Source organism: Glaciecola sp. XM2 (genome assembly GCF_018595715.1).
Classification (GTDB): Bacteria; Pseudomonadota; Gammaproteobacteria; order Enterobacterales; family Alteromonadaceae; genus Glaciecola.
In genome coordinates, this window is sequence record NZ_JAHEOJ010000028.1 from 173015 (window position 1) to 230685 (window position 57671).

The window sequence follows — 57671 nt, forward strand, 5'->3', positions numbered from 1 at the left end:
GTACTCTGAAGCAAAATTCGCTGGCGAACTACCTAAGTTCGGTGATAACAAGTCAATTGAGTGCCTAGCGGCAGCATAACCATCGCCACTTACGTTGTCTTCTGCAAAAAATCCAGTTGAAGGATCGTAGATATCTAACCAACCCTCGACTGACGCAGTGGTGTCATATGATATTTTTACCGATTCCAATATACCTATCGATGAATCGAAGCCAGCGAATGTATTTTGCGCGTATATCTCTCGATCGTTAAAGCGTGGCGTCGTCTGGTAACCGACAGAAACGGAATTTGTACCTGTAGAGAAATTTTGACTAGACGTAATTAACGATGCAGAAGCGTCATCAATAAACAGCAGGCTACCAAGTAGCATGATTGCTAAGGTTGCATTTTTATTTTGTATTTTCATTTTTTTTCCTGGTGGTATAAATATACTGTGGCTAGTGTTATCGCCGCTTAGCACTGTCACTTGACATACCTAATCATCAATACAATAAACATGCGCTTGAGGTGTGTTAAGCATTAATTAAGCCAGAGTTTAAGTGTTTACAATACATGGAGTTATGGGGCAGGTGTTTACAGATTTTAAAAACATGTAAATAAAGCTGACGCTTTATATCAATAAACATGTAAATAAACCACCTGTATGAAACCAGATTAATACAACTGACTATGCTATATGACAATTGCACAAATTGCTCGACTCCCTATTAAATGAGTTGAGTGAATTGAGAGTCTAATGCTCGCAAAATGAAAGCAGAAATTTTATAACAAGTGCTGTAGTAGGATCTAAATGAAGATAGCCAACTGTCCCAGTTACAGGAGCCACTCGAAATGACAATTATCATTCACAAAAAACTCGTAGACGTTTTTATAATTAGCCCCCCTATTCTAGTCAGAGCATGACCACCATTTTCTTACTATCCATACTTACACAAAATTGTCTAAATTCGAGTAGTCGTTTACACTCGCGCTTCTGATTTTATTCGGAAGTAAACTTATCGACATGAATCATCGCCGTTCGCCATTCAATAAATTTCGCATATTAACGTGTTGCTTCTTAACTCTTTGGATATTGCTCTTAACCATCATACCAGTGCGTGCCGAGCAAGATACAACATCAGATACCACCATCAGTTACTCTCAAGACTATTTTGCCCAGTTTCAGGTGGTTACCCTTGTCGATATGATTCGAGTAGTGCCCGGCGGGACAGCTATTTTTAATAGCTTAGACGATGGCCAGCAGTCTCGCGGACTAGGCGCAACCGGCGCGCAAATACTGATTGACGGTAAGCGCATGTCGGGTAAGGCAAATGATATGTCGACGCGACTTAGCCGTATTCAAGCCGAGCAAGTTCAGCGCATAGACCTTATCAGAGGTAACGCAGAGGGATTAGACGTTCGTAGCCAAGGCGTTTTAATCAATGTTATTTTAAAATCTGATGCTAGTGATGATGTCATTTACTTTTCAGAGTTGGGGCTTATTTTCAATAACCAGCAACACGCAAGACCCCAAGGACTTCTTAATGCTTCAGCTCGAGGCGAACAATTTGAATTCGATGTTGGCCTCAATCACGACCTCTTTTTGCGAGTGACTGATTTCACCGAAGATTTGATGGATGCCGCCAGGAATATTCAGCAGATTAGAACAATTCATCGTGAGTTTTTACGCACAACCAATAGCATTACCACAAATATGCAATACACGTTTGATGATGGCGATGTTCTTCGATTTAACGGGCTGTATAGTGAGGTCAACAGCAACGAGCTAAACATCGAAGACCAGTTTGCGCTTAGCAGCGAAATACCCTTTGCAGAAGAGCTGCTAGATATCAGCCGAGAAGATGATATTTGGGAAATTGGCGGGGACTATGAGACCGACTTAGGCGCTATGGGCACCTTAAAAACGATTATTGTGAGCACCAAACAAACCAATACAGACCAAATTACGCAGTCACGAATCAACAATAGCCAAGCAACCCGCCTTTTTGGCTTTCGCGAAAATTCAGATGAGACGGAGCAAATTATTCGCTCTAATTTAACCAATCAGATATTCAATGACCAAACACTAGAGTTAGGTGTTGAAGCTGCGTTTAATGAACTTAATGCCCTGCAATCATTTAATTTAGGGCCGTTTGAATCATCTCTTATAAAAGAAGACCGCTACGAGCTATTTGCTACGCATTCGCTTAACCTTACTGAATCAATGCATTTTCAAACGGCGCTTATCAGAGAGAGCTCAACCATTTCGCAAGACGCAATTGGCATTGAAAATGAGCGTACGTTTAACTTTTGGAAACCCCGGCTAGAGCTTCGTTATGATGTCGATGCAAAAAATCAACTGCGCTTAGTGGCAGACCGCTCCGTTTCGCAGCTCAACCTGCGTAACTTTATTGCCACAAGAAACACCGACGACGATACCATTAACTTTGGCAACCCCGACCTTGCCCCAGAAAAAGTGTGGCAATATCTTATTGCCTACGAGCACCGTCTCGCGGACGACGCTGGCACCATCGAAATTGAAATTTTTAAAGATGAAATTTCAGATTTTATTACCGATACGCGCAATGCAGATGGCAGCTCTGGCACAGGGAATATAGGCGATGCAAAGCGTTTAGGTCTCAATTTCGAAGCAAGTGGAACACTAGATTTCATTGGTATTTCGGGAGTGCAATTGACCTTTACCTATCAACTTCGCGATACCGAAATGATCGACCCCTTTTTAAACATTGAAAGACGTTTAAACGGTATACCCAAAGAAACATTTTTGCTCGATTTTAGACACGATTTAAAAGACTTAGGCATTGTGTATGGTTTTGACTTGAACAGGCGCACGTATCGCTTTGACCAAAACAGAACTCGATCAGAGATCCGCACTAACATCGTAGACGCCGATGTGGCTTATGTTGAGTACAGCATTAGCTCGGCTATGCGTCTTAGGCTTGAAGTATTGCGACCTTTTGGAGACCGAGAAAGTTATGATCGCACGTTTTTTAATGGCGACATTTCTCAAGGAATTATTGACCGTATTGAATACAGGCAACGAGATGTGAGACCGACGTATATACTCACTTTGCAGTCTACGTTTTAACAAATACTCAAAAGCTACAAAGACAAGGTCACTATTTGTATTAAATCACCATTAAACTGAGCTTTGTCAGCAAATTAAAGTAAAAATACTGTGGGTCAAACAATGAAATCTTTTTAAAACGACCCAGCGACAATGTAAACAAATAGCTTAATCAATAGGTAAACGATGACTTTTATTCATTTTGGATTATTCACGCTCCCAATCTCGCCAGTATTATTGCTTATCAGTATCTTTATTGGCGTCATCGTGACCTTTATTGCCGCAAGAAAACATGAGACCCGTGCGACAGCCAGGCTATTAGTATCGCTGCTCGTTGCATTAGTTGCAGGGAGAGTCACTTTCATATGGCAGTTCTCAGGACAGTTTGAAGGTATTGGCAATATGTTTGATGTATTCGATGGTGGTATCAACTACACGGCTGCATTGATTGCCTTTGCTATCATGTTAGCGGTTCAAATTGTGCGCATTAAGCAGCGTAAAGCATTGATTTCGGGGTTAAGTACTATGGCGGGCATTTATGCCGCTTTTAGCATTGTTATTATCGCCGCGCGCTCTCACGCAATCTTGCCAGATAGCGATTTTTTTACCATAGACGGTCAAAGCGTTAAAATCACCGAGCTTAGTCCACAACAGCCCACCGTTGTTTATTTGTGGGCCAGTGGTTGCGGTCCGTGCATGCAAGACCTTCCGGTGATAGATACGGTCGAAGATAACCATGACGAGGTCACTTTTGTGTCTCTCAATCAAAGTGAGTCTGGGGAGATTGTGCAGCGATTTGTGGAGCGTGAGGGTTTACGCTTTAAGAATTTGCTCATTGATAGCAAAGGTGAAATTGCTGAAAACAAGGGAATATTCACCCTACCCGTCACTTTGTTTTTCGACGTGGACGGGCAGTTAGTGTATCGCCATAGTGGTCCAATTACAGACGACGTATTACAACAACGAATCGCGCAATTATTTTAAATCTTACGAGCGTATTTCTTTATTTCGCTTTTTTGATGGTTGATGAGAATTTACCCACATCGACTTTTACCTTGCGACGCACCCCACCCATATTTTTTAGTTTGTAATACGCTTTTCTACATTCATCAATTAAGCGCTTTAGGCGCAATAAGATAAAATGACGCATTTTTACACCACTTTTCTTTCCGCTGGTATTGAGTGTGGTTTCGGTTTGCCTCATATCGTGCTGTATACCAAAGTGATCGCATACCATCGCTTGCATGGCCACCACCGGCTCTAATTGATAGGTAACCATAAATGGCATTTTAAGGGCAACATCTGCAAGGGTCGCACGCTTGTTGTAGTGTGCGAGCAGTTTTTTCGCACCGCTTGGCCATAATATATAGGCAGCAGCGCCAGCACGCTCTTCTAACAACTGCGTCAATTGGTAACCATTGAGGGCAACGGTATTTTTACCAAAGGTCTTATTTTGTGGGAAGTAACCTTCGAGGTTGACTCTATCTATCCCTTTTACATTGTATGCTTGTTCAGCGGCTGCCATAAACTCTGGCGAGAGAATGACGTCATCTTCAAATATTATGACCGCTTGGTTCATGTCAGCACACTTTTGCCAAAGCGCTTTGTGACTTAAAAAACAGCCTACCTCCCCTCTCGACATAGGTCGAAGATAGGTATAGCGCAACGCCTCGTATTCGCCATCATCGAGGGCCATGCCATTTACTGCATCAAAATACTCGAAATTAATCCCGTATTTTTCTGCTTGCTCTGAGTGAAAGGTTTTGCGAATGCTAGAGCTGGGCATGCAAATGGTAAATATATTCATAAAATCTAGTAAAATGCTCCTACTCGCAGTATAGGATAAATTAGTATTACGGACTAGCCACCGTGACAGCTGTCTTTACCAGTAGCTTTTGTGTTTATTCATGTGCGCTTTTGGCAACCATACTTACTATACCTGTGCCATTAAGCTTGAGTCAGTATTTCTTTGAACTGTCTAAGCACTCTAGGGTTCAATGCAAAAATGACGACCGTGTACGTTATCACGGCAACGCAAATTTGAGCCGCTATATGATACGTCAACACATCAATTGAAATGACCTTAGTGAAAGCGCTTGTTACGGCCCACATGATACAGCAAGCAACGATTTGCTTGTACACGCCTTGAATAAAAACCATCAAACTAATATTTGCAGCACGCAAGCAAGCATTAAGATTAACTAGAAAGTACAATACAACTCTGATCAACAGGGCATAAATTATGGCATACAGTTGGTACTCATCTACCAATACATAAAATACCAACAACGCCACAACGCTCGCAAACGCTTGCCCTTTTAAGCCAAACGCACCCTTAGCGTAAGCTATAAGCAAGCTCGGCAGAAACATAAAAAGAATATTTATGGATGTGAGCAATGCGATGGCGATAAATAAAGGGATAGAGTCGTTCCATTTATCACCAAACAACAAGGTAATGAGATCAGGACCCACTAACGATAAACCAACGAATACTGGTAACACGACGATAGTGCTGACATTGGTGCATTTAACAAACAATACTCCTATATCACTACCGCTGTTATTGCGGTTAGAAAAGACCGTATGAGCATAGCCCATTAACGCATTCTCAATCGCCGCCCGCGGAAGCTCAACGAGTCTATTGGCAAAATTGTAAAACCCAACGGCCGCTGTGCCTAATGTAAGCTCTATAAGCAACACCATGCCTTTGTTATAAATATTGGTGTTCAGAGATTTAAGGGTTACTGGGAGCCCCACGGCAATTTGTTGTTTAAGCCAATCACGCTCTAATGCAAAGGGGAAACGCCGCTTTTCAGTAGCGAGGATAATAAGCATCGTCACAAGCGACATACTGACCGCTTGGACGACTAACACAAACTCTCCAAACGCGTTGAGCGCCAAAGAGATACCTAACGCCATGCCGATGAGCTTTGAGATGAGGGTAATAACGGCAAGTTTACGGAATGCTTTTCTGCGGCGCATATGCACAATATGAACACGTGACATAGACTGCAAAGGTATATAACAAACCGCGATTAAGGCAGCAAAAAATAAGGTTTGTGAACTCACAATAAAAAGATAATAAGCAACAAACACCGCACACGATAACAAGGCGCTCAACAACATCAAAAACCAAAATGCCGTACCATCTTGATTTTGTGTGATATGTTTTTGCCGAATCATGGCGCTTTCTGTTGTCACAACCAACAAAATGGAACAAAGCTCAACAATCGCTAGTAGCAAAACCCCTATGCCGAGCTCGGCAGGCGTTAAGTAAAATGCATAAATAAAAAATGAGATAATCGACAGGCCAACAATGCCTATCTTTTCAAAAAACACCCAAAAAAGTTTGGCGATACGTGAGCTAGCAACGCTCATTAAGTTGCCTCCCCTTTACCAAAACGTTGACTGTGTTTATTCATTTACTTTTCAATATCTGTTTAATAAGGAGATGGACATTGCTGTTCACGCATCTGCTCAATGGCGCGGTCGTATTGTTCAATAATGCTCTGCCAGCTAAATTTTTTGGCTTGTTGCAAGGCTTGCTCACTCAAATCTAGTTCCAAAGCCTGCGCGATCGCATTTGCATATTCGTCAATATTAGTCACGTCACATAAAATACCCGCATCACCGATAATGGTTTTTCTAGATGCATCATTTGGGGCGACAACGCCTAAACCCGATGCCATTGCTTCTATGTAAACCTTGCCAAAAGGCTCATTTAAAGACGGTAACGAAAAAATATCATGACGCCTATAGACCAAAGGCATATTGTCAAAATCGCTCGAAATAATCTCAAACCGTTCAGGTATCAGCTGCTCACACAAGCGCTGGTAATAGTCTTGATCTCGACCACGACCACAAATAGTCAGATGCACACGTTTATCGAGCTTAGATACCGCTTTTATGAGTAACTCTATACGCTTTTGCCCATCTTGATTTAACCGCGTGACTGTTAACACTTTCAATGGGGCATTTTGCTCTGTTGGCTTATCTCTTTGTGGAGAGAATTTATAAGTATCTACGCCGTTTGCAATCAACTTAACGTTTTGACTAGGAGAGTGATGCCTTACAAAGGCCAAACTCTCTTCATTTAATACAATGAGCAAATCAGGTTGTAGCGCCAAGTTCTTCTTTAAAATTGCTTGGTCGTACAACACACCAGAATGTTCGGTGTAAATTATGCTTAACTTACGCCACTTCCTATATAAATAGCATAAATAATGGCCCCAATAGCCGTTGTTAGGGTAGACATAATCAGGTTTAAAGCGATGTATTTGATAAAATAGTGAAAGTGCACAGCTTATTGCTTCTAGAAACAAAGATAGCCTACGCATAATCGTTACCTGTTTATCCCCAAATGGAAAGATGCTAAACAGTTTAAGGAAGCGACTTCTAGAAATGCCGACTAGCTTGCGACTTTCGACTTGCGCAACGTCATAGCAGGAAAGAAACCTCACGTGGTACTTTTGTGCAAGATGGGAGGCAATCTCGATGGCGTTAATTTGTGAGCCGCCATGTGATGTCTTACTTGCGTCGGGATGTATCACGAGCATTCTCTTATTGCTATGCGTCATCGTATATCTTCAATCAAAAATATTTCCTAAACTACCTACCAAACCAACTGTATCAGTCTACTACATCCACGATGATTATGAGAGAAAATGCAGGCTGACGTATAAATGGGCTAGTTACAGTCACGTGTTATAGGAATTTAAAACGTTATACTTATTTATCAATTTCACTTAGTACTTTAGAAATTTTATGCTCAAAGGATAAACCCACAACTTACCGTCATTGGCCTTAAACGTAGCGATCACTGCAAAAATAAAGTTTAAGAGCATCACCAAAATAAACGCTATAACGCTAAGAATTATGCCCAACACATGCACGTATGCGAAAAGCAAAATAACAATAACTGCTAAGTAAATTGTGAAGCTGATAATCCAGTTAATGGTTACCTTACCGTGTTTATCAATTTCATGGTGTCTATCTTTTTGTGCAATCCAAAGTACGATGGGCGCGATAAAGCCCAATCCTGGGGCGATAATGCTGAAAAACTGGCTAAGATGGATTAGCGTACAATACGATTTTAGCTGCATACCCCAATAGTTTTGTGATGATTCCACTTTTTTATTCCTTCCTTTTCTTATTGCCATCAACGAGGTACTTGCTAACCTAACGATACTTTTTCATTGCCATAAACAAACAAGGCAGGGGTAAAAAAGATACGACTGTTAAACCTAGCGCAAATGCGACAAGTCCTATTATTTCAAAGCCAAGCAAAGCAGCGATAATAAAAAACAACAGGCCAGTCACCATGATGCTATTGCCCACATATCTGCCAAAGCCTTCTGGATCAGAAAGTTTTGACTGATCTACCCCATTTATCCAATGCCTTTTGTTTTTTACCGAAATACAATACCCAATGCCCACCAAAGGTAAAGCCGCGGTAAACGTGACGGCTAAAAAGGCGATAAATGATTCTGACATAAAACTTCCCCAAAGATAACAAGTGCAGAAAATACTGCACAATTCTTTTAACGCTTAGAACGCGATCCCCTTGCGCCAGCAGTCTTTATATAGCCAATACACTATCTTACCCGATTTTTGATATTCAAACGCACCAAGATCAACGTGAGTGACGCCAACACTTTGTGTTTTGCCCAGTAAACTCTCGACTTATTTACAAGGTTTTAAAAAATCTTTAAAAAAATACGACCTTAGTATGCAGCACATTGCTTTTATGAGCCCCTCTACTATGCTTTTGATAACTACAATAAGGATTTAGCAATGAACAATTTAAACTCAACATGCTCGCTCTCTAAAATTGCCAAGGCACTCTCTATCGGGCTTTTGCTAGCAAGTATAAATGTCTCTATGACTTACGCAGAAGAAACTAGTGTAGAAGGCAAGTTGCACACTCATCATCATGGCGCAGATGGTCATGCGACCGAACACGAACATCATCATGGCGATGACGGACATAGCAACGAGCATGAACATCACCACGGTGACGACGGACACGCTAACGAGCACGCACACCATCATGGTGACGACGGGCATGCGAATGAGTACGAGCATCATCACAGTGCGTCTAAGCATTTAGATGACGAAGCACATCATCACGAAGATCATGTGCATGATACCGAACATTCACACCACCATGGAATTGATGATGGCCACGCCAATGAGCATGAGCATCACCACGGCGATGATGGCCACGCCAATGAGCACGAGCACCATCATGGTGACGACGGACATGCCAATGAGCATGAACATCATCACGGAGACGATGGGCATGACAGCGAGCATCAGCATCATCACGAAGATGCATCAATGAATGACGCTCATCATCATCACGAAAAGTAAAACTGACGTATAGAAAAACAGCGCTAATAAATATTAGCGCCGTTTTTATGTTCAATGATTGATGCGTTTACTAAAACTCAAATACTGCACCAGTTAACTAAAGTACCTCACTTCGCGCCAGGCTCAGCAAAATGAGTCATCCAATCTTTTACTTCGTTGTACCAATAAATAGAATTATTCGGCTTCAATATCCAATGATTTTCATCTGGGAAGTAAATCATTCTAGATTCAATACCTTTTGTCTGTAGGGTTCTAAATAGCTCAAAGCCTTGTCCAACCGGCACTCGGTAATCAAGTTGCCCGTGAGTAACTAAGGTAGGTGTGGCAAATTTATCGGCAAAGTAATGGGGTGAAATTGACTTGTAAATGTCTGGATTTTCCCAATAACTACCAAAGCGAGTTGAATGAACAGAGAAATCTGCAGCCATTTGAGAATACATATTATAAACCGCTGCATGGATAAGTAGTGCCTTAAATGGATGCTCTGTACCCAACAATATTGAACTTAAGTAACCGCCATAACTGGCACCACCGGCTACCATTCTGTCGGTATCAATCCACTCTTGTTGCATAAACCAATCGGTTGCCGCGCGCACATCTTCGAGCGGTTTTGTTTTCCAATCGGGGTTGATAGCGTCAGCAAAGGCTTGCCCATAACCGCTAGAACCGTGGAAGTTTGGCCATGCCGTAACATATCCCCAAGATGCAAAGGTTTGGGCATTCCAACGGTAGTGAAAACCATCGGTTATCGCGTTGTGAGGGCCACCGTGGATAAGTAAAAACAAAGGGTATTTTTTGTTCTTGTCAAAGCCAGGAGGATAATGCACCCACATTTGAATATCTTTACCATCTGCCCCTTGATAAGTAACAGACTCATAACTTCCAAGCTCCACATTACTTAAGATGTCATCGTTAAAACTATCTAAACGCATAACATCACCATCACTAATGGCCACCTTGACCAGTTGCGCTGGGTGCAAAAAGCTTTCATTAGTCGCGACTAAGTAGTTGCTTGATAAAATTTGCGGGGTTGAAAAGTTTGTGGCTTTGGTAATGGCTTCAAATTTTCCATTTCGAGCATTAATGTAATACAAACGGCGTGTACCCGCATCGTCAACCGAGCTATAGAACCCTCTTCCGTTAGCGGCCCAGACGATATTGCTCATAGAACGATCCCAAGTATCGTTTACGACAGTCGTGGTTGATTTAGCAATATCATAAAGCTTAATACGAGCCGTATCTGCGTAAAAACCGGCAATTTGACGACTTAAATAAGCAAGGGTTTTGCCGTCTGGGCTGAAGGTCGGTGAAAAATCAGGGGCTACATTGTCAGAAGTAATGTTGGTTGCTTCTGATTCACCAATTTTGCCTATAAATAGGTCGGTTTTTGGGTCAACTTGGTTCTCCCAACCGTTCGCATTAAAGGCAATATATGTTTCAGTCGGGTCGATATCGTAACTACTGGCACTGTGCGAGGAGCGCGGAAGTTCTATTCCCATCGCCTGAGTAATACCTTGAATGTCGCCGCCCGTAGATGGGACGCGAAACACGTGAGCTTGGCGTTCTTCATCTATCCAACGGTCAAAAGATGAATACGGTAATGCATTCCACTGCCACGCTGACACCTTTTTGTCTTTCAGGTGTTTGAGCGCATCGGTCATTTCTTCCCAGCTCTTATCTGGCCAGACCGAACTAGTAAAATAAAGATGTTGCCCTACCCATTTAAGCGAGGAGGCACCAGTTGGCACCTCGGTAAGTCGCGTAGCCTCTCCAGCTTTTGTCATGGGCAAAATATAAATTTGGCCGGCATCGTCATCATTGCGTTTGCTCACAAATGCAAGATATTCAGAGTTAGGTGAAAATACTGCCTGACTTACGCTCAAACCTTTTGCGGTAAGCGCTCTAGCGCCTTTGCCATCAACATCAAACAGAAAAAGTTGAGTAGCACCTTTATCTTCAGGTACATCATAATGGGTAACCGGCGCAACAATAAAGTTTCCGTCAGGCGATACAACGGGTTGACCTATGCGGCTCAATTGCCATAGGGTTTCTACGCTTAAGGTGTTGTCACTCTGCTTGCCTGCTTCACTTTGCGTATCAACAGACGTTGCCGAAACAGACGCAAAAGAGAACATCATCAAGCCAATGAAGGTGAGTAATTTGTTCAATGGAATATCCTTAATCAAAGTGGTTTTTTGAGAAATCTATACTAATTCATTGTGCTATTAAAGCGCCAATCGAGAGAGAATGTAAACAGATTTAACATACAACTGAGGCTCAGATATTTCGACTAATCAGAGCCTTTAGCAGATGTGTGTTTGGTCATTTTTATATTTGCGGTAAAGCCTTCGTCATCTTTTAGGACTCGAACCTCACGCTGCGGGAATGGAATATCAATATTGTTAGCCTTGAGTGTTTCAAAAATCGTCAGCAGTAAATCGCCGCCAACTCGGTTTTTGCCATCATCAATCCCTTCAATCCAAAACTCGACAAACATATTGATGCCAGAGTCTCCAAAGCTGTCGATTTCACAGTCGGGGCGCTCTTCAAATGGCACATCTAAGCCACTTATCACTTGCGGATGCTCTGCAACCGCTTCCTTAATCACTTCTACCATCGCTCGAATATCGGTTGAATATGGCACCGAAAAATCCACGCGATAACGCTGCTTAGGATCTTTATGGGTCCAGTTAATCATCAGCGACGAAATAAACTTTTCATTAGGTACAAGTATATCTTTGCCGTCGTAGGTTTCGAGGACGGTATAGCGCATGCGAAACTCACGAACAAACCCTTTTTGGCCGTCATCCATTTCAACAAAATCACCCACTGTAAGTGACTTATCGAGCAGAATAATGATCCCCGATATAAAGTTCGACGCAATTGTCTGCAAACCTAAGCCTAGGCCTACGCCAAGCGCACCGCCAAAAACCGCCAGCGTTGTCAAATTGATACCCATCACGTTGAGTAGCAGCAAGGCTATAATACAAAAAATCGTCACCTCAAAGAGCTTGGAAAAAACCTCACGAGTGGGCACATCTAAAGATTCTTGGCGCTTTATGACTGATTTTCCGAAGTTGTTCGATGCTCTTCCTAACCAGAATAAGAAACTACCAAATATGACAACTCTAACAATGCCATAGGCCGTGATATTAATATTGCCGACTTCTATAGACGCTTCTTGCAGCACGCCAATTAGTGCGGGCAGCAGTCCAACGAGTTTGAGAAAAATAATGGGCAGGCCAATCCACTTAAACAGCGACGCAACCATTTCATTGACAACAAACGCGTTTACCAATGCCATAAAAAACAGAATGACCGCAAGCGCATAGGCCGATTTTATCAGCCATGGAGAATATGCTAGCGCCTCTGAGAAACCAGAAGACATCATCAATAGCACGAGGGCCAACAGCGGAAAAATGACCTCACCAACGCGATAAATCAAATGCACGATAGGGTGCGTTGCTTCGGTAGGCTTATCTTGCATGAACTTAACCGATGAACGTACTTTTCTGGAAAACAAAAAGGCAAGTAAATAGATAAAGCCAACAATGGCGAGCTGAAAATATGTATGCGGCATGCTGAGCGCCGTTTCAGCTAGACTCAAAAACGTTTTTACGTTGGCGATGATCTCATCAAAATTCATAGGTATTCAACTTAGGGCAGTAGAACAGCATTATTAATATTGGTCTTACCACTATCACATCTAAAAATAGACGATAGTAGACCGTTTATGTGCGTTTCGAACTATGCATACTAATTCAATGTTTAAATAAAAGGCAATCACTTCCCTACTTCGATGAAATTTGAAGGTGGGTTAGTAGTGGTGCTTTTCACCTTCTTTGTGCGAATGTTGTCGGCAAGCATCAGTAGGCTAGGCGTCACAAATAACGTCAGCACTGTAGCAAAGGTTAACCCTCCTGCGATAGTGCTGGCCAGCATTGTCCACCATTGCGCTGAAGGCGCACCTATAGAGATATCACGCTCCAATATATTGATGGTGAGTGCAAAAACCATCGGCATCAAGCCCAAGATTGTGGTGACGGATGTAAGAAGCACCGGCCTTATACGCTGTGCGCAGGTGCGTAAAATGGCATCTTTACCTAATACACCCTGTGACACAAGGTCGTTGTAAGTATCAATCAATACTATGTTGTTATTGACCACAATTCCCGCTAAGGCAATAACGCCTATCCCGCCCATGACAATACCAAACGCTTGACCGGTTGCAAGAAGCCCTAAAAGCACCCCTGCGGTAGAAAATACAATTGCACTTAGTACGATAAATGCTTGATAAAAGCTATTAAACTGCGTCACCAATATGACTAGCATCAAAAAGATAGAGGCGATAAACGCATTGGTTAAGAAGCCCATCGCTTCTTGTGAGTCTTCATCTTGCCCCTTGAATTTTAAAGTAACGCCTCTAGGTAGCGGATTTTCCATCAATGCTGCACGTAACTCTTTTACTTGCGCATCTGGTAATAGGTCATCGGCAACGTTCGATTTGATAGACATAGCTCGCTGTCCATCGGTACGCGAGACTCGCCCCATTTTCTGCGCGGGTTCAAAACTCACAAAGTTACGAATAGGCACAAGCCCGTTATTCGTCGGTATCGTTAAGGCATATAGCTGTTCAAGATTACGGCTTTCTAACGGGAATCGTAAGCGAATTTCAACTTCGTCTTCAACGTCATCTGGACGATACTCAGCTAACAAAGCGCCGTTAGTGATGAGCGTTACCGCATTACCAAGCAAGGTCACATCCACATTATACTTGGCCGCAAGCTCGCGATTTACCTTTAAGCGCCACTCAATGCTCGGCAAAGGTCTAGAATCTTCAACATCTTCAAAACCGCCAATTTCTTCCATAAGCTTGCGCACATGCATAACTGCCGGTTCAAGTGCTGATGGATTTTGCGCATTGATGTCTAGCTGAATAGGTTTGCCTGCTGAAGGACCAGACTCTTGCTTACGAATTTGCACGTTTATTCCGGCAATATTGGCGACCTTGTCTCTCATCCCTTCAATTAATTGGTCAGCTGGGGGACGCGTTTGCCAATCGCTTAACTCTAATTGAATCACGCCAACAACATCTTCTGGCATATCAGATTGCGACTGCATGCCGGCCCCCATGGTTTTGGTATACACAGAGTCTAAGTGCGGCTGACTGAGCATGATATTCTCAACCTGAGCGACAAGCGCGTCTCGCTCAACAATCGACAAATCACCGCGAGCTTGCACTTGAACCTGAATAAACTCTGGCTCAATTTCTGGGAAAAACTCCACGCCTTTACCAAAGGTAAAATACGCGATGTAAGCAATTAATAGAGCAACAACGGCTGTCGACACCGACTTTCCGGGATGTCTTAAAATGTGATTTAAGATATTGAGATACCGACCTACCCAGCCCTTAATACTCTCTAAATCACCTTTTTGGGCCGCTCGGATGTCTGCACTAGTGGTGGAGTCATCGTGCTTATCCTTTGTAAAATCTTTGCTCCGAGTTATCACGCTACCGAGCACTGGAATGAAAATCAGCGCCATAAATAACGATGCAATCAATGTGATGATCACAGTAATGGGTAAGAACTTCATAAACTCACCGACTAATCCCGGCCAGACTAGCAAGGGCGCGAAAACGACCAATGTTGTGACGGTAGATGCAATGATCGGCCAAGACATTCTTTTTGAAGCAGAGGCAAATGCAGTTTTTGGCGACTCCCCGTCCTGCATGTAGCGATCTGCAAGCTCTATCGTGACAATTGCCCCATCAACAAGCATGCCCACCACAAGAATAAGCGCGAATAGCACCACGATATTTAAGGTAAACCCAAAAAAGTTAATCACAACCATTGCCGCTAAAAATGAACCCGGAATGGCGAGACCAACAAGTATTGATGGGCGCACACCAAGCGCTGCCACAATCACAATCATCACCAGCACAATCGCCGTCATGACGTTGTTTTCTAAATCGCCTAACATGGTTTTTATTTGGTCGGATTTATCTTGCAGGTACCGCACACTCACGGTGCTAGGCCACGCTTGTTGAGCAGCGGTTACAACCGCCCTTACTTGGTCAACTGTTTCAATAATATTGGCACCGGAACGCTTTGATATTTCAAGTACTAAGGCCTGCTCGCCTTGAATACGAGCGAAGGTTGTTGGGTCTTTAAATGTGCGCCGAATACTAGCCACATCAGCAAACGTCACGATGGTGTCACCGACACGCTTAACTGGTAAGGTCGATAAGTCTTCCATGGTTTCGATCACGCCTGGCACCTTAAACACCATTCTGCCAGCACCGGTGTCAAGCGCACCCGCTGCTACTAAGCGATTGTTTGAACTAACAAAATTGAAAACATCGGTAAATGACAGTTGATAGGTTTCAAGCGCAATGGGGTCGACCACTACTTCAAGTAATTCCTCTCTATCACCACCCACATTTACTTCTAACACGCCCGAAAGTGCTTCAATTTCATCTTTGAGGCTTTGCGCGATGTTAAGTAGCGAGCGCTCCGGCAAGTCACCAGATAGCACCACGGTTAATACAGGAAATAGCGACACGTTTACTTCTGTCACTCTAGGCTCATCGCTTCCCGGCGGAAGCTCTGCCTTCGCTCTGTCGACTTTCTCTCGCACATCTAGCAGGGCTTGGTCGGCATCAAAGCCTGCATCAAACTCTAGCGTAACGGAGGCAAAGCCTTGTGATCCAGTTGCTTTCATTTCTCGCAAACCAGCGATACTTTGCAGTTCTTTTTCTAGAGGACGAATCAGCAGTCTTTCCCCATCTTCCGGTGAAATGCCGTCATACCCTACTGACACATAGACAATAGGAATTGTCACATCAGGCTCGGCTTCTTTTGGAATAGAAAAGTACGAGCTAGCACCTGCAATAAGCAGCATGATAAAGATGATTGCTATGGAGCGTGCGCGGGTGAATGCTGCATCGATTATTGTATACATATTACTGGCTCGCACCAACTAGTTCTGTTGAGCCTAACATGGTATTAGACTGCTCAACACGCACCTCACTGCCAGCGATGACAAAGCCCTGACCACTGACAATAACATCAGCTTGTTTTGGCAATCCAGATACCCAAGCGCCGTTAGAGTCACTTTGCAATATATCGACACTGTAGAATTCTACTCGGTTATCGCTGCTGACCGTTTTCACCCCAATTTCGCCCTTCTCATTGAGAGAAAACAATGCAGGAGACACAAAATGCGCATCGACTATTTCAGTGGCGATTTTGGCCTTCGCACTCATGCCGCTTTTAAGACTCCCATCGGTATTGTCGATTTCAATCTCTACCAAAAACGTACGGGTTTGTTCATTTGCTCTTGGCGATATGTAACGCACCTCGCCTACTGCAGATTGACCAGTAGATAGCTCAATATCTGCCTGAGTACCCACACGCAAGCGGTTTATATTTTGCTGTGCGACATTCACGCTGACGACTAATGGGTTCTGTTCTAGTAATACGGCGACAGGGGTATTCACCTGCACGAAGTCACCTTGTTCTAATAACATCGTCTCAAGCACCCCACTAAATGGCGCTACTATATTCGTTCTAGCGATATCAACTCTAATCCTTTCAATGGCAGCTTCAGAGGCCTTTACCATCGCTAAGGCTTGGTCGAGCTCACTTTGAGACTGATAGTTTTGTTGCGCCAAACGTTGCAAACGCTCATATGTACGCTGACGAGATTGCAAAAGCGCTTCTTGCTCTGCCAATAATAATTGTCGCTCGTCAATTTCAATGCGCGCAATAGAGTCACCTTTTTCAATTGCCATACCCTCTTTTGCATTTACGCTCGCTAATAATCCTTCGGTTTGCGCTCGAACTTGTAACACACGATTTGGCTCAACCTGACCATTTGACGTCACATATAGTGGTGTTTGTTGCGCGGTCATGGTTTGCACTGCCACTTTAAACAACGGAGCACTAGATGTATCAACACCATCACCACCAGTGCTTTGGGCATCGTTTTTAAAGTTACCCGACAGCATCCACATGCAAAGTGCAAGGGTGATAAAGAGGGCAAGTATGTTTGATTTTTTCATGTAATCTCTCAAAAAAGGGAGTCAGCGGGTTCTTTTAAACTCAAGACGTAAGGTCTTGGATGGCGCTTTTAAAGCTTTGATAAAACGTTTTCATTTCTGTCAATCGCTGCTGTGCGCCGCTAATACTTGGGTCATTAGCAAGCAATTGATTTTGTGTCTGCTCAATTACATCTGTTGCGTGCGTGGTGCGCGCTTCGATGCCTTGCATCAAGCTCAAATAGGGGTTTTCTTTCAACTTAAAGTAATCTTGTCGTTCACCACGCTTGGTAACGCGTTCTATCATTCCTAAATGGACTAGCAGACGCGTATTAGTCGAAACACTGCCTCGACTCACGGCTAAACGCTCGCTTAACTGAGAAAAACTATAGGGTTCGTCATACATAATTAAAACCGCAAGTATGCGACCTGCAATGCGAGGCAGCCCGTCTGACTGGGACATCAACCCCATCTTCTCGATAAATTCGTCGATTACGTTTTCGTTACTGTCATTCATAAAATGTTTTGGCCTTCTTTGCAGTTTGTTTAGTATAAACTAAACAAACTATACAAACCATATAATTTATACGACTAACTCATCTTTCGTATTATCAGCAATAATCATTAGGAAAATTTTCATTTAACTGATGTTTTTTGGTAAACCTTTAATGAAACGCGCATATATAAGCGATACCTAGAAGTAAAAAGGAGGCAATGGCCCTTATACAAGCTAAACATTTATTGTTATTATCGCTCAGTACTTAATTACCATCATGGAAGCAGTTTAAATGATTAAACCTATTGTTCTGGCAGGCGGGACTGGAAGCCGCTTATGGCCAAAGTCGCGTGCGGCGCTCCCCAAGCAGTTTTTATCCCTCACCTCTGAACGAACGATGTTACAAGACACCATTTTGCGATTGCATCAAGACATGGTCGAAAACCCAATGGTGATTTGTAATGAAGATCATCGCTTCTTAGCTGCTGAACAACTGCACAGAGCAAACATTGAGCATGATGGTATTTTGCTTGAACCGGCAGGGCGAAATACAGCACCAGCCATTGCGCTTGCCGCTATGCTTAGTCAAAAAAGCGATGATGATCCGATTCTATTGGTACTTGCCGCTGATCATCTAATTGACGATGATGCGGCTTTTGCCAAGGCCATCGAGCAAGCACAGGCCCTTGCACAAAACGACAAGCTCGTGACATTTGGCATTGTTCCAACCGAGGCTCACACCGGTTACGGATACATCAAAGCCGGTGAAGCGGTAGGAGAAGGCAATTCAGTTGAGGAGTTTGTTGAAAAGCCAGATACACAAACTGCCCAGCGCTATGTAGATTCTGGGCAATATTTTTGGAACAGCGGAATGTTTATGTTTAAAGCAAGTGTCTACTTGCGTGAACTAGAACAGCATCGCCCGGATATTTACGCTGCATGCAAGGCGGCCGTTAGCGCGCCACAAAGAGACCTATCTTTTGTCAGAATTGATGCCGAAGCATTCAAAAAGTGTCCTGATGAATCCGTTGACTATGCAGTAATGGAGAAAACCAAAGCCGCATGCATGGTCAGCCTCGATGCAGGTTGGAATGATGTAGGCAGTTGGAGTTCACTTTGGGAGACCAGCAATAAAAAAGACGCGTCGGGCAATGTCGCCATTGGTGATGTGATGCTAGAGGGCGTAAATAACAGTTATATCAATTCTGAACAGCGTCTGGTGTCGGTCATCGGTCTAGATGATGTTGTTGTGGTGGAAACCAAAGATGCTGTGTTGGTGGCTAACCGCAATAAAGTACAAGATATCAAGAAAGTGGTGAACGCCCTAAAATCAGAGCAGCGCCCAGAGTTTGAGTTTCATCGCGAGGTGTTTAGACCTTGGGGAAGCTATGACTCCATTGACAGCGGTGAACGTCATCAAGTTAAGCGCATTACTGTAAAGCCTGGAGAAAAGCTCTCTGTGCAAATGCATCATCATCGCGCTGAGCACTGGATTGTGGTCAGTGGCACTGCTAGCGTGACCATTGGTGAAGAAACCCATCTGGTCACTGAGAACGAGTCTGTTTATATTCCGGTGGGCGAAGTCCACGCGCTTGAAAACCCAGGCAAGATTCCGCTGCACTTAATAGAAGTACAATCAGGTAGTTATCTTGGCGAAGACGACATTGTTAGGTTTTCTGACAGATACGGGCGCACTGACTAGGGCGCCCTCCTCACTCACTCTTTAATGTTCTTGCGGTTGCGTTTAAAGGCAATCACCATTAATTTTTGACTGTATACAGAGATGGAATGGTCAGATAGCAGTTTTGACCAAATCACCGACTTATAAATCATTGCTTTTATTCGGTAGAAAAAACTTACTGTATACAGCACTTTTACATCTTCAAAGTCACCTGGGTTACAGTTAGTTAAATAGCGCATGTTGCCCGCATGCATATACCCACCGAACTTTTCTTGTAGCCACGTTGCGAGGCGCTCACCAGCCCCTGGAATGAGTTTTGCCACGAGTGAAAATAGTGTCACGGTAACATCACCAGGCGGTAACATGGTGACGCAGTCAGCTGCATTCACCAAACGATGAATAGGCGTTTTGATATTGTTTATCCAATCGTCGTTACCTACTCTTGGAGAACCAAAAGTATAGCATGCTGCAAGCCCTCCTTTGTGATGGGTAAACTTTGTTGCCACAGTAGCCAGTGCACCACCAAGAGAATGACCGGTAATATAAAGCGGCTTATCTTGTAGCTCTGGCATCGATAAAGTCTCTTCAATATCCTTTCTTACGCACTGGTATGCATCATAAAAGCCAGAGTGAATCATGCCTTGCGTTTCGCATTTGCGTATATTGGCGCGCGCATCTGCTTTTATGTCTCGTAAACTGTCGGTTTCAGTGCCTCTAAATACCAACACCATATAGTCTTCGTTTTGCACAAGCATGGCTTGTGTGCCGCCCGCGTCAAAGGTTTTGATTGTCGTAAACGCAAATTCACTCAGCTGTTTATCAAGGCGCTCGCGCTCTTGCTCATTATCATAAGCAACACGCTCAATTAGTGCGCCAAGGGTTGCCGCGCGATCCTCATCAACCATAGTTGCAACGCGTTGAATAAAATATGATTTGATATACTCAGGGCTTTGGCCATTCTGTTGTGCGGCAAAAAGCGGATTAAAACGTATATAAACAAGTTCAGATAACACCGACATCACCCAAGCAGTGCGATCGCTATACGCTTGACGATATGTTGGTAATGATAACTTTAAAATGCTTTGTGCGTTTTGTTGCTGTTCTAAGGATTTAAAGTAACTATCGGTCATGCTGCACCTCCTTTTGTGTTATCACACACATTCGTTTCTTTTTTTTGATTTACGCGCTTATATCGTGCGCCTATGACTAAGTTACGCCTGTTGTGATTTCACATCAACATAAATGCATTTTCATCCACATCTCACACGATGCCGAGTAAAAGGATAGGCACAAGATGTTACAAATTAGAGCTTTTACGGTCGATAAGTATCATGGCGCAAAGTGTTTTTTTTCAACGCCGAGGCAGCCACAAAGAAAGCAACTGAGAAAATAAACATATCAAAACTATTATGATTGAGAACAATGAAGCCAATATAGTTAATGACCGCTTGTGCCGCGCACATCGCTAATACCAGCTCAGCACAGTCGTATTTATTTTCACCGTTGACGTAATTCTTTAATGCATACTTGATAAAGACAACCAATAAGGTAACCAGCAGGGCAAAACCGATTACTCCGCCATTAAGCATCGCCTCCAAATACCCACTGTGAGCATTCCCGATAAACCCCCACCTTTCTACAAAATCAGCAACATATCCACTTGCCCAAAAGGAACCAAATCCATATCCAAATATCGGTTTATCTTCGATATATGGCAAAATCAACTCCCATATGATCGTCCGGTCCGTTAAATTTGCATCTCGTCCTAACAGACTAAGCAAGTACTCATAAAGTATGCTGACGATGACAGTTGCTACGGCCAGCAGTATGAAAACAAGCATAAGACGTCTGAAGTTATAATGCTTATTATTGCTCCTAAAGATTCGAAACAGGATGACTAAGCCACACCCCATCGTTGCTAATATAATCGCCGAGGCGGATTGTGATACGGTCAAAGCAAAAACAAGTATAGATAGCCCTACAATGTCGGTCTTTGTTCGATACTTTTGCAAGCCAACAAATAGAATTAGGCCATATGCGTACACTCGCGCTGCCGCGTTTTTATCTTGAAAAATTCCTCGTAAGCCAGCGTCGCGGTCACCTAATCCAAATGCAATTTGTTGCCCCGACAAAACTTGATACATGAATCCGAAGATAACTGCTGCAACAATGGCATTGGAAATCACATTGAACAACGACTTCGCGGTAAATGTGTTGGCAAGTACAAAGCACACCAACACAAGGGTAGAAAAGCCAACAATCCGCCTAAAGCTTACGAAAGGTGTTGCCGACCACATGAGTGAAAGGCTAAAAAAACCTATCAGAGCAATCCAAATCCACCCTTGTGACAAAAACTGCCTTATGTTTAATCTCGCGCTCTTTAAAAGGAAAAATAGAGACATAAGTAAAAGAGATAATGCCACTAATTGATTTACAAGATTCCCAGCCGCAGCCCCTTCAAAATCACCTTGAGCACCGCCGAACCCCATCAACGTGCCCAAAAACCGTATAAATCCTGCGTAAAAGCCGATTGATAATAGAAGATAAACCCACAAAAGCTGTTTGTTTTGAATAATCATGATGCGCGAGTCAGTAAAGATTTGTAGGTTTGTGCGGATTTTTGAGCTGTAAAGCGCAACACATCAGGCGCATAGTCTGGCGGGTTTGTAGCATTGGTATGTTCGTTAAGGCATTTGATAAGCGCATGGAGCAAGCTATCTGTATTTAAATGTTCAACAAGATAACCCACTTTGCCGTTTTGTAAAATCTCCCTTGCACCACTTGGGCAGTCAAACGCAACTACGGGCGTGTTGACCGACATAGCCTCAACCAGTGCATTAGGACTGCCTTCAAAACGCGAAGATAGCACATATACATCGGCACTTTTGAGCTCAGCAATGGGGTTGCTCGTGTAACCTGCTAAAGACACATCATCACAAATACCAAGAGAATCGATTTGCGATTGAAGGCTTGCTCTTAGTTCACCTTCACCAAAAATAATCAAACGACTAGGCACTTGTTTGTTTAACTGCGAAAAGACGTCAATCAATAAATCAAAGCCTTTTTGATGACTTAATCTACCCACCGCAACGAGCACAGGTTTATCCTTTTTCTGCAACCAAGGATGATAAGCAGGTTGCTCAGCGGCCTGTTTGGTTTCATTCGTAATAACAGGGTTGGGAGCAATCACTACGTCGCGCCCCCTGACAGCGGTCGTTGACACTAAGTCATCTGCAACCCCTTTTGATACGCAAATCACCGGGTTAGGAAGAAAACGATAAACCCAAGGAGCAATCTTGTATGCAAATCGCATAAAACGATTGCTGTTGACTCGCTTATCCAACGAAAACGTGTTGCGCTCGCTCACACTTAGCTTTTTAGACCAGCCAAGGCTAGCACAACAAAAAGCGGTAATGACGTTTATATGCGTAAGCGCAGATAGCACTGCATCTGGCTTAAGCGCCTTTAACATTTTGCGTAGCGGAAAAAAAGCGTGCAAAGTACGATGACAATTCAGCTCAACCAACGTCACGCTATCATCTACAAAAGCAAGGTTTTCACCACCAGATGAAATCAATATGATGCTTATATCGTCTCCCTCTAGCGCCATCTGATTAGCAAGGCGAACCATCATCTTTTCAGCCCCCCCTCCCCTCAGATCGTGAACCACTATGCATATTTTTGTCATTATCGAATACCGCTCACGCGCAAATATTCTTTCACTACGCTGTCAAATTCAAATGGCTTTACATACTTGGCCAGTGACGTTTGTGGAAGCTGTGAGTATTTGCTGATCGCAAGCGCTAACTCATCCGTGTTTAAGTACTCAACAAGCTCACCATTTTCCCCCGATACGATTATTTCAGAAGGACCTGTCGGACAATCAAAGGCAATGACCGGAACATCTAATGCTAAAGATTCGATGAGCACAGTCGGCATCCCTTCATATCTAGAAGAAAGCACCAGGCTCGTGGCGCCCTTAATCAATGGATAAGGATTATTAACAAACCCTGCCAGCACTACATTATTTTCGAGCCCAGATTGGATGACTTGCGCTTGAAGTGCACCTTTGTCTTCACCATCACCTACAATGAGCAAGGTGGGTATAGTGCTATCAATTTCGAGTGCTTTTGCATACGCATCGACTAACAAATCAAAGCCTTTTTGCGTTGCTAAACGACCCACCGCAATTAGGTAGGGCTTCTCAATAACGATACTAGGCTGTTCTTTTGAGAGTGAGTACATGCTTTCGCTTACCACCGCATTAGGGATGTAATGTGCGCTGCGAGAGGCAAATAATAGACTGGCGTTTATTTGAGACTGTAAGCACTTAGAAACCGCAACAATTTCGCCATTTAGCGCATACAAAGAATAGAGGGCTCTTAAAATACGAGCAGGGACACGTTGTTCTTCTACTTCAAAAGCACAGTGTCGCGTGTAAACGACCTTGAGCTTAGGAGAGGTAAGCTTGATCAAAAATGCTAAAAAGTTTGCTTGCTCAGTGGCTGAAATGATCACTTTGATGTCTTGTTGGATAATCAGTCTTTTAATGTCGCGCTTCCAACGCACAAAACCGCTACCCTCAGGACAGCTGGTCGCATTGAAATGCATCTTTAAGTTAACAAAGCCACATTCATCTTCGCCACTGCTTTTCATAACGTAAAAATAACTCTCTACGCCATGCTGCGCAAATGAGGTCGCCAAATTTTTATGTACTCTCTCAATACCCCCACTCTGATGGAAGTATTTGTGTAAAAACAGTACGTTTGATTTCATTGACACAATTACCTTAAAAACTTGTGCTTCAAAACACAGTAGATGCTGTGTGGGTTACTTATCAGGTAGCGCCAAAACAACCTTTTAGGGTCGCTATACAGCCGATGTAGCCACTCTAACCCAGCCCGCTGCATCCATAATGGTGCTCGAGGGTAATCGCCAGTGATGTAGTTGTAGCATCCCCCGCAGGAAATGATCACTGCCACGTTAAGCTTGTCTTTATTGGCTATGACCCATTCTTGTTCAAGGGGCTTTCCTAAACCTACCCATAATATATCGGGCTTTGAAGCATTGATACTTGCGATAACCTCGTCAGAATACGCTTTGTCAAAATAGCCGTGATGTGTACCAACAACATTCACATTTTTATATTGCTTAGTGAGAATATCAGCACACTTTTCAACAACCTCGGTGCTACCGCCTAATAAATAGTGTTTTTTGACCAACTCACTGTGTTGCGGGATATCATGAATTAGATCCGTCGTCGCGCTACGCTCAGGAATATTTCTACCGCGCACCCATTTTGACATCGCCACAACGCTTTGACCGTCTGCATGAATAATATCGGCTTGCGACAGCGTTTGCATGAAACCGCTATCGGTATTAGCAAGAGAAATACCATGCCCGTTGGAGTCAAAAATCACACATGGGGTGTCGGCGTTTGAAGCGAAATTACTAATATACGCTTCAATTATCGCAACTAATTGCTGTCTCGTAACACATGCTGTTTTCAGGCCACCCACATCAGTATGCACTACATCGTTCAATTTCATAGAAAGCGTTTTACCCTAATTCACACGTACGCTATGTGCATAAATAGTATGCGCTAGATGATAACAAATTTCTCACGGTGAAGATGCAAAATCATTGGCTTATGAACTTAGTATGTTCAGGCACCTGTCTACAAAATTAGCTTCACTAATGTAAATCAATAAATTAAGGTTTAACGCTAAAAGCGCGATGATATAGATCAGGTTTTTTGTTTTTTGGTAGTAATCGTAAGTGTTGTCGCGTCAGCAATTTTTGTTGAGCTTAACTATATTGAGTCTATTATTTTCGCAAGCTATTGTATTTGCTGATATAAAATTTAATGACCAAGTATTTAAAGCTGTTTCTATGCGCTATAATGAAAGCGCAGAGGCACGAGTGCGTGAATGGCAACAAGTACTAATCGAACATCAAAATGCTAAAGTTGATGAGCAACTTTATGAAATTAATCGATTTTTTAACGAAATTGAGTTTGTTGACGATATAAAGCATTGGGGGGTGGCTGATTATTGGGCGACGCCTTTAGAGTTTTTAGGAACAAATGGGGGTGATTGCGAGGACTTTACCATTGCAAAGTATTTTTCTCTGAGAGAATTAGGCATTCCAGCAGAAAAACTTCGTTTAATGTATGTTACCGCAACAAGGCCAAGGCAAGCGCATATGGTTTTGGCCTATTACGAAACGCCCGATTCGGTACCGCTGGTACTAGATAATCTCGACAAGCGCATATTACCAGCATCTCAGCGCCGTGATTTGATTCCCATATATAGCTTTAACGGGAATGGATTGTGGCTAGCAAGAGAACAAGGCAGAGGAAGACAGATGCAAAGCAAAAGCAACAACGCCTTGTGGCAAGATGTGAATGAGCGTATGCGCAAAGGCTATTAATGAGCAGACAAATGTTATGTAAGATCAACGGATCACGGAGGAACAAACAAGATGTCGCTATCTAAACAACTCGGTTTAGGGTTTTTCTTTGTGTTGACATTGGTGTTTATTGGCACCTTATGGATGAATACACAAAACACTCGAAGCTTTTTAGAAAGTCAACTCACCTCGCACGCACAAGATACCGCGACGTCATTGGGCTTATCCATCACTCCCTATATCGGAAATGAAGACGACCTAGCCATTATCGAAACGATGATTAATGCTATTTACGATCGCGGCTTTTACGCATCGATTGAACTGCACGACACTCAGGGAAATGTGCTGATAGAACGCTCGCAATCGACACGAGAAAGCAATATTCCAGAATGGTTTGTACAGGCATTTCGTATTGTGGCGCCAGTGACAACATCAGAAGTAAACGATGGATGGACAATAAAAGGCAGCCTTAAAGTTATTGGCAATCCAAGCGCTGGATATGAGCAGCTATGGCAAAATGCAGTGCAGAGCCTATTAGTCACCGCGGTCGCGTTTATCATTGCACTATTTTTTACCTGGTTTTTGGTCAAAAAAGTTATTTCACAGCCCATCAACCGGGTTATTGCGCAGGCCGATGCTATCAGTCGCAAGCAATTTGAAAAAATTGAAGACATCCCGACCACAAAAGAGCTTTATGATTTTGTGAGAGCCATCAATGGCATGTCAGAAAAACTGTTTCTCATGTTTAGAAAGCTCAGCAACCAATCAGAAGAATATCGACGCTTTGCATACGCTGATTTAGTCACCGGTGTGGGTAATAGACGCGCATTTGAACTTGCCATCACCCAGCTTCTCAATGATAAAAACAATAATGCCGAGGGGTTTTTGTTTCTCGTGCGGGCGGCTAGCTTAAAACACATTCATACAGAACTAGGCGGTGATGCTGGCGACAGGTATTTGAAATCGGTTTGCCAAGCGATGAAAGAAGCAGCCTCAGCGGAATATGATCATTTCTCTATATTTCGTGTCAACGGCGGCGATTTTGCCCTGATCATCGAAAACTTAAAAACAAGTCATGCCAAAGCGATGGCGAAATTACTCGCAATTTACACAAAACGTTTAGAAAAAACCGAGCATCAATCTGGTGTAGCCTTCATTGCCGGCACTCAGTTCAATACTAATGATGAATTCAAATCGTTGATGGAACGCGCGGATGCGGCTTTACTGCTAGCAACGCAATCTCAACAGCGCTGGGCAGTGTCTGACCATGAAGAGCAGGGCCAGTCCAACGAAATGTGGCGTGAACGTATATCGCAAATTTTAAAGTTAGGTAATGCTGACTTTGTGGCGCAATCCATTTTAGGTCAAGACGGCAGGCTGATATACAACGAGTGGTTTGCGCGTATTCATGATGTCACCACCAATGAAACCGTACCGATGGCGCAACTTATACCAGCTTCAATTAGGCTCGACAATGCCCAAGATATTGATAAGTTGATCATTCAGAACGTATTGATGAACGCTTCCGACACCAAACAAAAAGTAGGATTAAATATCAGCAGAATATCGCTGTTTGATGCCAATTTTGTTGCTTGGTTTTTGGATAAATTAAGCGTGTATCGCTCGACCTGCCCCTATTTAGTGCTCGAAATCCCTGAGCGCGCACTCGTGCACGATATCGAATCGCTTGTAGAATTGACCAAAACGCTCAAATCCTATGGTGTAGAGATTTGTGTGGAACATTTTGGGGCTCAACTTGCAGGTGTAACTCATATGAGACGCCTGATGCCCGACTACCTTAAAATAGATGGGCGCTTCACTAGAGGTATTGAAGACCACCCTGACAATCAACTGTTCGTGAAGTCACTTATTCACATTGCAAACGGTCTTGATATCAAGGTGCTTGCTGAAATGATTGAAACCCAGTACGAGCAGGCATGGCTAATGCAGGCGGGTGTTGACGGCTTACAAGGCTATTTCATTTCAGGTCCAAAAAACCTGCTTACCCTAAGCGAAGACTAGCGTGTATTGGCGTTTCTTTGTTTGACTAAATGATAAGTTGATTAACGATTGAACAGAACGTAAAATACTAAACAATCGCGACGAAGTTTTGCTCGCGGAAAATTAGGAACGTTGATGAAAATCTTACGCATTGTTTATTCGATATCAATTATGTTGTTTTGCTTTAACGCTACTGTGGCGGCGCAAACGGCAACTTTATACGGCGACGAAACTCAGCCGGGCAATCGACTCCATGACCAAGTTGTGATTTTAATGGCACAAGGCATGGATGAGCGCAGCGCAATTGCGCAAGCCATCGATGATGCACTTCAAGAGGAATCAACTATCTTAGGCGGCGAAGCAAAATCCGCAGTCGCTTTTGATGAACCTCACGCTAACTTTTTCTATGACGAGATGGTGCAGGCAAACAGCCTAATAGAAGTCATTAAGATACTGACCGAAGCAAACAATGATAAAGCCGTGCATACGGTAACTTTGGGTACTGTACTCTATCCAGATTACGCGCAGGATGTGTTTGATGGCGCAGCACTTGCCGGCGTGATGTCTCCTGAAGATATTTTAGTAGCAGTAATTCAAGCCGGTGCAGACCCATCAACAGTGTCTGATGCGCCAGCAGGTGGTATCACACCGACAATTACAATTCCTCCGCTAGGCCCTGGTGTTGGTGGCGGCGGCGGCGGTGGTGGCGACACAACTGCATCCACTAACTAATTAATGAAAAGCTCCTCTCAAGGAGCTTTTTTACAATCACCGATGCATGGACGCGTTGGACAACCTTGAAAAAGAAATGGCCAGTGACTTCTACCTCTCACAATCAGTTTACTGAGCACAACACCTCGTTTTACTTGTTTTTAAGTATCTTATTTTTATTACCCATCCCGTTGGGGGCCAACCGACCTTGGGCATGGAGCTTGTTTGAGCTTGCGATATTCGGCTTAACTTTATACACCACTTTTCGCATGCGCGGCCACAAAGACTTAGGCGCCAGTCACTACATGAACATGCTGGTTTTGTGGATTGGATTCATTCTTGTTTCATGCCTGCAAATCATTCCCTTACCTTTGGACATTGTCAGTCAACTTTCTCCGCACTCTGCCCAACTCTATTCACTTGCCAATGCCTCGCAGTTTTACCTCTCTACGGATGTTGGGCAAAGCATTATCAGCTTAATAAAACTGCTAAGCCTGCTGTGTTTAATGATATTGACTTTCCAACTGGTCAATACCGAACAGCGAATACGTCAGTTGTTAATGGTAATGGTCGCTAGTGGCACCTTTCAGGCCTTATATGGCTCTGTTGAGGTTCTGCTTGGATTAGAGACAAGCATTATATTTGGTTTTGAAGTAGACCAAAGAGCCACCGGTAGCTTTGTATATCACAATCATTATGCGAACTTTTTAATGCTTTGTTTAGCGGCAGGCGTAGGACTGATTGTTACCTCATTAGAAAAAGATAAACACCTTTCTCCAAAAGACCGTTTTCGCTCTATTGCAACAGGGTTACTGGGCAGTAAAACTATCATACGCATCTGCTTGGCGGTAATGGTAATCGGCTTAGTGATGTCTAGATCACGCATGGGAAATGCCGCATTTTTTATATCAGTTGCCGTAGTTGGGTTCATCGCTGTACTACTAATAAAAAACCGCTCTCGAGGTCTTCTAGTGTTTGTTGCGAGCATGTTTGTTATCGACTTGTTTATTGTAAGCGCCTATTTTGGGCTCGAACAAGTGAAAGAGCGGTTAACACAGACGAGTTTAACTAGCGAGACGCGCGACGAAGTCGTTCAAGATGCGGCGAGAATCCTTCAGGACTTCCCTCTTTTTGGCTCTGGCGGTGGTAGCTTCTACAGTATATTCCCGCAGTATCAGCGCCAAGATGTTTTTGCATTTTATGACCATGCGCATAATGATTATTTGCAGTTTGCTATTGAGTACGGACTGATTGGCTTCTTTATCTTGGTATTAATATTTTCGTTTGCGTTATACAAAGCATTGCGAGCTATGTATCGCCGTCGAAACTCTATTTTCAAAGGAACCGCATTTGCTGTTGCCATGGCGCTGCTAGGCATGGGGATTCATATGACGGTAGACTTTCCGCTACAAGCGTATGCCAACGCAGCCTACTTTACTGTATTTATAGCATTAGCCATGATCATAAATAGTTTAAAATTGAGGACGGTTAAGAAGTCTTCATCGCGCACAAGTAGCCCGCGACGTTAATAAGCCATTCGCGCCTAGGCTACTGGCAGTCCAACACATTATTGTAAACAAAGGTCTCTTTTACTTGCGCCCACATGCACGCTGTGCGCATAGTATCGGTTCGCTCAATTGTCGCTAGCACTGTATCGCGACTGTTGGGATTGCGTAAACCGCTTAATACTCGAGTCTGCGTTTTATCTCGAATCTTTCTGTAAAACGGGTGATTTGCTTGGTAAAGAGTCAGGCCAAGTTGTGAAAACAATATGTGTACTTCATGTTTTTGCGGGCCTAACTGGTGTGCGTGTTGCAGATACTCGAGCATTTGTTCGTCAAATTCATTTAGACGCCACTTAATCATCGCCAGCGACGCCCACGTTACTGGCCATGCAGGGCGCATGCGTGTCGCTCTTAAGTAATCCTCTTTGGCTATTTGTAAATGTGCCGGTGCCTCAAAACCAGTAACCACTCCCCACTCTGCGACTTGGCCCGAAAGGTCGGCATATAATGGGTGTGTTGGGTGAAAATATTCAGCGGAAGCAATCGAGCTTCTAGCGCTTTTGTACCGTTGTTCCGTTTGGTTAGTGCCCTTTGCTTGCCATTCTTCTAGAGTGTTTCTCACCGAATAATAATCTAAAGAAGCATAGCCAAAACGAAATGCATGAAAGGCCCCAATTGTCGCAATTAGGAGGACAAACAATGTTAGCATCTGCTTTTTTGTTGCATGCTTTTTTAGCCACTGAAACAGGTTTATACGAGTCATCAGCATTAGCGCCACTGCGTATTTTCAGTAATCTGAGCGGGTACTGTGTGCAATAAAGTGTTGGCAACCACCTCGCCTTTGTCTTTACTGATGCAATCAAAAGCGGCTTTCATTTCGTTTGGGCGCTTGTGCAGATTATGCATATCTGAGGCTACATAGGAGATAAGTTTATCCTCAAGCATTTGCCAAACACATTGCTTAACAGATTCAGAAAAAGTGCCCGAAAATGCGCCGGCTGTAGCCTGAAACATTACGCCTAAACGCTTTAACCAAATAGCCTTTTCATAATGCGCCAATACATCTCGGTTGCGTTCAGGATGGGGAATAACAACCTGAATATCACGTTTTGTCAGCCAGCGAACCAAACTATCTACGCCTACTGGAATATGGCTGTGAGGTAGCTCTAACAACAATACCCTTTTACCTTGAAAATGCCCTAAAAAAGGCAATGCGTTACTGGTGATTTTTTCTGGAACTTCGATGCCTAAACGCACTTCACATGCGTAGCTTAGTTTCAAAGGGATATCGTGTTGGTGCACCGCATTAACGGTAGCCACAAAGCTTTTTTCAATGGTGGTTAGGGTATTGTCGAAGGTGCCAGGGTGAATGTGCGGTGTGCAAACCATGTGCGTTACGCCCTGCTCGCTAGCCTGTTTGGCGAGCGCTATGCTTTCTTCTAATGTACGCGCACCATCATCAATACCGGCAAGAATATGGCTGTGTAAATCTATCAACTGGTTTTATCATCAGCTTGGTAGCTATTATACCCATATTGGTCGTAGTAACCGGAGTATTCACCCGTACGCTGCGCCTTTTTAAGGTCAACCTGATTAAGGACCACACCATCTATGCGATGGCCTATTTCAACAAAACGGCTTAAGCCATTGTTGATAATTTTATCACTCGTGCTATCAGCCTTAACCACATAAATTAAAGAGTCACATTGCTTTGACACAACAATGGCATCGCTGACCGCTTGGGTCGGCGCGCTGTCAACCACTATATAATCGTATTTATCTCTTAAGGTCTGCATCAGCTCTGCAAACTTTTGCGACGCAAGCAACTCTTGAGGATTAGGGGGAAGCGTACCTGCACTTAATATATCAACCTTAGACTGTTGGTCACAAACAATGCATTCTTCAAGGCTGTGACTGCCCGATATCACATTCGCCAATCCTGGCTGGAAGCCGGGCAATTCGAACAATCTTCCAAGGGAGGGCTTACGTAAATCAGTATCTAACAGCAAGACTTTACTCAATTGGCCAAGGGCAAATGCCAAATTCACCGAGACCGTGCTTTTTCCCTCTTTCGGCACGCTAGATGTCACTAAAATGGTTTGCGATGGTTTATCGATATTTAGTAGTTGCAGGCTCGTTCTTAGCGTCCTTACAGACTCACTAAAAATATGATGATTCGGGTCAAAGAAATGTCGCAAAGAAAGGTTTTCATGCTTTTTGTGCGCCTGCCACGGTATTAATCCAAGCATGCGCTGAGATAGCTTGCGTTCAACGTCATCTGTTGACCTAATCCCACGACTTAACGCCTCTAGCGAAAGGGCTAAGAATACGCCTAAGCCAGTGCTTAAAAACATTGCCGCTGCGATGATTAACAATTTGTTCGGCTTCGCCGGTGCAATGGGTGGAACAGCCGAATCAAGCACGCGTGCATTTGCAGACTCAAAACCACCAAGTTGGTCTGTTTCCTTTAGTCGGGTGAAAAAGCTATCATACAATTGCTGATTAATATCCACATCACGCTGCAACGTTCTCCTTGTGCTTTCGAGGCTAGACAGCTTCCTAAATTCTGCTTTTGCTTCCTCGACTTCTCGACGTAAGGCTCGCACTTTAGTTTGTGTGGTGCGGTACTCATTGGTGATACCGGATACTAGATTTGCGATCTGCTGACTTAAGCTACCCTGAATAGAGCTAAGCTCTGCATTTGCAGCAATCATCACCGGATGCTTAGGGCCATATACCTCACGAAGTTCAGACACTTTACTCTGCGCAATGACCTCCTCTCGTTTCACCGATTGGATAGATGGATGATTCAGCACCTCTGGTACGCTAGAAAGCTCATTTATGCTGGCGCCCTGACGATTTACCTGGTCATAAATTGATTGGCTGCGCTGCAAGGCCACTTCCGCATCTAAAAGTTGGTCGCTTAATTGCTGTAACTCTTCTGAGGCCAAACCAACCACACCGTCAATGTCGACCAGTTGTTCTTGCTCATAAAAATCCGCTAGTTTACCTTCGGCTTCGCTGAGTTTCGTGCGCAAGCCTTGTAAACTGTTGTTTAGCCACGCGGTAGCTTTCTCCGTCATTTCAAGCTTTGCTTCTAGATAGCTCTCAATGTAAATGTCGGCAACGGTGTTTGCGATATCAGCACTCAGTTTGGCATCAGGGGTTTCGATAAACACCTCAACGACTTGTGTATTTTTAACCGGAACAACCCTTGTGTTTTGCAGAAGTAAGGTGGTCGCGAAAGCTTTATTTGCCAACAAAATATCGTCTTCACTTGGAGAGATTGTGGGCGTTTGAGGCAAAAAGGGTAGCGCTGATTTAAGCGTGAGTTTAAGCTCGTCCATAAAGGAGTCAAATGCACCTTTATTAGCCTCAAACACATCCCTATTGAACATCGGGTGCTCATGCAACTGCATGCGCTCTACAACACGCTGCGCAATTTGCCTGGAGCGCAAAATCTCGTACTGAGTTTCAAAGTATTCTTTGCGGCTAGAGTCAATCCCGTAAACCTCTTCAATTGACAATACGTTGGCTTGTTCTGACTCTATAAGTAAAGTGACTTTAGCACTATAAATGGGCGTCAACGATAAAACGATTAAGCTCACAAGAAGCGTTAAAAATATAGCAAGTCCAGCAATGCGCCAAAAATAACGTTTGATGGTTTGCAGATACTGCCCAAAATCAATGATATCGGAATCAAACAGCTTTGCTTCTAGTTTATCGTTTTGTGTATTTACCATTTATGTGTAAGGTTCCAATTAGAAAAAGCGCTGTTTAATCGTAACTATATCGCCGGGCATAACAATCTCACCAGCTTCCACTTCTAAGGTGACTTCTTCTCCGGTCAAATTGCGCCGTATTGATACCACACTCTTAGAAGCGCGTTCGGTATATCCGCCTGCCAGTGCTGCGGCACGCTCTACAGTCAAACCGGGCTGATATGGATAACCCCCAGGCCTATTAACCTCACCATCAATGAAAAAGGGGCGGTACTCGATAACGGTCACCGAAACAGAAGGGTCAATTAAATAGTCACCACGAAGACCCTTATCTATGAGTAACTCAACCTCATTGACTGATTGACCTATGAGGCGTATATCTCCTAAAAAAGGGTATCTGATGACGCCGATATTAGATAAACGCGTTTCTACCGTGAGGTCTTCTTGTCCGAAAACAGTGATACGAATAATGTCGCCGGCGCCTAAGGTATATTCGCCGGCTATAGGTGCTGGGGTCGGGGTTTGCGCCGTTACTGAGTTAACTAAACCTAATGTAAGCAGTACAAAACTCATCAATAAACATTTCGAGCTACGTCTCATTTATGCTCCTGTTCGAATTATCTGACTATAGCGTGATCAATGCGTTTAAGAACAACTGATTACGTCCATAGTTGATGCGGTTTCGATTACTATCACGCTCGTCATATATGTAAGCCAATTCGAAGTTTAGCCAACGCCTGAACTGATAATACGCCGTTGCTTGAAAGCGCTGGTAGTCATCTTCTCGAATCGCTAAATCATCAGCGATTTGCCCTTCGTATACATCGTTTGCCAAACTAAATCGCACCGATGTACGAAAACGCTCTAACCATTCATGGCGCCACTCGATAGAGTAATTTTCGCCACGGATGAAGTCTCCTTCTCCGTTGGTCTCATTCGAATCAGCACTAGTGGTGATTTCGACACTAGAATAAGCAACCGGTTCCCATAATACACCTAAGGTCCAATCAATCCCGCTGAAATCAGTGCGCTGTGAAGAGGTGAAATTTTTCTGCTCGTAGCCAATTTTAGCGAATCCTGAGGTTTTCGAAGTCGCTTCCCAATCTAAACCAACCAAGTAGGACAACTCTCGGCTATCTAGTGGATTGCCCTGTTCTAAGTCAAATTTATAAGAAATATTGGTATAGATTACATCAAATGTTGCATCCGTCGCCGGGCTGATGCGGTAGAAAAACGTGCCGCCAACGGTAGTAGAAACTCTGTCGCGAGCGCGATATACAGGAATATCGCGGTCGTAATTCAGTTCAGTGATATTGAAATTAAGGTCGAGTCTGCCGCTTGCATTGAATGCGCCATAGGAATACAAAAGATCAAAATCCGACTCTTTAAACTTATCTGTTTCCGTTAGTTGTTCGCCCAGACCAATTGAAAAGTTACTGCCTCGGCGGTCATGACCATCTTCAAAATTAAGGGAGGCGATTAAGCGGTTTCTTGAGTCAAATTCTACGTTGGATTGAGCAAATAAAAAATGGTCCGTCGCATCATCTGCGCTGGTGCTAAAAAAATCTTCATTTACAATTCTATATCCAAAAGTGACGTCACTCGCACCCAAGCTGCTGCTCATAGTGATTTGCGGGGCTATAATCCGAGACCAACTCTCAATAGCATTAATATCCGAGCGGATAACGTTATCATCATAGCGAAGAGCAAGGTCTACAACGGGAGTAACATCAAAGCTTCCAAATGGAAAGCTCGCAGAATCATCAAACTTCTGGGCATTTGCAGATAACGCAAAAAGCATTATCACCGCTGCGCTAGCCATTTTTATTGTTTTCATTAGCATCCCTGTATCGAGAAAGTTTGCGCGGTTTAACCGTTATTTCCACGCTTTAATGGTGGAATGGTTGAATACCACAACTTGAGTGTATTTATCGAATGTTTTACCTCAACGATTATACATGACAGAACACGTAATAAACAATTCTGATATCGCTTTGTACTGCCTCTTTTCGCTAAAAATCAATATTTTGGCCATATCCAAGCTCTTAAAATGGAACCGCTGCGTGAAAAGTAAAGCAAACCAGGCGCTTTTATACCTAACAGGGCATATAAAGACTTGCTTTCGCGCCCCAATTTAGTGAACATACGCGGTTCAAATACCATGTAACCATGCGCAGGTGAGCCCGTTCGAAGGAATGACGATCAGTTTTTATATTAAGCGAGTATGTCATTGAACAAACAACCAACACCCTCTAACAAACGTGGCGGGATTATACAGTCTAATAAGAGCAGCTTTTCGACGCTCTATCGCTTGGTTGATTTGGTTATCCTCACGCTCTTATATTTCAGCGTATTGTATTTTAAAGATATCGCCATTGAGCCTGCCAACACCATTTTGTTGCTCTTAGGTATTATCACATTCAACATTTGTGCCGAAGGTTTAGACGTTTACCGCTCTTGGAGAACGCAGTCTACTTCGGCTATGTTGAAAATGACTGTATTGGCTTGGACTGCCACTTGTTTAGTCATTATCGTTTGCGGATATTTTGTACCCAGCCTAATAAGTGTTAGTAATGAAAACGTCTTGCTGTGGTTCGGTATCGCTTATCCATCGCTTACAGCTTGGCGTATCATCTTCAGAAAAATCTTGTTTATTCAGCGCAAACGCGGCAGAAATAGTCGAACTGCAGCCATTATTGGGGCAACTTCCGCAGGCTACAATCTATCTCAGCAAATCATAGAGAATGATCAGCTTGGCATAAGACTTTTCGGTTTGTTTGATGATAGAGCTCTGGCACGTTTACCTCACGAGTTCCAAAATCAGGTAAGTGGTAACATTGATGACGCGCTGCAAGCCGCTAAAGAGGGCAAGGTAGACTACATTTATATCGCCATGCCGATGAGCGCTGAAACACGGATTATGGACATTCTCAACCAGTGTAGCGACACTACGTGTAGCGTTTATATTATTCCCAATTTCTTTATTTATAATCTGCTTAATTCACGCTGGCAGAGCGTGGGCTCGGTGCAGACCTTGAGCGTTTTTGACACACCTTTCCAAGGCGCGAGTAACGTACTCAAGCGCGCTGAAGATTTGGTGTTTGCAACCCTCATTTTAGCGATTGTCGTCATCCCTATGGCCTTTATTGCGCTGGGCATCAAGCTAACGTCACCGGGCCCTATTATATTTAAGCAAAAACGATATGGTTTAGACGGTAGAGAAATAAAAGTCTACAAGTTTAGAACGATGAACGTACTAGAAGACAATGAAGTAAAACAAGCCAAGAAAAACGACGAGCGCGTTACCGGTTTTGGTGCCTTTTTAAGACGCACGTCTCTAGATGAGTTGCCACAGTTTTTCAACGTGTTACAAGGCAGAATGTCTATAGTAGGCCCACGGCCACATGCTGTGGCGCATAATGAAGAATATCGCAAACTAATCGAAGGTTACATGCTTCGCCATAAAGTAAAGCCTGGCATCACGGGGTGGGCGCAGATAAATGGATTTAGAGGCGAAACCGAAACCATCAATAAAATGGTGGAGCGTGTTGAATACGATTTAGATTATATTCATCGCTGGTCGGTTTGGTTAGACGTAAAAATCATTGTAGTAACGGCTTTTAAAGGCTTTTTTGGAAAAAATGCCTACTAGTTTGATAAAAAATTTACTGTGCGATACGCGAGCAATTTGCACCCGAGTTAATCCATAACCACACTGCCTTAGTAAAAATCGGATGCCTTTTATGCTTATCGCCTTGTGACCTTTATATGACTGCTGTTCCATTAGTATTTCATCCCATCTATAGTCAACTGTCACTACCAGTGCGTCACCGCTTTCCAATTGAAAAATATCAGGGAATTAAAGACCGTTTGCTGTCACTAGGTGTAGGTGAGGCACAATTTAGCGAACCGTCTCCGCTCAACACTTTGCAGTTGAAATCCGTATATGATCCTGAATATATAGAACAGTTAACCACCGGCACACTTGACCCAAAAGCCATGAGACGAATAGGCTTTCCCTGGTCGCAACAACTAATTGAGCGCACATTAACAGCGGCGGCAGGCACGGTTCTTTGCGGAGAGCTTGCATTACAACATGGTCGAGCGCTTAATCTGACCGGCGGATATCATCATGCGTTCGCTAACTTTGGTTCGGGCTTCTGCATGGTGAATGACCTCTACTTAACGGCTCTACGTATGCTGCAAGAACCGCATATTGACCGTGTGCTGATTTTTGATTGTGATGTACACCAAGGTGATGGTACCGCGAAATTAGCGGCGAATAATGCGAGCATTTATACCGTCTCCATCCATGGCGAAAAAAACTTCCCATATCGAAAGCAGGTTTCGGATCTCGATTTTGGCTTGGCTAAAGGGACTGGGGACGATGAATATCTAAGCACGGTGGAACAAGCGTTGTCGATGGCACTTACCTACTCTCAAGCTGATGCGGTCATTTATGACGCCGGCGTTGATATTCACGTAGATGATGACTTGGGCCATTTAGACATTTCCACAGAAGGCGTTTACACGCGAGACAAAATGGTTTTTGATGCCTGCGATGAACATGGGTTACCTGTGGCCGCGGTCATTGGCGGTGGCTATCAACGAGATATTGACGCGCTGGTTGATGTGCATATCCAGTTATTTAAAGCTGCGGGCGCATATTAACGCCACCTTAATAGATGCCATCAAATTGATTGCGTACTGATTATTTATCCAGTACAATTCAGGGCAATATTAATCTAGGTATGAAGCACCATGACTCTTGCTGCAACCCATTCTCTTATCGAGCAGAAACTTGCTGAGGTCTCTCTATCACAGCGAGAGCGCCTCGCTTTTATTGACTTTAACCTGCAGTTTTTTGGGAATATAGCGCGCAATGACCTGATCGCGCGGTTTAAAACTGGGCTTGCAGCAAGCACCAGAGACTTTGCCGCTTATCGAGAGTTAGCAGAGCATAACTTGGCACTCGACCATTCTACGAAACAGTATTATCGCACGCAGCATTTCAAGCCTTTATTCGATTTTTCAGCCGACACCATTTTACAATCCGTTAGCAAAGGATTCAGCGACGGCATCACCAGCGATGTGCAGCCTTCCGAGCACTGCTTTGAAGCGGTGCAATTGATACATCCAGAAGTTGAAATCATTGCCACGCTAATGCGAGCGATTCATAATCAACAAGCGTGTATTGTTAAGTATGTATCTATTACTTCCGGCGAGAGCCAGCGCCGTTTAGTGCCACACGCTATTATTAATAATGGTCACCGTTGGCATGTTCGTGGTTTTGATGGAAAATCTAAATCCTTCCGCGACTTTGTATGCACACGCTTTACTGCGGTTGATGAGTTAGGAGCGCCAAGCGAAAAGCATGAACTTGCAAATGCAGACAAACAGTTCAATACTTTTGTAGAGTTGGTGTTGGTACCTCATCCAAGCATTAAAAACCCGCGGGCCATTGAAATGGACTATGCCATGCGCAATGGCACCAAGACTATGCGTGTTAGGGCTGCACTAGCGGCTTATGTGCTAAGGCAGTGGCAAGTGGATTGCTCATCGGATGCGCGGATTTCAAACCAAGGGTGTCAACTCGCCCTCAGCAATACGCAAGTTCTTGAAATTATTGAGAACCCACAATTAGCCCCTGGGTTTCGTACAAAAAACTGAACCTCAAGCATGGAATATAGTCTTACACACCCATCATCCACAAAGGTATTCGCATGACGACACCAGATGAGCAACCTCTTAACCATCGCCAACTATTTAATGAAGCCCTCGTAAGAATGTCGGTTTTGCTGTATCAGATTGATGGCAAAGTGACATTAACCGAGCAAGACTACTTTGAAGAGCTGACCGAACAACTCGAGTGGACGAGCGGCACAGTGTTACCCGCGTTTATCAGTCAGGTGATTCATGAAGCAAGAGTGGCAATAGATCAAAATGCCGCACGCGAATACTTGCGCGACCTAGGTAATGACTTAAATATCGACCCAGCCAAAGCGTTTGAAGTTGCCATGGAAATTACCGCAGCAGACGGTAAACGAAGTGACGAAGAGTTAGAGTTGCTCTCTTTATTATCGAACCGAGTACTTGCAAAAGGGTTGGTAGCATAGTCAGTTAAACGTGACTTTTTACCTATATGCCCAACGCCTCTTTATTGCTAATCTAGCATTCTGTTGTTTAATTTGGATGCTAGGTTGCGTAAATTTTTATCCCAAAACATTTTTAGGCTAGATAAAGCCTCAGGCATCGTGACATGGCTGGTTGTCTCAACGCTGTGCGTCGTTATTATGCACAACAACGACTTCCCTCTTAGTCAGATTGCTTTAGCAATAGTACTTTATCTAAGCTACATAACCGTTTGGCTTATCATCGTTAATGAAAACACCATCGAAGGCGCGCAAGGCTGGCGCGTTGGGTTAATTGCGTTCGCGTTTTGCATAGTTGTCGGGATTTATTTTGTAGTCCCCCTATCCTTCAACAGCATTTTGATGGGTATACTTAGTGGCGGCCTGCCTTACTTTCTCACTATTCGATTAGCACTTGTCGTTGGTTCGCTGTTGTCTGTTCCACTATTTTTAATCTTCCAATACTACTGGGGACATGAGCAAACCTATATTAGTGCGTTACTCTTTTGGACCTTTAACATGTTTGCAATCATCATGGTAAATACGGCAAAAAAAGAGACCGAAGCCAGAGAGCAAGCGCAAGAAGTAAGCCGCCGTCTGATAAGTACTCAAGCGCTTTTAAATGAAGCCAACAAACAAAGTGAGAGAGTGCGTATCGCGCGTAACATCCACGACCTATTGGGCCATCACCTTACAGCTTTGACTATTAATTTGCAGGTTGCAGGCATCAAATCTGAAGGTGAGGTGAAACAAAACATTGAGCAATGTCATAAACTTGCAAAGCTCCTGCTAAGCGACGTGCGAGAAGCGGTAAGTGAAATTCGTGACAAAGGCCAAGTAGATTTAAAAAAAGCCCTGTCGGAGATTACTGAGCAAATCCCACATATTAACTTTAAACTGGATGTGGGCGAGCATCTTGAAGTCGATAGCATTGATATGGCAGATGCATTAATTAAATGCGTTCAAGAATCCATTACCAATACCCTTAAACATGCAAAAGGGCATCAAATGGAAGTGACGTTGCATCAGCATGAGAACGAATTGAAAATGCAAATCAAGAATGACGGTAATATCCCGCAGGTATTGCGCATCGGAAACGGTTTAAAAGGGATGCAGGAACGTATTGAGGCGTTAATGGGCCGCGTAGCATTTGCATTAAATACCACCCATTTTGTGACTACCGTCACCATTCCTCTTGCAAAGGTGACGCCTTGATAAAAGTCTTTCTTGTAGATGATCAAACCCTCGTTCGAGAAGGCATAAAAAGCCTATTATCGCTCTCTGACAAAGTCCGCGTAGTAGGGGAAGCGGCTAATGGTAGAGACGCTGTCGACGCCATAAGCGCGTCATCCAACGACGTCGATGTGGTGCTTATGGACATACGAATGCCCATCTTAGACGGCATTGATGCTTTACGTGAACTGGTGAGCGCAGAGATTCAAATCCCTATCATTATGCTTACCACCTTTGATGATCATGAGTCAGTTATGCGAGCAATCAAAGCAGGCGCAAAGGGATATTTACTCAAAGATGTATCCCTAGACACATTAGTCGAAAGTATTGAGGCGGTGAATGCTGGTAATACCCTTATTCAGCCAGCGATTACTGAGCGACTCATTGAAGGCTTACGAGGCAAAACGTCGGATTTTGATGCTGCTGATTATCCTGAAGCACTCAGCAAACGCGAGACCGAAATACTACGCTTGATGGCGGCAGGCTGTTCAAACAAAGAGATGGCACAAAGCCTATTTCGTTCAGAAGGGACGATAAAAAACCAAGTATCTAGCATTTTAGCCAAGCTCGGTGTGCGAGACCGCACCCGAGCAGTATTAAAGGCAATCGAACAAGGATTAATATAGGGAGATTACTTCTCCCCAATCCACTGAACGCGGTATAGATCTCGTCTTTTATCCAAGTAGTTTCTTACCGAGCCCTCGTTTTGCAGCTTTTCTAGTTTATCTAAATCTAAATCGACAATGAGCATCATTTCGGTGTTAGGAGTTGTCTCCGAGACAATCGCATCATGCGGGAAAGCAAAGTCAGACGGAGAGAATACAGCGGTTTGGCCATATTGAATATCCACATTATCTACTTTCGGTAAGTTACCCACACTGCCAGCAATAGCCACGTAACACTCATTTTCAATAGCGCGTGCCTGGGCGCATCTGCGCACGCGTAAATAGCCGTTTTTAGTGTCGGTCCAAAAAGGTACGCATAGGATCTGGATTTCTTCTTCAGACAACAGACGCGATAGTTCAGGAAACTCAACATCGTAACAAATGAGAATACCAATTTTGCCAAAGTCGGTATCAAATGCAGTCAGCTTGTCTCCACCTTTCATTAACCAGCCATTCTTCTCATATGGTGTAGGATGAAGCTTGTATTGACTGTCGATGCGACCATCACGATGACAAAGGTAGGCGACGTTGTATAAATCGTTCTCTTCGACAACAGGCAAAGAACCCGCAATAATATTAATGTTGTAACTGATTGCCAGCTCAGAAATCGCGCTTAAAATTTCAGACGTATATTCGGCCAGATGCCATATGGCATCAATGGGCGCTTCAGACTCACTTAAGCCCATTAACGGGGCGTTAAAAAACTCCGGTAATACCGCTAAGTCGCACTTATAGTCTGACAGCGCATCTACAAAATATTCAACCTGCTGGAGCATATCGTCAACACTGTCGAAGTAGCGCATTTGCCATTGCACCAAGCCAATTCGAGCGCTTGAAAATTTACTGTGAAGGAGTGATGGCTTTTCTGCATCATAATACATATTGTGCCATTGCAACAAAGTAGCAAAGCCCATAGACGGGTTGTCTTCAGGCAAATACGCCTTAAGTACCTGTTTCACCTCAAAGCCATTGTTCATTTGAAATGACAAAGTAGGATCGTGAATCTCTTTATCTTTAACCTGCTCGATGTATTCAAACGGGGTCATCTTGTCGGCATACTTCGAGTAGTTAGGGATCCTGCCACCGGCCATAATGCTCTTTAAATTCAAATTGCGACAAAGCTCTTTGCGTGCTTCGTATAGTCGCCGCCCTAATCGCAAACCTCGGTATTCGGGGTCGACAAAAAAATCAACGCCGTATAAGACATCCCCTTTAGGATCGTGTGTGGTTAAATACGCATCACCAGTGATTTCTTCGTAGGTATGTTTATCACCAAACTTTTCATAATCAACAATGACTGAAAAGGCAGCGGCAACAATACGTCCCTTATCTTCAATACAGATTTGTCCATCTGCAAAGGTATTAATTTGAGCTTGATAACGTTTTTTTGAAAATGCGCCACCGATGTTTCGATATACAACATCCATCAAGGATTTTATCCCTTCAAAATCAGCTAAAGTTAAATGGCGTAGCTCGAGGTGGTATTCTTGCTCGCTCGCTGGATTTGGGGCTTTGGGGTCGCTCACGGATATCTCCTGAATATGAAGCGGACAATCACAATTGATTGTTAGAATATCGCGTAAAATAGGTGCATTTGACGTATTTAGCAATACCGTGTGAAAAATAAACTTTTAGCGGGAGTAAATAGCCAAAAGCCACTTTAATAATGAAGTGGCTTTTGTAAAAAACACCCTTTTAGGCAGCCGTTAAAAGCGCATAATGTTGAGCGCTTTTGTATCAGCCGTTCCATTGAGTGTTTGCAAATATAACCCTACAATCTCATCCGTACCATTAACATCTACCTCATGCATGGTATCTTTGAGCGCAAGCGCCACATGTGCCCATGCTTTTGCGTAACGCGTTAAAAACTCACCCTGCCCCCATTCTTGATTTAGAGATTTCACTAACGAGGGTGCAAAAAAGATTTCTGCTTGAAGCGCTTTCTTACTGGGCTTTTGCTCAGCCTTCCAATCGGTAGCACCAATCAGTGTGACTTTGGTGAGGTTGTCACCAATCGCGGCTTTCACACTATCAATTACGGCACCGTTGGCAGCAAAATCGAGCAACCACGCACTGTGATTTGGCAACGAATCGACCTCATCATAACAAAGTACTTTGTCATAACACCCTAGTGACTCTACCAGAGCCTTGTTTGAAGCGGAGGTAAGACCGATGACTTCATAATTTGCATTGCGTTTTTGTTTATTTGCCTGTAACAAAAAGGCTGTTCCAAAAGCCGTTTTGCTAGACGCACTGGTCAGTATTAATGAGTCATGAGATAGATGCTGACCAACAAACTCGTCCAATACAAAAGAGGTCATAAATAAGGGGCGGAAATTTAGCTGCCAAGACTCACGCGCTGGGTTATAACCAGGGTCTTTGTCACAATAAATATAGTTATCGTACACGGGACTAATACTCTTGCGCTGAGGGTGGCCATCAGAGAAGCCAAAAGGATTGAGTTTATGCGCCCGAACAAGCACATGTGAAGCCATTGGTAGATAACCAAAGACTTTTTGCCCTACCTGAATATCGGGGTGATTGGAGTGAGATACCTTCGCAAAGCCCCAAACCGGAACTATGCCATAGCCCTCATCAGCTGGGAAAAATCCCCAGTATCCCATGCCGTGCCCCAATGCCGCATAGGTAATATTATTCGCAGAGAACCCAAAGGATTCGGTAGCCAGTATCACCTCCCCCTCTTTAAGAGAGTTTTCATCAATCTCAATATGCTTGAGCTTGGTAGATGCAAGATCATCTTGTTTGACTTGTATCTGAGTTACCGTTGTCATAGAAGCTCCTGTAAAACATTCACACCATAAACTTTGGCGTATTCCGGCATGTATTGCGACTTATCTCTAGCTATAGATAACTATTAAAGTCACTAAGATATACTGCAACTATAAGCTATCAGTAATATACGCCTCTTTCGCTTTTATTTTTTCTCGTTGATTGGCTTTAGGGGTTCAAATATAGGCAGCCTGCGACTTTTTTGTGCCTCCATCGCTTCAAATACATCAGGCATTTGTAACATTCCTGCTTGCCATGTGGCCATATAATCCAAACTGTCGGAAACACTGTGGTCTCTAGTGTAGTTAATCATTTGCTTGCATCCTGTCACGGCCATTGGGGAGTTTATGGCAATGTTGCGTGCTATTTTCATAACAGCATCAAGCATTGCTTCCTGACTAGGGTAAATTTGATTTACAAAACCTTGAGCAAGAGCTTCGTGTGCGCTCCAGTTGCGACCTGTATATGCAAGCTCTCTTATTAGTCCTTGCGGAATCAAATGCGGTAAGCGCTGCAAGGTACCTACATCAGCTGTCATGCCAATCTGCGTTTCTTTGATGGTAAAGAAAGTATCTTCTGTGCAATATCTGCAGTCAGCAGCGCAGACCATATCTACCGCACCACCAATTGCACCGCCATGAATGGCCACTAAAACGGGCATTCGCGCTTCTTCTAAGGCATTAAATGCATCTTGTAATGCAAGAATCGAACGGCGCATGTTTTCAGCTCGTCGAGCAGGTTCGCCCTTAAAATCCTCTGCCATGTTTGTGAACACCGACAAATCCATTCCTGCACTAAAGTGCTTTCCAGTGCTGCTGATCACAATTACGCGCACATCACCTCGTGCATCTAATGCTCGCACTAATGAAGGAAGCTCAGTCCAAAAGGCAGGTATCATCGAATTCAGTTGCTCAGGTCGAGATAAGGTAATGTGCGCGATGTGCTCATTTACCTCGCAAGTGAAACAAGAGGGTTCGTTGCTACTTTGGATTGTTTTTTCTACATTCATCGTTTATCTCGCTAAAACACAATGTGTACATATTAGGTTGAATTGACGTCATGTGGAAGAGAGTATTAAACACTGATGCATTCGTGAATACTTCAACAAACAAAGAAGAAGAAATTACGAGTGTAAATCTATTAGGAGATTGAGGCAGTTGGAGCTTGTTTTAAAACAAACTCATCGCCTCACTGTGATATGAATTGAGTGATTTCATATATGTGTGGAAGTAAAAAAGAGTCAGCCGATAAGCCGGGTTCTGTATTCTTTTTGCAAAGAATGACAATCATTCCTCTAGGCCAATAATCGCTCATTGGCTCAAGCAACCTACCCGTCCCCAACGCGGGTCGCGCCGTTCGGGGACCTATTTGGTCTTGCTCCGAGTGGAGTTTACCTCGCCGTTTACTGTTACCAGAAACGCGGTGCGCTCTTACCGCACCCTTTCACCCTTACCAGCTTAACAAGTAAGCTGGCGGTCTTCTCTCTGCTGCACTTGTCGTCGGCTCACGCCGCCCAGACGTTATCTGGCACCCTACCCTATGGAGCCCGGACTTTCCTCCCCCCTACTTTACCGAAATAAAGCAGAGCAGCGACTGTCTGGCTGACTCTCAGGCGCAGTATAAAGCATTTGCCTGAGAATGCGACTAAAGCGTTAAAGTTTACGCGTTTGCGTTGTGATAGACATTTTGCACATCATCACAGTCATTTAGCATGTCCATGAACTTTTCAAACATGGGCATATCATCTTCACTGATATCTTTGCTCTCTTGAGGTAACCAAGTGATTTCCTCAACATCAAACTCGATGCCATCAAACCTTTCTTGTAATGAGGTTTTCGCTTTGAAGAACTCAGTATGCGGCACTAATACCGTTACCTGACCGTCTTCGACTTCCACGTCATGGACGTCTACATCATCCTCCATAAGCGCCTCTAAGATAACTTCGTCATCATCCCCAGCAAAGGTGAACACCGCCAAGTGATCAAACATAAACGCGGCGGAGTTTTGTGCGCCTAACTTACTGTCGGTCTTAGTGAAGCAGTTACGAACGTCGGTGATGGTGCGATTCACATTGTCGGTCAAACAATCAACAATGACCATGCACCCACCGGGTCCAAAGCCCTCGTAGCGAGCCGGCGCAAAATCTTCGCCTCCACCACCAGCGGCTTTGTCGATGGCTTTGTCAATTACGTGGGCGGGAACTTGGTCTTTTTTTGCTTTTTCAATCAAGCGTTTTAAGGATAAGTTCGCAACCGGATCGGTGCCGCCATTTTTTGCAACGACGTATATTTCTTTACCATACTTTGAGTAAACTTTGGTTTTTGCCGTCGCGGTTTTTGCCATCGCGACCTTTCTTACTTCAAACTTTCTTCCCATAAGGCTCTCATTATTATTTTAGTGTGTTGCTAAGTTATCGGTCCGTAGGTCAAGCGCCCGCAGACAAACATCAATAGTATAATTGTACTTTAATTTACGACTTTTTAAACCGCGAGAATCTCTAGCTATGCAAGATGCGCCTGGGCTAAATAGCTGCGCGACTGCATTTCTTGTAGACGACTCAGACAACGCTGAAACTCGAAACTCAAGCGCCCTTGGTTATATAGCTTTTCTAAGGGTACTTCGGATGACATTATCAACTTTACTTTGCGTTCATAAAACTCATCTACCATCGCAATGAATCTGCGTGCAATATCATCCATGCTCGCATTCATCTGCTCAACGTTTGCTAAAAGTACCGTATTGTACTCTCGACTAATTTCAATGTAATCACTTTGACTACGTGGCCCGTCACACAGCGCTCTAAATTCAAACATAATCACACTTTCAGCCTTTCTTTTAGCCGGAATGTTACGACCTTCTATTTCTACCATGGTATTATCAACGCCTTTTTCTGCTGCTAATTGATCGAAATATAAGTTTAGATTGCGCTGTGCGTCATCATCTAATGGGTAGTGATAAATTTCTGCCTTTTCAAGGGTGCGTAGACGATAGTCATTGCCGCTATCGACATTTATTACACGCGTATTTTCATTAATTAATTCAATAGCAGGAAGAAAACGAGCTCGTTGTAAGCCATTTTTGTACAGTTCATCAGGTACAATGTTCGATGTGGCCACCAGCACGACGCCTTGGGAAAAAAGCTGTTCCATCAAAGTACCTAAAATCATTGCATCGGTAATATCAGAAACAAAAAACTCATCAAAGCATATGATGCGAGTCTCACTGGCAATTTTCTTTGCAATAATTTTAAGGGGGTCGGATTTACCGCCGAGTAATTTGAGCTCTTTGTGCACTCGCTGCATGAACCGATGAAAATGCACGCGCATCTTATCTTCAAAAGGCAGGCAATCATAAAAAGTATCTACCAAGTATGTTTTACCGCGGCCAACACCTCCGTAAAAATAAATACCTTGTACACCAGGCTTCACCATAGCCTTACCAAACTTCGCTGCTAGCTTGACTCGCCATGCCTTTTTCTTTTTCGGTTGCGTTAACTCATCAAAGAGTCTTTGTAGCTCTTTGACCGCGTTTTCTTGCGCGCTATCATATTGGAATTCTATGAGCGTTAGGTCTTCTTGATACTTTTCCCACGGTGTCATAACACTACTTTTACCTTTGAAAAATCCGAATAAATGCAAAATCACGCGGGATTATACAAGGCTCTTACAATTTTTGCTGTGGATTTTGTTGAATAAACACTTGCATGACGTCGTTGAATGTTCAATGATTTATCTAAATCTTTGCCAGACGCAGGAATAGTAATGGAAATAGTAAGCGTGATCTTCGGGGTTGTTGTTGGCGTCGTTATAGGCGTTGCCGTAGCATGGCAATGGGCAAACATAAAGGCGAAGCAAAAGGGTGCTGATTTAGTGCGCTCCGAGCAAGAGCTAAAGACAATTTTAGCCCAACAAGCACATCATCATATTGAATCAAGTAAAGAGTCTATAGATGCAATTCGCCTGCGTTTAGAGCAGCTCACAAACAATCTGCAAACGTATGAAGCATCACTCAGTATTGCCAATGAGGAAACCGATAAAGCAAGTTTCTTTGGCGAGCATGCGCGGATGTATTTGCGTAATCATACGCCAGTATCAAGTTCGTCGGATTCTGCGAATCAAGGCGACGCTCCACCAAGAGATTTTGCGAATAATGGATCTGGCTTGTTTGTTGGCAACATCTCTAACCAAAAATCTGCAAATAAATAACTTGTAATATGAACTATTGCCCCTAAATTTGAGTCTGTAGGTTACTTAAATTTAGGAGTAATAAGTTTGATGAAGCAATTGATACGCCAAAGCCTTGTTGGCTTGACAGCGGCCCTGATGGTCGTTGGCATTTCTACGTCCGCAACTGCCGGCATTCCATTTTTTTCAGACGATGAGCTACCTTCTTTAGCACCAATGCTAGAAGAAACAACGCCCGCTATTGTTAGTATTTCCGTTGAAGGTACACAAACATCCCGTCAACAAGTACCTGAAATGTTCCGGTATTTCTTTGGCACCCCACAACAAAGTCCCCAAGAACGTCCTTTTAGAGGCTTGGGCTCAGGTGTCATTATTGATGCCGAGCAGGGTTATGTGGTTACCAACAATCACGTGGTTGCCAACGCCGACAAAATTCTCGTCAAGCTTACCGATGGCAGAGAATTTGAAGCTGAAAAGCTTGGCGCAGATGCACAAAGTGATATTGCGCTTTTAAAAATTGACCCAGAAAATCTCCAAGATGTAACCTTAGCTGACTCTGATGCCTTAAGAGTCGGAGACTTCGTGGTAGCCATTGGTAACCCATTTGGACTGAGTCAAACGGTAACCTCCGGCATCGTCAGTGCCCTTGGAAGATCTGGCTTAAATATTGGTGGTTATGAAGATTACATTCAAACTGACGCTGCTATTAACCGGGGCAATTCTGGAGGAGCTTTAGTTAATTTAAGAGGCGAGCTAGTGGGTATTAACACGGCTATTTTCGGTCCTAACGGCGGTAACGTCGGGATTGGTTTTGCCATTCCTAGCAATATGATGAAAAGCTTAGTTGACCAAATCGTCGAGTTTGGTGAAGTGCGCCGCGGTCTGCTGGGTATTTTAGGTGAAGATGTTGATGCAGGTCTTGCTGAAGCCTTAAATTCTCCTGCAAACAAAGGTGCTTTCGTTAATGAAGTGCAAGAAGGTTCAGCGGCTAACAAGGCTGGCATTCAATCAGGTGACATCATTACGGCCATCAATGGTAATGAACTCAATAGCTTTAACGAGCTACGCGCTAAAATAGCAAGTCTAGGTGCAGGCGCGAAGGTTACCTTGACGATTATTCGTAATGGTGAGCGACAAGACATCAATGTCGTGTTAGATGCCGCTGAAGCACTTATGGCAGAAGCGAAAGACATGCATCCAGCACTGGAGGGTGCAAGTTTTGCCACAGGCGTCGATAGAAACAACAATGCAGCGGTGCAAGTCACCGACGTGGCTGATGGCTCACCGGCCGCTCGCATAGGCCTTCGTGAGAACGACGTCATAGTGGGTGTTAACCGCCAGCGCATTAACAGCATCACGGCGTTGAGTGAGACCATAGAAGAGGCAAACGGCATCATTGCGCTAAACGTGCAACGTGGCGGCAGCAATCTGTACGTTATTATCCGCTAACAATTCTTTGTAAATACATTAAAACCTCTCAAAGCTTGCGCTTTGAGAGGTTTTTTATGTTAACTTCTAGAAAAAATAGTTTTGAGCAATGACATCTTTGATGAATTTGCTATGATCTATAGCTTGAAATTTAATTCTAGGAACGAATGTCGTTATTTAGCCGTGTACTCATCGCTCTACTAAAGCCTATCATGCTCGGCGTGGTGGTAGCTGCGCTATTGCTATTGTTCTTTCCTGAATTTAGACAAGGCGAAGGCCTCAACCTCAATCTTTTCAAGACAAGCGAAAATATTCCGCCGCGAGTCAGTTACTACAGTGCGTTAGAGCGAAGTGCGCCAGCCGTAGTCAACATTTATAGCATCAGCCTTGATAATGGAAATCGGCTATTTCGAAATCGTCTTAATGAAAGAACGTCGCTAGGTTCTGGTGTCATTATGACTGAAGACGGGTATTTATTAACCTGTTACCACGTTATACAGAATGCCGACAGCATATACGTTGCCCTGCAAGACAGTCGATTACTGCAAGCACAACTCGTTGGTTTTGACGAAATAACAGATTTAGCCGTACTTAGAGTTTTTGCCGAAGATTTGCATGTGATCCCACAGATGGAATCACCTGATTTGCGTGTTGGCGATGTGGTAATGGCGGTAGGCAACCCATTTGATTTAGGACAAACCATCACCTCGGGCGTGGTCAGTCGTACTGGGCAGAATGGTTTTGCCAACTTCTTTGACTTTATTCAGACTGATGCGGTACTCAATCAAGGTAATTCTGGCGGTGCGCTCGTTGATAGCAACGGTTATTTGATGGGAATTACCAACGCCAATTTTAAAACCTTGGATAATCGCCGTAGAGTCACATCTGTTGATGGCGTTAACTTTGCTGTGCCGTATACGCTAGCGCGACGTGTGATGGATGAAATTATCTTAAATGGCAAGGTCACTCGGGGTCAGCTTGGTTTCTCAGGTTCAGAATTACGCAGTAGCCAAGGAATAGTAGTTGATTCGGTGAGCAGAAATGGCCCAGCAGCCACCGCAGGATTGCAAGTAAACGATATCGTATTATCGATTAACGGTATACAGGTAGAAAGCGCAGCTAAAACGCTAGATATGATTGCTGAGACCGAGCCTGGCTCTGAGATTGTGTTAACGGTGAGTAGAGACGATCGCATGATCACCATGACGGTAATCGTTGGCGAGCTTATCCCACAAATGGTCGTGCGCAGTTAGCCATTCACTAACGGCGCCCTCTTAACAAATCAAATTTCCTGTTACGAAACCCGCTCGATGTTTGCGCCTAAATTTCTCAATTTGTGTTCAATTTGTTCGTAGCCACGATCTAAGTGATAAATTCTATTTACCGTAGTTTCACCCTCTGCCACTAGCCCTGCAATTACAAGGCTTGCCGATGCTCGTAAATCAGTGGCCATGACTTGAGCACCTCGTAATTCACTATCTCCTGGCGTCAGTGCGCTGTTTCCTTCTAGATCAATATCAGCGCCCATTCTTTGCAGTTCTGGAACATGCATGAAGCGATTTTCAAAAATCGTTTCTGTAATGACACCAGAGCCTTGCGCCAATACATTTAGTGTCACAAACTGCGCTTGCATATCAGTAGGGAAGCCAGGATGGGGCATCGTTTTTAGAGATACTGCTTTTGCTTGTTTGCCGTGCATATCAAGCTCAATCCAATCATCACCGGTTTTAATTTCTGCGCCGGCTTGTTCGAGCTTGCTGATGACCGCATCTAGTGTGTCTGGCGCGGCGTTTTCACACCGAATACTTCCGCGCGTAATGGCAGCTGCAACCAAAAATGTGCCAGTTTCAATTCGGTCTGGTAGTACGCTGTAATGGCAGCCATGAAGCTTTTCTACCCCAACAATAGTGACCTTGTCTGTCCCCGCACCCTGCACTTTCGCACCCATGGCATTTAAGCAATTGGCTAAATCCACAATTTCTGGCTCACGCGCAGCGTTTTCAATGATCGTCGTGCCTTCGGCGAGAGCAGCGGCCATCATCAAGTTTTCAGTTGCCCCTACGCTTACCATGTCCATGAAGATGCGTGCACCAGTCAGGCGACCGCTTACAGACGCTCTTATATATCCTTCTTCTACATCAATTTTAGCGCCCATCTTTTCTAAACCAGACAAGTGCAGATTCACAGGACGTGCGCCAATTGCGCAACCGCCTGGCAGAGATACATTGGCTCGTCCATGTTTAGCAAGCAAAGGACCGAGCACCAAAATAGAGGCCCGCATCGTTCTAACTAATTCATAAGACGCCGTTACGCTTTCAAGTTGGCTCGCATCGATTTCAACCGTATCGCTATTAGTTTGGTTTGTCGTTGCACCTAAGTCTTTTAGCAACAACAACGTAGTGTTGATGTCTCTTAGGTTAGGCACATTCGTAAATGTGCAGGCTGAGTCCGCTAACAGACTGGAAATTAGAACAGGAAGTGCCGCGTTCTTTGCGCCAGATATACGAACAGAGCCCTTTAATGCAGGGCTCTTTTTAATGACCAGTTTGTCCACAGGTAACCTTAATGGGTTGTATTAGTTGAAAAGTTTTTCTCTTTGCCACTGTGCTGTTGAGAAGGTTTTTATTGATACCGCATGAATGGTACCATCTGAAATCTTTTCAGATAAGGGGGCATAAATCATTTGTTGCCTTTTTACACGCGAGATAGAGTCAAACATATCATCAATTGCAATCACTTGATAATGTGTCCCTTCACTTTTTACGATCACTTCTTGCGCGTTTATCGCATCTTTTACTAATGCCGCGACTTCTTCATTGGTCATGAGCTTTCTCTTTTGGACTTAATAATTCATCTGCATTACTGAGTTTTGCTAGGTCGAGTAACTTCTGAGGTATATTGCAAACACTGATTTTTTCATTTTCTAGTGGGATATCACGTATTGCATTGAGCAGCCATGCTAAACCTGAGGTATCAGCATGCTCAATCTTATTAAGATCGATCTCAACCCTTAATGCCCCAGCGATACTTTTCTTTTGCTGGGCATCGCAACCATCCCAAAAATTTTTGGTTAATGTGGTTCTATTGAGTTCACCCACTACATCCACGTGAACCTCTTGGTCCACCGTTTTAATGACTACTTTCATTATTGAGCAGCAGTCTGGCTGTCGTTGTTCAATTGGATCGGCTGATTGATACTTGCGCGCATTTGCTTGATCACTTCCTGAATGCCGTCTTTACGAAGAATGCTTTCGAACTCGCTTTGCTTACTAGATAACAAACTAATTCCTTCAGCAATCATATCATATGCTTCCCATTCTCCGCTGCGACGGTCCTTTCTGACTTTAAACGCCACTTTTATATCTGGGCGTACGTCATCTTTGATGACCGCTCGAACCGTCACATCATTGCGGTCTGTAAAGTCTCTTTCGGGCTCAAACTCCACTATTTGGTTATCGTAATATCCCATAGCGACTGCGTAGCTTGTAATAAGATACTGTCTGAACACGGTAATGAATTCTAATAAATCTTTCTTATCAGCACCGCGAGAATACTTACCTAGCACTTTATATGCTGAAAAACGATAATCAATGTAGGGCATTAACTCCTCTTCCATGATTAACCGCAGGACTTCAGGGTCTTGGGAAATAAGTTGTTGTTGCGCTTTGATTCTATCAAAGGTCTTTGAAGCAACATTTTGCACCATATCATAAGGGTCTTCTTTACTGACGAGCTGCGCTGCTTCTTGAGCATTCACCGTCGCACTAGTGAGCACAAATAAAGTGATCATCCCTACATATTTAACAAGGGTATTTTTCATTGTTGAATGCCTCATCATTTATTCCTCACCTTGATTGAATAAAAATTGTCCAATTAAGTCCTCGAGCACTAGAGCAGACTTGGTATCGAGTACTTCTTCACCGTCCGTTAAATAAGGACAATCAAGCAGCGTATCGGTCTCACATACTTTATCTTCCTCAATCATGACAAGATCTTCTGGGAATATAAAACCCGGTTGTAAGCCAATAAACTGCTCGCCTAACAAACCAGAAGTTAAGATTGATAAACTACTGGTATCAGGGAACGTCAGTCCATATTCCTCTGATATCTCAAGTTCGACCATCGGAATCAATTCTTGTTCATCTAAATATATTCTTGATACTCGACCAACTACCACACCACCGACTTTCACTGACGAGCGTGGTTTTAAGCCACCAATATTGTCAAAGCGCGCAGTCAGTTTGTATACCTCCCCACTGCCCGCCATCCCCTGATTAGCAACCTGTAACGCGAGTAACAACGCTGCTGCTATGGCTAAGGCTACAAACAAGCCGACTAAAAGTTCTGTACGTTTGTTGATCATTCTTTTTCCTAACTGATGCCAAACATTAAAGCGGTTAATATGAAATCAAGACCCAAAATTGATAATGATGAGAACACGACCGTCTCGGTGGTCGCCTTACTAATACCTTCAGACGTTGGAATACATGAGTAGCCTTTATAAAGCGCTATCCATACAACAACCAACGCAAATACGATGCTTTTGATAACGCCATTAACAACGTCCTTTTCCCACTCGACTGTAGCTTGCATGATTGACCAATAGCTGCCGGCATCAACGCCAAGCCAATCGACCCCTACAAGGTGGCCACCCAATATGCCAATAGCGGAAAAGATAAGGGCTAACATGGGCATGCTTATCACACCAGCCCAAAACCTTGGAGAAATAACTCGTCTAAGAGGGTCTACCGCCATCATCTCTAGCGAACTCAGCTGCTCGGTAGCTTTCATTAGTCCGATTTCAGCGGTAAGTGCACTGCCTGCTCGACCCGCAAATAGTAAAGCGGTAACGACTGGCCCGAGCTCCCTTAGGATGGATAAAGCAACCATAGGACCTAAACTTCCTTCAGCGCCATAGTTAACCAGTATCGTATATCCCTGAAGGGCCATTACCATCCCGATGAAAAGACCAGACACCATGATAATTAATAGGGATTGCACCCCCACCACGTACATTTGCTGAATAGTAAGGCGAACATTTTTCCAGATAGGAAAGGCAAACAACGCGCCAAACAACATGATGCTCGAAGCACCCACTGCGGTGACTTTGTTTATTGTGCTTCGGCCGAGATTTTGAAGAAAATTCACTTGGCTGTCCCTAAAAAGCTATCCGCAATGTTTTGCGCTGGAAAATGAAATGGGACCGGGCCATCTGCGGTGCCTTGTAAAAACTGCTGTACCAGCTCCGAGTCTGACTGCTTAATTTCTGCTGGGGTACCTTGTCCAATAATGCGTTTGTTCGCCAATATATATACATAATCAGCAATACTTAGAACCTCAGTTACATCATGGGTGACGACGATGGATGTGAGATTTAGTGCTTTGCTCAGTGCTTTTATGAGCTTTACTAACACCCCCATTGAGATTGGGTCTTGGCCAGCGAAAGGCTCATCGTACATGATAAGCTCTGGGTCTAGCGCAATCGCTCTCGCTAGGGCTGCTCTGCGTGCCATGCCGCCGGATAATTCACTTGGCTGAAGCTCAGCTGCTCCGCGCAAACCTACCGCTTCTAATTTTAATAACACTATCGTGCGAATAATATCTTCGTCTAGCTCGGTATGCTCGCGTAGCGGAAAAGCGACATTGTCGTACACCGACATATTGGTAAACAACGCGCCGCTTTGAAACAACATGCTCATCTTTCTGCGCAACTCATAGAGTTTGGTACGTGAAATCGTATGAACATTGGTTCCCTGAAATAGCACGCTACCGCTGCTAGGGGTTAATTGGGCGCCAATCAGTTTTAACAGGGTCGTTTTGCCAATACCACTAGGACCCATTATAGCAGTAAGTTTACCCGTCTCGACATTCAGCGATATATCTTCATATATCACTCTGTCTCCGCGACTAAACTGCATATTTTCAATTTGTATAATGGGTTTTGACATTTGTTTCTTATTTATTTATCACGTTCTAAAGACGCAACAACTCCTGATTAAGTTCCGTTAAATACAAAGACTACACTGCTATTGATCATTAATTTTGCTTCATGCAAATGAGATTTGCGCACTTAAACCCTAACCTTTTATGCATAATTTTAGCCAAATTTGGAGGCGTAAAAATATCATGAGCGGGATATCGTATTATTTTAACTTTTTTCAAGCCGTAATGCTGAATAAAAACGTAAGAAATAATGTATTTTATAGTTATAGCTTATTTCTGATGAAATTCATTATGATTGAGGCACGCAATTTGAGACAATATGAACGTTATTAATAGAAGAAGAACCTCGTGGTAATAAACTTAGTCATTTTTATAATCGGTCTCGTGGCGCTTAGCTGGAGTGCGGATCGCTTTGTTTATGGCGCATCTGCTTTAGCAAAAAACATAGGCGTATCGCCTATGATGATTGGATTGACCATTGTTGCGATGGGCTCTTCTGCCCCCGAAATTGTCGTTTCAGCAACTGCCTCGTTTGACGGCAACCCTGATACGGCCGTGGGTAACGCAATTGGTTCAAACATCACCAACATTGCCTTGGTACTTGGCATAACGGCTTTAATCAAGCCTTTAATTGTATCCTCTACAACACTTAAACGAGAGTTACCAGTACTGTTGCTGATTACGCTTTTAGCTGTGTATTTCATTGATGATAGCTTTTTGTCACGTGTAGAAGGCATCGTGCTAATCACGCTTTTTGTTCTCGTCATTGCCGGAATGGCACTGTTATCGTTTAAAGTAGACAAAAACGATCCGCTCATTGCTGAAACTGAAACCGAGTTGCCCGATGGGGTAGCCACGTCTACTGCCGTTTTTTGGGTAATCGCGGGCCTAATCATGTTGCCTTTAAGCGCGCATTTTCTTGTTGAGTCTGCGGTGAAAATTGCCGTCGACCTAGGTATCAGCGAATTGGTCATTGGACTTACCATTATCGCGATTGGTACAAGCTTACCTGAACTTGCAGCAAGTATCGCAGGTGTAATGAAGGGCGAAGACGATTTAGCCTTAGGTAATATTATTGGCTCTAACATATTTAACTTACTAGCAGTGCTAGCCATGCCCGGTCTTATTGCGCCAGGGATGATAGATATTAATGCCGCTGGGCGAGACTCTCTGGTCATGCTAGGCCTAACAGTGTTATTGTTTGTGTTCTGCTTTAATCTTAGCGGCTCAAGAAATATCTCCCGAATAGAAGGGGGTATCTTTGTCGCGATATTCTTGGCCTATCAGGTAG

General features: G+C 43.7%; 51 protein-coding genes and 1 other RNA gene (2 of these 52 running past the window's edge). 18 read left to right on the forward strand and 34 right to left on the reverse strand.

Going from position 1 to position 57671, the window contains the following annotated elements; genetic code table 11:
• A protein-coding gene (locus KJ365_RS16225) for a choice-of-anchor E domain-containing protein (RefSeq protein ID WP_214452722.1) crosses the window boundary here: on the reverse strand, positions 1-405 show its 5' portion. It extends 342 nt beyond the left edge of the window; 405 of the gene's 747 nt are visible here — the first part of the coding sequence; it begins with the start codon at positions 403-405; its stop codon lies beyond the left edge, outside the window.
• Between the two features lie 597 nt (positions 406-1002).
• Here KJ365_RS16225 and KJ365_RS16230 point away from each other — a divergent pair.
• Positions 1003-3087, forward strand: coding sequence for a TonB-dependent receptor plug domain-containing protein (locus KJ365_RS16230; RefSeq protein ID WP_214452723.1), 2085 nt, complete (start codon positions 1003-1005; stop codon positions 3085-3087).
• 165 nt (positions 3088-3252) lie between these two features.
• On the forward strand, positions 3253-4050 hold the full coding sequence (locus KJ365_RS16235) for a TlpA family protein disulfide reductase (protein WP_214452724.1): 798 nt from the start codon (positions 3253-3255) through the stop codon (positions 4048-4050).
• 19 nt (positions 4051-4069) lie between these two features.
• On the opposite strand, the gene KJ365_RS16240 is transcribed toward KJ365_RS16235, so the two are convergent.
• The 5 genes from KJ365_RS16240 to KJ365_RS16260 all read right to left on the reverse strand — a co-directional run bounded on the left by KJ365_RS16240 (position 4070) and on the right by KJ365_RS16260 (position 8559).
• Positions 4070-4873, reverse strand: coding sequence for a glycosyltransferase family 25 protein (locus tag KJ365_RS16240; protein WP_214452725.1), 804 nt, complete (start codon positions 4871-4873; stop codon positions 4070-4072).
• A gap of 140 nt (positions 4874-5013) precedes the next feature.
• Entirely contained in the window at positions 5014-6444 is a 1431-nt protein-coding gene (locus tag KJ365_RS16245) for an oligosaccharide flippase family protein (protein ID WP_214452726.1), read from the reverse strand.
• A 62-nt stretch (positions 6445-6506) separates the two neighbouring features.
• On the reverse strand, positions 6507-7643 hold the full coding sequence (locus KJ365_RS16250) for a glycosyltransferase (RefSeq protein WP_214452727.1): 1137 nt from the start codon (positions 7641-7643) through the stop codon (positions 6507-6509).
• Positions 7644-7811: 168 nt separating this feature from the next.
• Positions 7812-8195 (reverse strand): DUF4870 domain-containing protein, encoded by a 384-nt coding sequence (locus KJ365_RS16255; protein ID WP_352109444.1) that lies wholly within the window; start codon positions 8193-8195, stop codon positions 7812-7814.
• Positions 8196-8244: 49 nt separating this feature from the next.
• The gene (locus KJ365_RS16260; protein WP_214452729.1) at positions 8245-8559 is read right to left on the reverse strand and encodes a hypothetical protein; all 315 of its coding nucleotides are present in this window, start codon (positions 8557-8559) and stop codon (positions 8245-8247) included.
• Positions 8560-8859: 300 nt separating this feature from the next.
• On the opposite strand from KJ365_RS16260, the gene KJ365_RS16265 reads away from it, so the two are divergent.
• Positions 8860-9438, forward strand: coding sequence for a hypothetical protein (locus KJ365_RS16265; protein WP_214452730.1), 579 nt, complete (start codon positions 8860-8862; stop codon positions 9436-9438).
• A 107-nt stretch (positions 9439-9545) separates the two neighbouring features.
• Here KJ365_RS16265 and KJ365_RS16270 read toward each other — a convergent pair whose 3' ends face one another.
• The 5 genes from KJ365_RS16270 to KJ365_RS16290 all read right to left on the reverse strand — a co-directional run bounded on the left by KJ365_RS16270 (position 9546) and on the right by KJ365_RS16290 (position 17996).
• Positions 9546-11573 carry a S9 family peptidase gene (locus KJ365_RS16270; protein WP_214452822.1) on the reverse strand — a complete coding sequence of 676 codons (2028 nt, stop codon included), beginning with the start codon at positions 11571-11573 and terminating at the stop codon, positions 9546-9548.
• Positions 11574-11728: 155 nt separating this feature from the next.
• Positions 11729-13084, reverse strand: coding sequence for a mechanosensitive ion channel family protein (locus KJ365_RS16275; protein WP_214452731.1), 1356 nt, complete (start codon positions 13082-13084; stop codon positions 11729-11731).
• 137 nt (positions 13085-13221) lie between these two features.
• Entirely contained in the window at positions 13222-16401 is a 3180-nt protein-coding gene (locus KJ365_RS16280; RefSeq protein ID WP_214452732.1) for an efflux RND transporter permease subunit, read from the reverse strand.
• Between the two features lies 1 nt (position 16402).
• A complete protein-coding gene (locus KJ365_RS16285; protein WP_214452733.1) occupies positions 16403-17503 on the reverse strand; it encodes an efflux RND transporter periplasmic adaptor subunit in 1101 nt (366 codons plus the stop codon).
• A 40-nt stretch (positions 17504-17543) separates the two neighbouring features.
• Positions 17544-17996: a GbsR/MarR family transcriptional regulator gene (locus tag KJ365_RS16290; RefSeq protein WP_214452734.1), complete on the reverse strand. Its 453-nt coding sequence runs from the start codon at positions 17994-17996 to the stop codon at positions 17544-17546.
• A 274-nt stretch (positions 17997-18270) separates the two neighbouring features.
• Between KJ365_RS16290 and KJ365_RS16295 the strand changes: the two genes are divergently transcribed.
• Positions 18271-19677, forward strand: a complete 1407-nt coding sequence (locus tag KJ365_RS16295; RefSeq protein WP_352109447.1) for a mannose-1-phosphate guanylyltransferase/mannose-6-phosphate isomerase — start codon at positions 18271-18273, stop codon at positions 19675-19677.
• 14 nt (positions 19678-19691) lie between these two features.
• Here the strand turns inward: KJ365_RS16295 and KJ365_RS16300 are convergent, their stop codons facing one another.
• From KJ365_RS16300 to KJ365_RS16320, 5 genes are all read right to left on the reverse strand, one after another.
• Entirely contained in the window at positions 19692-20786 is a 1095-nt protein-coding gene (locus KJ365_RS16300; protein ID WP_214452736.1) for a lipase family protein, read from the reverse strand.
• A 183-nt stretch (positions 20787-20969) separates the two neighbouring features.
• Positions 20970-22235 carry an O-antigen ligase family protein gene (locus KJ365_RS16305; RefSeq protein ID WP_214452737.1) on the reverse strand — a complete coding sequence of 422 codons (1266 nt, stop codon included), beginning with the start codon at positions 22233-22235 and terminating at the stop codon, positions 20970-20972.
• A complete protein-coding gene (locus KJ365_RS16310) occupies positions 22232-23344 on the reverse strand; it encodes a glycosyltransferase (protein ID WP_214452738.1) in 1113 nt (370 codons plus the stop codon). The genes KJ365_RS16305 and KJ365_RS16310 overlap by 4 nt, the downstream gene beginning before the upstream one ends.
• Positions 23344-24432 (reverse strand): glycosyltransferase, encoded by a 1089-nt coding sequence (locus KJ365_RS16315; protein WP_214452739.1) that lies wholly within the window; start codon positions 24430-24432, stop codon positions 23344-23346. The genes KJ365_RS16310 and KJ365_RS16315 overlap by 1 nt, the downstream gene beginning before the upstream one ends.
• Positions 24433-24440: 8 nt before the next feature.
• Positions 24441-25205: a WecB/TagA/CpsF family glycosyltransferase gene (locus KJ365_RS16320; protein ID WP_214452740.1), complete on the reverse strand. Its 765-nt coding sequence runs from the start codon at positions 25203-25205 to the stop codon at positions 24441-24443.
• 268 nt (positions 25206-25473) lie between these two features.
• On the opposite strand from KJ365_RS16320, the gene KJ365_RS16325 reads away from it, so the two are divergent.
• The 4 genes from KJ365_RS16325 to KJ365_RS16340 all read left to right on the forward strand — a co-directional run bounded on the left by KJ365_RS16325 (position 25474) and on the right by KJ365_RS16340 (position 30308).
• A complete protein-coding gene (locus KJ365_RS16325) occupies positions 25474-26088 on the forward strand; it encodes a transglutaminase-like cysteine peptidase (protein ID WP_250884294.1) in 615 nt (204 codons plus the stop codon).
• A gap of 51 nt (positions 26089-26139) precedes the next feature.
• Positions 26140-28089 (forward strand): bifunctional diguanylate cyclase/phosphodiesterase, encoded by a 1950-nt coding sequence (locus tag KJ365_RS16330; protein WP_214452741.1) that lies wholly within the window; start codon positions 26140-26142, stop codon positions 28087-28089.
• 114 nt (positions 28090-28203) lie between these two features.
• Complete coding sequence (locus tag KJ365_RS16335) at positions 28204-28800, forward strand: hypothetical protein (RefSeq protein WP_214452742.1); 597 nt, start codon at positions 28204-28206, stop codon at positions 28798-28800.
• A 65-nt stretch (positions 28801-28865) separates the two neighbouring features.
• Complete coding sequence (locus KJ365_RS16340; RefSeq protein ID WP_250884295.1) at positions 28866-30308, forward strand: O-antigen ligase family protein; 1443 nt, start codon at positions 28866-28868, stop codon at positions 30306-30308.
• Between the two features lie 19 nt (positions 30309-30327).
• On the opposite strand, the gene KJ365_RS16345 is transcribed toward KJ365_RS16340, so the two are convergent.
• The 5 genes from KJ365_RS16345 to KJ365_RS16365 are packed head-to-tail and all read right to left on the reverse strand — an operon-like array spanning position 30328 to position 35843.
• Positions 30328-31047 carry a VpsP family polysaccharide biosynthesis protein gene (locus KJ365_RS16345; RefSeq protein ID WP_214452743.1) on the reverse strand — a complete coding sequence of 240 codons (720 nt, stop codon included), beginning with the start codon at positions 31045-31047 and terminating at the stop codon, positions 30328-30330.
• A 5-nt stretch (positions 31048-31052) separates the two neighbouring features.
• Positions 31053-31781 (reverse strand): tyrosine-protein phosphatase, encoded by a 729-nt coding sequence (locus KJ365_RS16350; protein ID WP_214452744.1) that lies wholly within the window; start codon positions 31779-31781, stop codon positions 31053-31055.
• Positions 31778-34027, reverse strand: coding sequence for a GumC family protein (locus KJ365_RS16355; protein WP_214452745.1), 2250 nt, complete (start codon positions 34025-34027; stop codon positions 31778-31780). Before KJ365_RS16355 ends, KJ365_RS16350 begins: the two co-directional genes overlap by 4 nt.
• A gap of 18 nt (positions 34028-34045) precedes the next feature.
• The gene (locus tag KJ365_RS16360) at positions 34046-34606 is read right to left on the reverse strand and encodes a polysaccharide biosynthesis/export family protein (RefSeq protein WP_250884296.1); all 561 of its coding nucleotides are present in this window, start codon (positions 34604-34606) and stop codon (positions 34046-34048) included.
• Positions 34607-34631: 25 nt separating this feature from the next.
• Positions 34632-35843, reverse strand: a complete 1212-nt coding sequence (locus tag KJ365_RS16365; protein ID WP_214452746.1) for an outer membrane beta-barrel protein — start codon at positions 35841-35843, stop codon at positions 34632-34634.
• A gap of 387 nt (positions 35844-36230) precedes the next feature.
• Between KJ365_RS16365 and KJ365_RS16370 the strand changes: the two genes are divergently transcribed.
• The 6 genes from KJ365_RS16370 to KJ365_RS16395 all read left to right on the forward strand — a co-directional run bounded on the left by KJ365_RS16370 (position 36231) and on the right by KJ365_RS16395 (position 41996).
• A complete protein-coding gene (locus tag KJ365_RS16370; RefSeq protein WP_214452747.1) occupies positions 36231-37658 on the forward strand; it encodes an undecaprenyl-phosphate glucose phosphotransferase in 1428 nt (475 codons plus the stop codon).
• Positions 37659-37774: 116 nt separating this feature from the next.
• The gene (locus KJ365_RS16375; protein WP_214452748.1) at positions 37775-38677 is read left to right on the forward strand and encodes a histone deacetylase family protein; all 903 of its coding nucleotides are present in this window, start codon (positions 37775-37777) and stop codon (positions 38675-38677) included.
• 90 nt (positions 38678-38767) lie between these two features.
• Positions 38768-39676, forward strand: coding sequence for a WYL domain-containing protein (locus tag KJ365_RS16380; protein ID WP_214452749.1), 909 nt, complete (start codon positions 38768-38770; stop codon positions 39674-39676).
• 53 nt (positions 39677-39729) lie between these two features.
• A complete protein-coding gene (locus KJ365_RS16385; protein WP_214452750.1) occupies positions 39730-40122 on the forward strand; it encodes a TerB family tellurite resistance protein in 393 nt (130 codons plus the stop codon).
• An 84-nt stretch (positions 40123-40206) separates the two neighbouring features.
• Positions 40207-41352, forward strand: coding sequence for a sensor histidine kinase (locus tag KJ365_RS16390; protein WP_214452751.1), 1146 nt, complete (start codon positions 40207-40209; stop codon positions 41350-41352).
• Positions 41349-41996, forward strand: a complete 648-nt coding sequence (locus KJ365_RS16395; RefSeq protein ID WP_214452752.1) for a response regulator — start codon at positions 41349-41351, stop codon at positions 41994-41996. Before KJ365_RS16390 ends, KJ365_RS16395 begins: the two co-directional genes overlap by 4 nt.
• 5 nt (positions 41997-42001) lie before the next feature.
• Here the strand turns inward: KJ365_RS16395 and KJ365_RS16400 are convergent, their stop codons facing one another.
• The 6 genes from KJ365_RS16400 to zapE form a co-directional block, all read right to left on the reverse strand.
• Positions 42002-43561 (reverse strand): GNAT family N-acetyltransferase, encoded by a 1560-nt coding sequence (locus tag KJ365_RS16400; protein WP_214452753.1) that lies wholly within the window; start codon positions 43559-43561, stop codon positions 42002-42004.
• 180 nt (positions 43562-43741) lie between these two features.
• A complete protein-coding gene (locus tag KJ365_RS16405) occupies positions 43742-44827 on the reverse strand; it encodes a DUF2855 family protein (RefSeq protein WP_214452754.1) in 1086 nt (361 codons plus the stop codon).
• Positions 44828-44970: 143 nt separating this feature from the next.
• The gene (locus KJ365_RS16410; RefSeq protein ID WP_214452755.1) at positions 44971-45834 is read right to left on the reverse strand and encodes a crotonase/enoyl-CoA hydratase family protein; all 864 of its coding nucleotides are present in this window, start codon (positions 45832-45834) and stop codon (positions 44971-44973) included.
• A 223-nt stretch (positions 45835-46057) separates the two neighbouring features.
• Positions 46058-46434, reverse strand: an RNA gene (gene rnpB / locus KJ365_RS16415) — RNase P RNA component class A.
• Positions 46435-46484: 50 nt separating this feature from the next.
• Entirely contained in the window at positions 46485-47201 is a 717-nt protein-coding gene (locus KJ365_RS16420; protein WP_214452756.1) for a YebC/PmpR family DNA-binding transcriptional regulator, read from the reverse strand.
• A 125-nt stretch (positions 47202-47326) separates the two neighbouring features.
• Positions 47327-48424: a cell division protein ZapE gene (gene zapE / locus KJ365_RS16425; protein WP_214452757.1), complete on the reverse strand. Its 1098-nt coding sequence runs from the start codon at positions 48422-48424 to the stop codon at positions 47327-47329.
• Positions 48425-48586: 162 nt separating this feature from the next.
• Here zapE and KJ365_RS16430 point away from each other — a divergent pair, with 162 nt between their 5' ends.
• From KJ365_RS16430 to KJ365_RS16440, 3 genes are all read left to right on the forward strand, one after another.
• Entirely contained in the window at positions 48587-49030 is a 444-nt protein-coding gene (locus KJ365_RS16430; RefSeq protein WP_214452758.1) for a ZapG family protein, read from the forward strand.
• Positions 49031-49099: 69 nt separating this feature from the next.
• Complete coding sequence (locus tag KJ365_RS16435; RefSeq protein ID WP_214452759.1) at positions 49100-50458, forward strand: DegQ family serine endoprotease; 1359 nt, start codon at positions 49100-49102, stop codon at positions 50456-50458.
• Between the two features lie 146 nt (positions 50459-50604).
• A complete protein-coding gene (locus KJ365_RS16440) occupies positions 50605-51690 on the forward strand; it encodes a trypsin-like peptidase domain-containing protein (RefSeq protein ID WP_214452760.1) in 1086 nt (361 codons plus the stop codon).
• Between the two features lie 41 nt (positions 51691-51731).
• Here KJ365_RS16440 and murA read toward each other — a convergent pair whose 3' ends face one another.
• From murA to KJ365_RS16475, 7 genes are read right to left on the reverse strand one after another with little or no spacing between them, the layout of a single operon-like run.
• Positions 51732-52991 (reverse strand): UDP-N-acetylglucosamine 1-carboxyvinyltransferase, encoded by a 1260-nt coding sequence (murA, locus tag KJ365_RS16445; protein ID WP_214452761.1) that lies wholly within the window; start codon positions 52989-52991, stop codon positions 51732-51734.
• 21 nt (positions 52992-53012) lie between these two features.
• Positions 53013-53261 (reverse strand): BolA family protein, encoded by a 249-nt coding sequence (locus KJ365_RS16450; protein WP_214452762.1) that lies wholly within the window; start codon positions 53259-53261, stop codon positions 53013-53015.
• Positions 53251-53583 carry an STAS domain-containing protein gene (locus KJ365_RS16455; protein WP_214452763.1) on the reverse strand — a complete coding sequence of 111 codons (333 nt, stop codon included), beginning with the start codon at positions 53581-53583 and terminating at the stop codon, positions 53251-53253. Before KJ365_RS16455 ends, KJ365_RS16450 begins: the two co-directional genes overlap by 11 nt.
• On the reverse strand, positions 53583-54257 hold the full coding sequence (locus KJ365_RS16460) for an MlaC/ttg2D family ABC transporter substrate-binding protein (RefSeq protein WP_250884298.1): 675 nt from the start codon (positions 54255-54257) through the stop codon (positions 53583-53585). The genes KJ365_RS16455 and KJ365_RS16460 overlap by 1 nt, the downstream gene beginning before the upstream one ends.
• 18 nt (positions 54258-54275) lie before the next feature.
• Positions 54276-54800, reverse strand: a complete 525-nt coding sequence (gene mlaD, locus KJ365_RS16465) for an outer membrane lipid asymmetry maintenance protein MlaD (RefSeq protein ID WP_214452765.1) — start codon at positions 54798-54800, stop codon at positions 54276-54278.
• A gap of 8 nt (positions 54801-54808) precedes the next feature.
• Complete coding sequence (gene mlaE, locus KJ365_RS16470; RefSeq protein WP_214452766.1) at positions 54809-55585, reverse strand: lipid asymmetry maintenance ABC transporter permease subunit MlaE; 777 nt, start codon at positions 55583-55585, stop codon at positions 54809-54811.
• Positions 55582-56385 carry an ATP-binding cassette domain-containing protein gene (locus KJ365_RS16475; protein ID WP_214452767.1) on the reverse strand — a complete coding sequence of 268 codons (804 nt, stop codon included), beginning with the start codon at positions 56383-56385 and terminating at the stop codon, positions 55582-55584. The genes mlaE and KJ365_RS16475 overlap by 4 nt, the downstream gene beginning before the upstream one ends.
• A 343-nt stretch (positions 56386-56728) precedes the next feature.
• Between KJ365_RS16475 and KJ365_RS16480 the strand changes: the two genes are divergently transcribed.
• A protein-coding gene (locus tag KJ365_RS16480; RefSeq protein ID WP_214452768.1) for a calcium/sodium antiporter crosses the window boundary here: on the forward strand, positions 56729-57671 show its 5' portion. It continues 14 nt past the right edge of the window; the window shows 943 of its 957 coding nt (coding positions 1-943); it begins with the start codon at positions 56729-56731; the stop codon falls past the right edge of the window.

What these genes read in the sequence shown, in the direction of transcription:
- KJ365_RS16285 (WP_214452733.1), bottom strand. Translation starts at nt 17,503, where the DNA reads ATGAAAAAATCAAACATACTTGCCCTCTTTATCACCCTTGCACTTTGC.
- zapE (WP_214452757.1), bottom strand. Translation starts at nt 48,424, where the DNA reads ATGACACCGTGGGAAAAGTATCAAGAAGACCTAACGCTCATAGAATTC.
- KJ365_RS16440 (WP_214452760.1), top strand. Translation starts at nt 50,605, where the DNA reads ATGTCGTTATTTAGCCGTGTACTCATCGCTCTACTAAAGCCTATCATG.
- KJ365_RS16405 (WP_214452754.1), bottom strand. Translation starts at nt 44,827, where the DNA reads ATGACAACGGTAACTCAGATACAAGTCAAACAAGATGATCTTGCATCT.
- KJ365_RS16385 (WP_214452750.1), top strand. Translation starts at nt 39,730, where the DNA reads ATGACGACACCAGATGAGCAACCTCTTAACCATCGCCAACTATTTAAT.
- KJ365_RS16335 (WP_214452742.1), top strand. Translation starts at nt 28,204, where the DNA reads ATGAAAATCTTACGCATTGTTTATTCGATATCAATTATGTTGTTTTGC.
- KJ365_RS16375 (WP_214452748.1), top strand. Translation starts at nt 37,775, where the DNA reads ATGACTGCTGTTCCATTAGTATTTCATCCCATCTATAGTCAACTGTCA.
- KJ365_RS16450 (WP_214452762.1), bottom strand. Translation starts at nt 53,261, where the DNA reads ATGACCAATGAAGAAGTCGCGGCATTAGTAAAAGATGCGATAAACGCG.
- KJ365_RS16355 (WP_214452745.1), bottom strand. Translation starts at nt 34,027, where the DNA reads ATGGTAAATACACAAAACGATAAACTAGAAGCAAAGCTGTTTGATTCC.
- KJ365_RS16240 (WP_214452725.1), bottom strand. Translation starts at nt 4,873, where the DNA reads ATGAATATATTTACCATTTGCATGCCCAGCTCTAGCATTCGCAAAACC.
- KJ365_RS16275 (WP_214452731.1), bottom strand. Translation starts at nt 13,084, where the DNA reads ATGAATTTTGATGAGATCATCGCCAACGTAAAAACGTTTTTGAGTCTA.
- KJ365_RS16245 (WP_214452726.1), bottom strand. Translation starts at nt 6,444, where the DNA reads ATGAGCGTTGCTAGCTCACGTATCGCCAAACTTTTTTGGGTGTTTTTT.
- KJ365_RS16455 (WP_214452763.1), bottom strand. Translation starts at nt 53,583, where the DNA reads ATGAAAGTAGTCATTAAAACGGTGGACCAAGAGGTTCACGTGGATGTA.
- KJ365_RS16300 (WP_214452736.1), bottom strand. Translation starts at nt 20,786, where the DNA reads ATGACCGATAGTTACTTTAAATCCTTAGAACAGCAACAAAACGCACAA.
- KJ365_RS16260 (WP_214452729.1), bottom strand. Translation starts at nt 8,559, where the DNA reads ATGTCAGAATCATTTATCGCCTTTTTAGCCGTCACGTTTACCGCGGCT.
- KJ365_RS16345 (WP_214452743.1), bottom strand. Translation starts at nt 31,047, where the DNA reads ATGACTCGTATAAACCTGTTTCAGTGGCTAAAAAAGCATGCAACAAAA.
- KJ365_RS16310 (WP_214452738.1), bottom strand. Translation starts at nt 23,344, where the DNA reads ATGACAAAAATATGCATAGTGGTTCACGATCTGAGGGGAGGGGGGGCT.
- KJ365_RS16330 (WP_214452741.1), top strand. Translation starts at nt 26,140, where the DNA reads ATGTCGCTATCTAAACAACTCGGTTTAGGGTTTTTCTTTGTGTTGACA.
- KJ365_RS16320 (WP_214452740.1), bottom strand. Translation starts at nt 25,205, where the DNA reads ATGAAATTGAACGATGTAGTGCATACTGATGTGGGTGGCCTGAAAACA.
- KJ365_RS16370 (WP_214452747.1), top strand. Translation starts at nt 36,231, where the DNA reads ATGTCATTGAACAAACAACCAACACCCTCTAACAAACGTGGCGGGATT.
- KJ365_RS16305 (WP_214452737.1), bottom strand. Translation starts at nt 22,235, where the DNA reads ATGATTATTCAAAACAAACAGCTTTTGTGGGTTTATCTTCTATTATCA.
- KJ365_RS16365 (WP_214452746.1), bottom strand. Translation starts at nt 35,843, where the DNA reads ATGAAAACAATAAAAATGGCTAGCGCAGCGGTGATAATGCTTTTTGCG.
- KJ365_RS16380 (WP_214452749.1), top strand. Translation starts at nt 38,768, where the DNA reads ATGACTCTTGCTGCAACCCATTCTCTTATCGAGCAGAAACTTGCTGAG.
- KJ365_RS16280 (WP_214452732.1), bottom strand. Translation starts at nt 16,401, where the DNA reads ATGTATACAATAATCGATGCAGCATTCACCCGCGCACGCTCCATAGCA.
- KJ365_RS16265 (WP_214452730.1), top strand. Translation starts at nt 8,860, where the DNA reads ATGAACAATTTAAACTCAACATGCTCGCTCTCTAAAATTGCCAAGGCA.
- mlaD (WP_214452765.1), bottom strand. Translation starts at nt 54,800, where the DNA reads ATGATCAACAAACGTACAGAACTTTTAGTCGGCTTGTTTGTAGCCTTA.
- KJ365_RS16230 (WP_214452723.1), top strand. Translation starts at nt 1,003, where the DNA reads ATGAATCATCGCCGTTCGCCATTCAATAAATTTCGCATATTAACGTGT.
- KJ365_RS16410 (WP_214452755.1), bottom strand. Translation starts at nt 45,834, where the DNA reads ATGAATGTAGAAAAAACAATCCAAAGTAGCAACGAACCCTCTTGTTTC.
- KJ365_RS16435 (WP_214452759.1), top strand. Translation starts at nt 49,100, where the DNA reads ATGAAGCAATTGATACGCCAAAGCCTTGTTGGCTTGACAGCGGCCCTG.
- KJ365_RS16315 (WP_214452739.1), bottom strand. Translation starts at nt 24,432, where the DNA reads ATGAAATCAAACGTACTGTTTTTACACAAATACTTCCATCAGAGTGGG.
- KJ365_RS16475 (WP_214452767.1), bottom strand. Translation starts at nt 56,385, where the DNA reads ATGTCAAAACCCATTATACAAATTGAAAATATGCAGTTTAGTCGCGGA.
- KJ365_RS16420 (WP_214452756.1), bottom strand. Translation starts at nt 47,201, where the DNA reads ATGGGAAGAAAGTTTGAAGTAAGAAAGGTCGCGATGGCAAAAACCGCG.
- KJ365_RS16270 (WP_214452822.1), bottom strand. Translation starts at nt 11,573, where the DNA reads ATGTTCTCTTTTGCGTCTGTTTCGGCAACGTCTGTTGATACGCAAAGT.
- KJ365_RS16430 (WP_214452758.1), top strand. Translation starts at nt 48,587, where the DNA reads ATGGAAATAGTAAGCGTGATCTTCGGGGTTGTTGTTGGCGTCGTTATA.
- KJ365_RS16235 (WP_214452724.1), top strand. Translation starts at nt 3,253, where the DNA reads ATGACTTTTATTCATTTTGGATTATTCACGCTCCCAATCTCGCCAGTA.
- KJ365_RS16290 (WP_214452734.1), bottom strand. Translation starts at nt 17,996, where the DNA reads ATGAATGACAGTAACGAAAACGTAATCGACGAATTTATCGAGAAGATG.
- KJ365_RS16250 (WP_214452727.1), bottom strand. Translation starts at nt 7,643, where the DNA reads ATGACGCATAGCAATAAGAGAATGCTCGTGATACATCCCGACGCAAGT.
- KJ365_RS16460 (WP_250884298.1), bottom strand. Translation starts at nt 54,257, where the DNA reads ATGAAAAATACCCTTGTTAAATATGTAGGGATGATCACTTTATTTGTG.
- KJ365_RS16360 (WP_250884296.1), bottom strand. Translation starts at nt 34,606, where the DNA reads ATGAGACGTAGCTCGAAATGTTTATTGATGAGTTTTGTACTGCTTACA.